The sequence below is a fragment of the Pseudomonas fluorescens genome (assembly GCF_003732425.1).
Taxonomy (GTDB): domain Bacteria; phylum Pseudomonadota; class Gammaproteobacteria; order Pseudomonadales; family Pseudomonadaceae; genus Aquipseudomonas; species Aquipseudomonas fluorescens_BE.
The window spans coordinates 130,780-188,450 of sequence record NZ_MOBX01000015.1 but is presented as its reverse complement, the minus strand read 5'-3'; the positions used below and the strand labels follow the sequence as shown (position 1 = coordinate 188,450).

Here is a 57,671-nt window from a genome sequence, read left to right as displayed (position 1 = left end):
CCTCAGCGAAGGCGACTACGATCAATGTCATGCCTGCCGCACACCGGTCAGCGTTGAAGATCGCGCTTCCGAGCATTACGTGGCCGGCATCAGCTGCCCGCATTGCTGGGACACACTGAGCGAAAAAACCCGCCGCAGCGCCATCGATCGGCAGAAGCAGATCGAACTGGCCAAGGCGCGCAACCAGCCGCACCCGATCGGCTACAACTACAAGCAAGCATCCACCGAGGCTTAACCATGTCTGCGCGCCTGCTCTATGTGATGGATCCGATGTGTTCGTGGTGCTGGGGTTTTGCTCCGGTGGCCAAGGCATTGGTCGAGCAGGCGCAAGCAGCCGGGGTGGAGTTGCATCTGGTGGTCGGTGGTTTGCGCACCGGCAGCGGCTCGGCGCTGGAGCCGACTACGCGTCGCTACATTCTTGAACACTGGCAAGCGGTCACCGAGGCCACCGGCCAACCGTTCAAGTTTGAAGGTGCGTTGCCTGACGGTTTTGTCTACGACACTGAGCCGGCCTGCCGTGCGATCGTTACCGCGCGCAGTCTGGCACCGGATTGCGCATGGAAACTGGTCGGGCTGATCCAGCAAGCGTTTTACGTTGAAGGTCGCGATGTCACCCAGGCCAGTGTTTTGGTCGAACTGGCGGAACAGGCCGGCGTGCCGCGTATCGAATTCGCTGCGTTGTTCGATCATGCCGACCAGCACAAAGCGACTCAGGCCGATTTCAGTTGGGTGCAGGATCTGGGCATCGCCGGTTTTCCGACCCTGCTCGCCGAACGCAACGGTCAACTGGCGCTGCTGACCAACGGTTATCAACCGCTCAGCGAGCTGTCGCCCTTGCTCGGCCGCTGGCTGGAGCGTGCGGCCTGTGTCTGACCGGGCCGATGACACGCCAGCCGTAAAGCGTGTCGACCGGCTGAGCTGGGCAGAAGTCCGGCGCCTGGCACTGACTCACAAAAAATCCCTGTGGATCGCCAATGGCGTGGCCGTGCTGGCGACGTTGTGCAGTGTGCCGATTCCATTGCTGTTGCCGCTGCTGGTGGACGAAGTCCTGCTCGGCCACGGCGATGCGGCACTGAAAGTCATGAACCATGTGCTGCCGACGATGTGGCAGCAAGCAGCCGGCTATATCGGCCTGATGCTGCTGGTGACCCTTACCCTGCGTTGCAGCTCGCTGTGCTTTGGTGTGTTGCAGTCGCGACTGTTTGCGCGGCTGGCCAAAGACATCGTCTACCGCATCCGCGTGCGCCTGATCGAGCGGCTCAAGCGGATTTCCCTCGGTGAATACGAAAGCCTCGGTAGCGGCACAGTGACCACGCACCTGGTCACCGATCTGGATACCCTCGACAAATTCGTCGGCGAAACCCTCAGCCGCTTTCTGGTGGCGATGCTGACGCTGGTCGGCACCGCGAGCATCCTGATGTGGATGCACTGGAAACTGGCGCTGCTGATTCTGCTGTTCAACCCGCTGGTGATCTACGCCACGGTGCAGTTGGGCAAGCGCGTCAAACACCTGAAGAAACTCGAGAACGACAGCACCTCGCGCTTCACCCAGGCGTTGAGCGAAACCCTCGATGCGATTCAGGAAATCCGTGCCGGCAACCGTCAGGGCTTCTTCCTCGGGCGGCTCGGTTTACGTGCGCAGGAAGTGCGCAATTACGCGGTCAATTCGCAGTGGAAAACCGACGCCTCCAACCGTGCCAGCGGTTTGCTGTTTCAGTTCGGCATCGATATCTTCCGTGCGGCGGCGATGCTCACGGTGTTGTTCTCCGACCTGTCGATCGGCCAGATGCTCGCGGTGTTCAGTTACCTGTGGTTCATGATCGGCCCGGTCGAACAACTGCTCAATCTGCAATACGCCTATTACGCGGCGGGCGGCGCGCTGGCGCGGATCAATGAACTGCTGGCGCGTGCCGATGAGCCGCAATATCCCGGCGGTGTCGATCCGTTCAAGGGTCGTGACACCGTTGGTATTCAGGTGCAGGGCCTGAGCTTCGGCTACGGCGATGAACTGGTGCTGGATCAGCTGAATCTGTCGATTGCTCCCGGTGAAAAAGTCGCGATTGTCGGCGCCAGTGGCGGCGGCAAAAGTACCCTCGTGCAATTGCTGCTCGGGCTGTATACGCCACTGTCCGGCACCATCCGTTTCGGCGGTTCGACCCAGCAGGACATCGGCCTGGAAACGGTTCGCGAAAACGTCGCGGTGGTGTTGCAGCACCCGGCGCTGTTCAACGACACCGTGCGCGCCAACCTGACCATGGGCCGCACCCGCAGCGATGAAGCCTGCTGGCAGGCTTTGGGAATCGCTCAGCTCGAAGCGACCATCCGTGCTTTGCCCAATGGTCTGGACAGTATCGTTGGCCGCTCCGGCGTGCGCTTGTCGGGCGGGCAACGCCAACGTCTGGCCATCGCGCGGATGATTCTCGCCGAGCCGAAAGTCGTCATCCTCGACGAAGCCACCTCGGCCCTCGACGCCGCCACCGAGTACAACCTGCATCAAGCCATGGCGCGTTTCCTCAATGGCCGCACCACGCTGATCATTGCTCACCGACTGTCGGCGGTGAAACAGGCCGATCGCGTGTTGGTGTTCGATGGTGGCCAAGTCGCCGAAGATGGCGATCATCAGCAATTGATTGCCGACGGCGGTCTGTATGCCAAGCTTTATGGTCACCTGCAGCAGATACAGCGCCCTTGAGTTTCGTGCCGGTTTCTGTGCTTAGTGCTTGAATTGCATTGAGTAAAATCACTCGGAACGCCCGCACAGTCCCGCCCTTTGCACAATCGATCTGGAGGACGGCCAAGCTGTCCCTTTGACTTGGCGAAAATTAGCCTAGGCTGAGCTGTCAGGAGCGGGATTTTCCGGTGTTCATCTGGCAGTGCTTGCGCAAGGGATCTCATGAAGCAAAAGCGGACTCTCGGAACGCCACGGTTGTTGGGCATCGTCTGGCCATTTATTGCCGTCGTGTTGTTTCAAGCGTTATTGGGCGGCGTGAGTCTTTACGTGCTCTCGGCGGTTCGCGGTTACGTCGCCGGCGAAAGCCTCTGGTCCAAGGGCCAGAAAGACGCGATCTACTATCTCAATCTCTACGCCGACAGCCGCGACGAGGCGATCTTCCTCAAGTACCGCACCGCGATTGCCGTGCCGCAAGGCGGGCACCAGTTGCGTCTGGCGCTGGATCATCAGCCGCCGGATCTGGCTGCGGCGCGCGAAGGCATTCTCAAGGGTGGCAACCACCCGGACGACGTTTCCAGCGTGATCTGGCTGTACCTCAACTTCCGCCATTTCAGTTATCTGGAGACCGCGATTGACCGCTGGACGGTCGGTGACGCCTATCTGGTTGAGCTGGATAACGTGGCGCAAGAGATGCACCGCAGCATTTCGCAGAACACCGCCAGTAACGCCGATATCCAGCGCTGGAAGGCGCGGATTTTCGCCATCAACGATGGCGTGACCCCGGCAGCGAAAGCCTTCAGCGATGCCCTGGGCGAAGGCTCGCGGATGATCCTGCGGCTGCTGCTATTGACCAATCTCGCCACGGCGCTGGGGCTGATCGTGCTGGCCCTGTGGCGCACGCACAAGTTGCTCAAACAGCGCCATGCCTTTGCCGAGGCACTGCAACTGGAGAAGGATCGGGCGCACGTTACCTTGCATTCGATCGGTGATGGCGTCATCACCACCGACGTCAGCGGTGCCATCGATTACATGAACCCGGCCGCTGAAGCCATGACCCACTGGAAGGCCGAACAGGCGGCGGGTTTGCCGCTGGCGGCATTGTTCAATCTGCTCGACGACAACGCCCAGTCTGAAGGGCTGACCCTGATCGAGCACATTCTCAGCGGCAAGCTCACTGGCGGCAGCGAGCATTCGAAACTGATCCAGCGCCTCGATGGCACAACGTTGTCAGTGACCCTGGTCGGCGCGCCGATCCGCAATGCCGGCAAGGTCAGCGGCACGGTGTTGGTGTTGCACGACATGACACAGGAGCGGCAATACATCGCCAATCTATCGTGGCAGGCCACCCATGACGCACTGACCGGGCTGGCCAACCGTCGTGAGTTCGAATATCGCCTGGAACAGGCGCTGCACAAGCTCTCGCGCCATTCCGGGCGGCATGCTCTGATGTTCCTCGATCTCGATCAGTTCAAACTGGTCAACGACACCTGTGGTCACGCTGCCGGCGATGAGCTGTTGCGACACATTTGTACGCTGCTGCAATCGGGGCTGCGCGAGGGCGATACGCTGGCGCGACTCGGCGGTGATGAGTTCGGCATTTTGCTGGAGAACTGCGCACCGGATGCGGCGGAAAAGATTGCCGAGGCGCTGCGCCAGACTGTGCAGAATCTGCACTTTGTCTGGAAGGGCCGGCCGTTCCTGACCACGGTGAGCATTGGCCTGGTGCATATCGCGCAGATCCCGACGACCCTTGAAGCCTCATTGCGCGCCGCCGATATGGCCTGCTACATGGCCAAGGAAAAGGGCCGCAACCGCGTGCAGGTCTATCACGCTGACGATTCCGAGCTGTCGCTGCGCTTTGGTGAGATGGCCTGGGTGCAACGCCTGCACATGGCGCTGGAAGAAAACCGCTTTTGCCTGTACGCCCAGGAAATCGCACCGCTCAAGCCGGGTGACGACAAGGGTGGGCACATCGAGATTCTCCTGCGTTTGCACGATGAAGCCGGGCGGATGATCTTGCCGGACAGTTTCATTCCGGCGGCCGAGCGCTATGGCTTGATGAGTCAACTGGACCGTTGGGTAGTTCAGAACGTATTTAAGGTTATTGCTCAATGTATTGCACAAGAACATGAAGCGCCTTTAGCAATGTGTGCGATTAATCTGTCAGGCATTACTATAGGAGATGACGCGTTTTTGAACTTTCTGCGAGAACAGTTTGTTAACTACGCAATACCGCCTGAAATGATTTGTTTTGAAATTACAGAAACCAGTGCAATTTCAAATCTCGGCAGTGCAATCCGATTTATTAATGAACTCAAAGGCTTAGGTTGCTATTTTTCGTTAGATGACTTTTGCGCCGGAATGTCTTCATTCGCTTATCTGAAACATTTGCCTGTAGACTTCCTGAAGATCGACGGGAGTTTCGTAAAGGATATGCTGGACGACCCGATTAACCGCGCAATGGTCGAAGTGATCAATCACATCGGGCATGTCATGGGTAAGCAGACAATTGCCGAGTTTGTTGAAACAACCCAGATCGAGCAGGCATTGCTTGAAATTGGTGTGGATTACGCTCAGGGTTATGTTATAGAACGCCCACAGTTGTTTACCTGTGACAGTTTGCAAAGTCGGCCCGCCAGACCGCAACCGCTGTTGTTCAAGGCGCCTGGCACGTTCCGTTGAAGTCTCTCGCCGATCCTTACAATCACAAATCAAAAGGAGCCGAACAGTGATCGACACATTCAACCGAACCGGACCACTCATGGAAGCTGCAAGTTATCCTGGCTGGGCACAACAGCTGATTCAGGATTGCAGCGAGAGCAAGCGCCGGGTTGTCGAACATGAACTTTACCTGCGCATGCGTGATAACAAGCTCAGCGCCAGAACCATGCGTCAGTACCTGATCGGGGGCTGGCCGGTGGTTGAGCAGTTCGCGTTGTACATGGCGCAGAACCTCACCAAAACCAGGTTTGCCCGTCACCCGGGTGAAGACATGGCGCGGCGCTGGCTGATGCGCAATATCCGTGTTGAACTCAATCACGCGGATTACTGGGTGCACTGGAGTCGTGCCCATGGCGTCAGCCTGGAAGACCTCCAGGCCCAGCATGTGCCGCCCGAGTTGCATGCCTTGAGTCATTGGTGCTGGCACACCAGCTCAGCGGATTCGCTGATCGTGGCCATCGCGGCCACCAATTATGCGATCGAAGGCGCGACCGGGGAGTGGTCGGCGCTGGTCTGCTCCACGGGCGTGTATGCCGCAGCGTTTCCCGAAGAGGATCGCAAGCGCGCGATGAAGTGGCTGAAGATGCACGCTCAGTACGACGACGCCCATCCTTGGGAAGCGCTGGAAATTATCTGCACCCTGGCCGGGATGAACCCGAGCAAAGCGTTGCAGGCCGAGTTGCGTCAGGCCGTCTGCAAGAGCTACGACTACATGTATCTGTTTCTGGAGCGTTGCATGCAACTGGAAACGTCGGAACGCTTGCTGGTCAACCGAGAGCGCAGAACTGTAGTCGAAAGCTGATTTCGGCTTCACGCAAAACCAATGTGGGAGCGAGCCTGCTCGCGAAAGCGGTGTGTCAGTCAACTCATGTTGAATGGCATATCGCATTCGCGAGCAGGCTCGCTCCCACACTGTTCTTTGGTGTCTGGAAAGACTTAGCCCGCCATCGCCAAGCGGTTGCGACCCTCGCGCTTGGCGACATACAGCGCACTGTCGGCGCGACGCAGCAAGCTGTCGGCCGATTCGCCCGGCAACAACGTCGAACATCCCAGGCTCACCGTCAATTCAATCAACTGTCCATCCGCATAGTATTCGGCTGCCTGCGTCGCATAACGCAGGCGTTCGCCGACCATTGCCGCCGCATCCCGGCTGGTGTTGGACAGCAGCACCAGAAACTCTTCGCCACCGTAACGGAACACCATGTCGACGTTGCGCAGTTGCGCCTTGATTGTCGCTGCGATGGCTTTAAGCACGTCATCGCCGGCGCTGTGGCCATGGCTGTCGTTGACTCGTTTGAAGTGGTCGATATCGAGCATCAGCAGCGACAACGGTTGTTGATGTCGGCGAGACATATCGATCTCCCGCTGCAGGGTTTGCTCCATGGCGATGCGGTTGCCGGCGCCGGTCAGCGGATCGCGCAGGGCACTCTGAGTCGCCTCGCGATAAAGCAGCGCGTTGCGCATCGGGTACAGCAGGGAGGACAGCAGCGATTCCAGCTGACCTTGTTCCTCGTCGTTGAAGCGTTGATTGCGGCGGAACACCAGTTCGCCCATGTGCTCGCCTTCGTGGCTCAAGGTGTAGCTGATCGAGTGATGGCCGCGAGCGCCGAACTCCAGGCGCAGGTCACTGCCCTTGTGCGCGTAGCTCAAGGCGTCCAGCGGCACGAGGCGCTGAACTTCGCGGAAAAACAGACCGAGGATGCGTTGCGGTTCGAGGCTGGTTTGCAGTTGCAGGCTCATTTGCTGGCGCAGTTGCGCCAGGCTGGCCGGTCGCTCCAGGAGGGGAGGCAGTTGACCAAAGCCCAGGCGTTGCAATTTGGCACTGTCAAAGTCAATTGCATTGGTCTGGGAGGGTGATTTCATATGGCGTGAGCCCCTAAAGCAGTAAGTCTGTCTTACAGGCTGGGTGAGAGCGGCTATGGGCTGCGCGTCATACTGATCCATCAGTCCCGTAGGACATTTGGCGTAAGTTTAGTCTGCCTGAAGACGAATAGTCAGCTATCGAAATCGGCCTTGCCCCAGTGCCTTCACACGGCATGCTTTGAAGGAAATTAGAGCGAAAGTCGTGCCATTCGGTTCGGTTTTATTTAAACCGTTTGTAATCAATGGCTTGGCTGGCTAGAAGGAAGGAAGGTGCTGGAAAATTGACTGGTGTATGACAGCCGTGAGCGGCAAATACCAGCCGCGACAGGAATCTGCCGCGGCAACAAAAGCGACGTATGGTTACTGCGCGTTGAACGCCTGGCCGTTGATGCCGGTGCTGTCCGGCCCCATCAGGTACAGGTAGACCGGCATGATTTCCTCAGGCGTCGGATTGTTCAACGGGTTTTCCCCCGGATACGCCTGGGCGCGCATGCTGGTGCGCGTGCCACCCGGGTTGATGCTGTTGGAGCGTACTGGCGCGACGCCGTCGACTTCGTCGGCCAGGGTTTGCATCAGGCCTTCGGTGGCGAACTTCGACACGCCGTAGGCGCCCCAGTAAGCACGGCCCTTGCGTCCGACGCTGCTGGAGGTGAACACCACGGAGGCATCCTGCGACAGCTTGAGCAGCGGCAACAAGGTGCTGGTCAGCATAAACATGGCGTTGACGTTAACCTGCATGACACGCATGAAGTTTTCGCCGGACAACTGCTCGATCGGCGTGCGCGGGCCGATGATCGAAGCGTTGTGCAGCAGGCCGTCGAGGTGGCCGAACTCGGTCTCGATCATTGCCGCCAGCTCATCGTATTGATGGGGCAGGGCGGTTTCCAGGTTGAACGGAATCACGGCCGGTTGCGGATGGCCGGCGGCCTCGATCTCGTCGTAGACCTGGGTCAGATTTGCTTCGGTCTTGCCCAGTAGCAACACGGTCGCGCCGTGGGCCGCATAGGTTTTCGCGGCAGCCGCGCCAATGCCACGACCGGCACCGGTGACCAGAATGACCCGATCCTTGAGCAATTCGGGACGAGCGGAATAATCAAACATAAAAACCTCACAATCCGTTAATAGCTAAAAGATCGCAGCCTGCGGCAGCTCCTACAGGACAGTGATGATCTGTAGGAGCTGTCGCAGGCTGCGATCTTTTGACCTTGATCAGCAACTGCAAAGCGCGCTATCGAGCACCTTGCGCAACTCCGACGGATGATCCACCACCACATCCGCGCCCCAATGCCGCGGGTTGTCGTCCGGGTGGATGTAGCCGAATGTCACCGCCGCCGTTTTCGTGCCGGCATCGCGTCCCGATTCGATATCACGCAGATCATCGCCGACAAACAGCACCGTCGACGGATCCAGATCAAGCATTTTGCACGCAAGGATCAACGGCTCCGGATCCGGCTTGCTGTTCTTCACGTGATCCGGGCAGATCAGCAAGGCCGAACGCTCAGCCAATCCCAGTTGCTGCATGATCGGCTCGGCAAAACGCAGCGGCTTGTTGGTGACCACGCCCCAGATCAGGTTGGCCTTTTCGATATCGGCGAGCAATTCGCCCATGCCGTCGAACAGTTTGCTGTGCACGGCGCAGCCGACCAGATAGCGCTCGAGGAACTCCAGGCGAAGTTCTTCGAAGCCCGGCGATTCCGGGTCCATCGAGAACGTCACCGCGACCATGGCTTTGGCGCCACCGGAGATCTCGTCGCGGATGTGCTTGTCGTTCATTGGCGGCAAGCCACGATCGGCGCGCATGGCCTGGCAGATGGCGATGAAGTCCGGCGCCGTGTCGAGCAGGGTGCCGTCCATGTCGAAAAGAACTGCTCTGATCGCCATCGGCTTACTCCTCGCGCAGGGTCTGGATCATGTAGTTGACGTCAACGTCGTTGGCGAGCTTGTAGTGCTTGGTCAGCGGGTTGTAGGTCAGGCCGATGATGTCCTTGACGGTCAGGCCGGCCATGCGGCTCCAGGCACCCAGCTCGGACGGGCGGATGAATTTCTTGAAGTCGTGGGTGCCACGCGGCAGCAGCTTCATGATGTATTCGGCGCCGACGATGGCGAACAGGTACGCCTTCGGGTTGCGGTTGATGGTCGAGAAGAACACCTGGCCACCCGGCTTGACCATGCGGAAACAGGCGCGGATCACCGACGACGGATCCGGCACGTGCTCGAGCATTTCCAGGCAAGTGACCACGTCGAACTGCTCGGGCATTTCTTCGGCCAGGGCTTCGGCGGTGATCTGGCGGTATTCGACGCTGACGCCGGATTCCAGCTGATGCAGTTGCGCGACCGCCAGCGGCGCTTCGCCCATGTCGATACCCATTACGGTGGCGCCACGCTGGGCCATGGCTTCGCTGAGGATGCCGCCGCCGCAACCGACGTCGAGGACTTTCTTGCCGGCCAGATTGACCCGCTCGTCAATCCAGTTGACCCGCAGCGGGTTGATGTCGTGCAGTGGTTTGAACTCGCTTTCGCGGTCCCACCAGCGATGGGCCAGGGCTTCGAATTTGGCGATTTCGGCGTGGTCGACGTTGCTCATGTTCAATCCTCTAAAACTTTAAAAGTGCTGTAGCCCCGGCATTTGCGCCGGGGTGTTTACGATTCGGTATGGCCGCTGATGCGCTGGCCCCAGGTCCGGGCGGTGGCGCCCAGTTGCTCTTCGTCCATGCGCGTCAGGCGCCGGTCGTCGAGCAGTTGTTTGCCGGCGACCCACAGATGTTTCACGCAATCGCGACCGGTGGCATATATAAGCTGCGAAACCGGGTCATACACCGGTTGCTGCGCCAGACCGGACAGGTCGAAAGCGACCATGTCCGCGGCTTTGCCGATCTCCAGCGAGCCGACTTGCGCTTCGATCCCCAGCGCCCGCGCGCCATTCAGGGTGGCCATGCGCAGTGCGCGATGGGCGTCCAGCGCCGTGGCCGAACCGGCGACGGCTTTGGCCAGCAGGGCGGCGGTGCGGGTTTCGCCGAGCAGGTCGAGATCATTGTTGCTCGCCGCGCCATCGGTGCCGACCGCGACATTGACGCCAGCCTGCCACAAACGCTCGACCGGGCAGAAACCGCTGGCCAGTTTGAGGTTCGATTCCGGGCAGTGGATCACGCTGGTGTTGCTTTCTACCAGCAACGCCAGGTCGTCATCGCTGATCTGGGTCATGTGCACGGCCTGGAAGCGCGGGCCAAGCAGGCCCAGACGACCGAGGCGCGCGAGCGGACGTTCGCCGCGCTGCTCCAGCGCCTGCTGGACTTCGAAAGTGGTTTCGTGGACATGCATATGGATCGAAGCGTCGAGCTCCTCGGCAATCACGCGGATTTTCTCGAGGTTCTCGTCGCCGACGGTGTACGGTGCATGGGGGCCGAAGGTGATCTTGATGCGTTCGTGATGCTTCAGATCGCCGAACAATTCAACGCCCTGACGAATGGCTTCATCGGCGCTGCTGGCGCCCGGAATCGGGAAATCGAGGATCGGAATGGCGATCTGCGCGCGAATGCCGCTGTTGTGCACGCGCTCGCTGGCGACTTTCGGGAAGAAATACATGTCCGAGAAACAGGTGATGCCACCTTTGATCTGCTCGGCGATGGCCAGGTCGGTGCCATCACGGACGAAATCTTCATCGACCCATTTGGCTTCGGCCGGCCAGATGTGGTTTTCCAGCCAGGTCATCAGCGGCAGATCGTCGGCCAGGCCACGGAACAGCGTCATTGCCGCATGGCCGTGTGCATTGATCAGGCCTGGAGCGAGCAGCACGTCCGGCAATTCGCGGACTTCTGTAGCGTTACACTTCAATGCTTCGGCGCGGGGGCCGATAAACACGATGCGACCGTCGCGGATGCCCAGGCCGTGCTCCTTGAGCACGACGCCTGCCGGTTCGACGGGTACCAGCCAGGTCGGCAGCAATAATAAGTCGAGCGCAATGGCAGGTTTCGGCATCGAGGGTCGGTTCCAGTGCTTTTGTAAAGGATGGCGAAGTATACCCGAGCGTCTTCGCGGGGGGATCGCTATAATCGGCGGCTTTTGTTCATGAGTGCGGGGTGAGGGATGCGCGATCGACTGTTGGCTGCGGAGAAAGTAAAGGCCATCGATTGGCGAGATGGCGCGCTCCACCTGCTGGATCAGCGTATTTTGCCGTTCGAAGAAACCTGGATCGCCTACACCAGCGCCGCCGGCGTGGCTGAGGCGATTCGCTCGATGGTGGTGCGCGGTGCGCCGGCCATCGGCATCAGCGCGGCCTATGGCATTGTGCTGGCGGCCCGTGCCCGCGTGGCCGAAGGTGGCGACTGGGCTGCGGCGCTGGAGGCTGATTTCGCGCTGCTGGCCGATTCTCGGCCGACCGCGGTCAATCTGTTCTGGGCGCTCGGGCGCATGCACGATCGCCTTGATCGTCTGAAAGACAACGCCGACCCGCTGGCGGCGCTGGAAGCCGAAGCCATTGCCATTCATGAAAGCGATCGCGAAGCCAACCTGACCATGGCCCAGCTCGGCGTTGATCTGATCCGCAAGCATCAGGGCAATGCGCAGGCGATTCTGACCCACTGCAACACTGGCGCGCTGGCTACCGGCGGGTTCGGTACGGCGCTGGGGGTGATTCGCGCGGCTTATCTGGAAGGCATGGTCGAGCGTGTTTACGCCGATGAAACCCGTCCATGGCTGCAGGGCTCGCGCCTGACCGCTTGGGAACTGGCCAACGAAGGCATTCCGGTGACCCTGAATGCCGACTCCGCTGCCGCGCACATCATGAAAACCAAAGGCGTGACCTGGGTGATTGTCGGCGCTGACCGCATCACCGCCAATGGCGACGTGGCGAACAAGATCGGCACCTATCAACTGGCGGTCAACGCCATGCACCACGGCGTGCGTTTCATGGTGGTGGCGCCAAGTTCGACCATCGACATGAATCTGGCCAGCGGTGACGACATCCCGATCGAGGAACGTGACGGCGCCGAGTTGCTGGAAGTGGGTGGCAAGCGCGTCGGCGCGGACGTTGAAGCTTTCAACCCGGTGTTTGACGTGACGCCGGCCGACCTGATCGACGCGATCGTTACCGAGAAAGGCATCGTCGAGCGTCCGGATACCGCGAAAATGGCCCAGTTGATGTGCCGCAAGCGCCTGCATTGATGCGGTGATACTCAATGTAGGAGCTGCCGAAGGCTGCGATCTTTTGATCTTGCTTTTTAGAGGCTGGGATCAAAAGATCGCAGCCTTTGGCAGCTCCTACAGGTGCGCGTCCCCCTAAAAGTCAATAAACATCCCCAAACCAAGCCTCAATTCTGCATTCAACGAAGCTCTGAGCTTCTCTCGTCCTCGTTAAGCCTGTCACCGGTCAACTAACTATGCTCCATGCGCATCAGGGGGATAGGTGCGTGGCGGCTCTTGTGATAACATCCGGCGTTTTCCGAGGCAGCTCCACGGAGCTGTCTTTACTGCGCAAATCCGCGATCCAATGTTGATTTGTCGTAAGTCGGCGCATGGCACTCGGCCTGCCCCGACGAGCTTCGTTGGTCCCATATGGATATGACGAAGTTTCACCAGAAAAAGGAATCAGGCTTCTCATGGGCGAACTGGCCAAAGAAATCCTCCCGGTCAATATCGAAGACGAGCTGAAACAGTCCTACCTCGACTACGCGATGAGCGTGATCGTCGGCCGTGCACTGCCGGATGCGCGCGATGGCCTCAAGCCCGTGCACCGTCGCGTACTGTTCGCGATGAGCGAGCTGGGCAACGACTTCAACAAGCCGTACAAGAAATCTGCCCGTGTTGTCGGCGACGTGATCGGTAAGTATCACCCGCACGGTGATACCGCGGTCTACGACACTATCGTTCGTATGGCTCAGCCTTTCTCCCTGCGTTACCTGCTGGTCGACGGTCAGGGCAACTTCGGTTCGGTCGACGGCGATAACGCTGCGGCCATGCGATACACCGAAGTGCGCATGACCAAGCTGGCGCACGAGCTGCTGGCTGACCTGCACAAGGAAACCGTGGACTGGGTGCCGAACTACGACGGCACCGAAATGATCCCGGCGGTCATGCCGACCCGTATCCCCAACCTGCTGGTCAACGGCTCCAGCGGTATCGCCGTGGGCATGGCGACCAACATTCCGCCGCACAACCTCGGTGAAGTCATCGACGGTTGCCTGGCGCTCATCGACAACCCCGAGTTGACCGTCGATGAACTGATGCAATACATCCCTGGTCCGGACTTCCCGACGGCGGCGATCATCAACGGTCGCGCCGGCATCATCGAAGCCTACCGTACCGGTCGTGGCCGCATTTACATGCGCGCCCGCTCGATCATCGAAGACATCGACAAAGTCGGTGGTCGTCAGCAGATCGTCATCACCGAACTCCCTTACCAGTTGAACAAGGCGCGTCTGATCGAGAAGATCGCCGAGCTGGTCAAAGAGAAGAAGCTCGAAGGCATCACCGAACTGCGCGACGAGTCCGACAAGGACGGTATGCGCGTCGTGATCGAACTGCGTCGCGGCGAAGTGCCTGAGGTGATCCTCAACAACCTCTACGCCCAGACCCAGTTGCAATCGGTATTCGGCATCAACATCGTGGCACTGATCGACGGCCGCCCACGCATCCTGAATCTCAAGGATCTGCTGGAAGCCTTCGTCCGTCACCGTCGCGAAGTCGTTACCCGCCGTACCGTGTTCGAACTGCGCAAGGCACGCGAGCGTGGTCACATCCTCGAAGGTCAGGCCGTTGCTCTGTCGAACATCGACCCGGTGATTGCTCTGATCAAGGCTTCGCCGACGCCGTCGGAAGCTAAAGAAGCGCTGGTCAGCACGCCGTGGGAATCCTCGGCAGTGGTGGCGATGGTTGAGCGTGCCGGTGCCGATTCGTGCCGTCCGGAAAACCTTGATCCGCAATACGGTCTGCGCGAAGGCAAATACTTCCTGTCGCCAGAACAGGCGCAAGCCATTCTGGAACTGCGTCTGCACCGTCTGACCGGTCTGGAACACGAAAAACTGCTGGCCGAGTATCAAGAGATCCTCAACCAGATCGGCGAGCTGATCCGCATCCTCAACAGCGCCGTGCGCCTGATGGAAGTGATCCGCGAAGAGCTGGAAGTGATCCGCGCTGAATATGGCGACCAGCGTCGTACCGAGATTCTCGATGCCCGTCTCGACCTGACCCTGGGCGACATGATCCCGGAAGAAGAGCGCGTCGTGACCATCTCCCACGGTGGCTACGCCAAGACCCAGCCATTGGCTGCGTACCAGGCTCAGCGTCGTGGCGGTAAAGGCAAGTCGGCGACCGGCGTCAAGGATGAGGACTACATCGCTCACCTGCTGGTCGCCAACAGCCACACCACGCTGCTGCTGTTCTCCAGCAAGGGCAAGGTGTACTGGCTCAAGACCTACGAGATTCCGGAAGCGTCCCGCGCGGCCCGTGGTCGTCCGCTGGTCAACCTCTTGCCGTTGAGCGAGGGTGAATACATCACCACCATGCTGCCGGTCGATCTCGAAGCCATGAAGCGTCAGGCTGATGAAGAAGAAGCCGAAGGCGCCGAGGCTGATGTAGAAGAGATCGAAAACAGCAACGAAACCGACGAAGAGCGTCGCGCCCGCATCAAGGCTGCCGACCGCAAGAAAGCCCCGTTCATCTTCATGTCGACCGCCAACGGTACCGTGAAGAAGACCCCGCTGGTGGCCTTCAGCCGTCAGCGCAGCGTCGGCTTGATCGCGCTGGAACTGGACGAAGGCGACATCCTGATCTCCGCCGCCATCACCGATGGCGAGCAGGAAATCATGCTGTTCTCCGACGGCGGCAAAGTGACTCGCTTCAAGGAATCCGAAGTTCGCGCCATGGGCCGTACCGCCCGCGGTGTGCGTGGCATGCGTCTGCCAGAAGGGCAGAAGCTGATCTCCATGCTGATTCCGGAAGAAGGCAGCGAAATCCTCACGGCGTCCGAGCGCGGCTACGGCAAGCGCACGGCGATCACCGAGTTCCCTGAATACAAGCGTGGCGGTCAGGGCGTTATTGCCATGGTCAGCAACGAGCGTAACGGCCGTCTGGTCGGCGCGGTTCAGGTGCAGGACGGTGAAGAGATCATGCTGATCTCCGATCAGGGCACCCTGGTGCGTACCCGTGTCGACGAAGTGTCGAGCCTGGGTCGTAACACTCAAGGTGTGACGCTGATCAAGCTGGCCAAGGACGAAACCCTGGTCGGTCTGGAGCGGGTTCAGGAGCCTTCGGAAGTTGAAGGTGAAGAGCTTGAGGGTGAAGAGGGCGAGGAATTCGAAGGCACTGTCGTGAACGACGATGCTGGCGAAGACCAGCAACTCGACGCCGCAGCAGACGAAGAACCGCAAGAATAAGCGGACAAACGAGGGGGCGGATGAGAATTCGCCCCCTTGTTATTTGTCCGGTATGAAATTTCGACATCATGGAGATCCCCTGTGGGAGCGAGCCTGCTCGCGAATGCAGGCGCTGCGGTACCTCTGACGCACCGCGGTGATGCATTCGCGAGCAGGCTCGCTCCCACAGGGCCGTGTTGATCGGTAGTGTGATTTATTGCGTGATACCACCAAATCAGAGCGAGATTGGATGTGAGCAAGCGAGCCTATAACTTCTGCGCCGGTCCTGCGGCGCTTCCTGAAGCTGTCCTGCAGCGCGCCCAAGGGGAACTCCTTGATTGGCACGGCAAGGGTCTGTCGGTCATGGAAATGAGCCATCGCAGCGATGAGTTCGTGTCCATTGCCACCCAGGCCGAGCAGGATCTGCGTGACCTGCTGAATATCCCGTCGAACTATAAAGTGCTGTTTCTGCAGGGTGGCGCCAGCCAGCAATTTGCGCAGATTCCACTGAACCTGCTGCCGGAAGGCGGTTCTGCCGACTATATCGACACCGGTATCTGGTCGCAGAAAGCCATTGAAGAAGCTTCGCGCTACGGCCACGTCAACGTTGCCGCCACCGCCAAGCCTTACGACTATTTCGCCATTCCTGGCCAGAACGAGTGGAATCTGTCGAAAGACGCCGCTTACGTTCACTACGCACCGAACGAAACCATCGGCGGTCTGGAATTCCAGTGGATCCCTGAAACCGGTGACGTGCCGCTGGTGGCGGACATGTCTTCGGACATCCTCTCGCGTCCGGTCGATATTTCGCGTTTCGGCATGATCTACGCCGGCGCACAGAAAAACATCGGCCCGAGCGGTATCGTCGTCAACATCATCCGCGAAGACTTGCTGGGCAAGGCGCGCTCGCTGTGCCCGACCATGCTCGACTACAAGGTCGCGGCCGATAACGGCTCGATGTACAACACCCCGCCGACGTTGGCCTGGTACTTGTCCGGTCTGGTGTTCCAGTGGCTGAAAGAGCAGGGTGGCGTTGAAGCCATCGCCAAGCTCAACGACGTCAAGCAGCGCACGCTGTACGACTTCATCGACGCCAGCGGTCTTTACAGCAACCCGATCAACAAGTCGGATCGCTCGTGGATGAACGTGCCGTTCCGTCTGGCTGACGATCGTCTGGACAAGCCATTCCTCGCCGGCGCCGATGCGCGTGGTCTGCTCAACCTCAAGGGCCACCGCTCCGTGGGCGGTATGCGCGCCTCCATCTACAACGCCGTCGACATCACCGCCGTCAATGCGCTGGTGGCCTACATGGCTGAATTCGAGAAGGAACACGGCTGATGTCCGAGCAAGAACTCAAGGCACTGCGCGTTCGCATTGACGCTCTGGACACCAAAGTCCTTGAGCTGATCAGTGAGCGTGCGCGTTGCGCCCAGGAAGTCGCGCGAGTAAAGATGGCCTCGCTGGCCGAAGGCGAAGTGCCGGTGTTCTATCGTCCTGAGCGCGAAGCTCAGGTGCTCAAACGGGTGATGGAGCGCAACCAGGGGCCGCTGGGCAACGAAGAGATGGCGCGGTTGTTCCGCGAAATCATGTCGTCGTGCCTCGCGCTGGAGCAGCCGCTGAAAGTGGCTTACCTCGGCCCTGAAGGCACCTTCACCCAGGCTGCCGCGATGAAGCACTTCGGTCACGCGGTGATCAGCAAGCCGATGGCGGCGATTGATGAAGTGTTCCGTGAAGTGGCGGCTGGTGCGGTGAATTTTGGCGTGGTGCCGGTGGAAAACTCCACCGAAGGCGCGGTCAACCACACCCTCGACAGCTTCCTCGAGCACGACATGGTCATCTGTGGCGAAGTCGAGCTGCGTATTCACCATCACCTGTTGGTCGGTGAAAACACCAAGACTGACAGCATCAGCCGCATCTATTCCCATGCGCAGTCGCTGGCCCAGTGCCGCAAGTGGCTGGACGCGCACTACCCGAATGTCGAACGCGTCGCGGTGTCGAGCAACGCCGAAGCGGCCAAGCGGGTCAAGGGCGAGTGGAACTCGGCGGCGATTGCCGGCGACATGGCGGCCGGTCTGTATGGCCTGACCCGTCTGGCCGAGAAGATCGAAGACCGTCCGGACAATTCGACGCGCTTCCTGATGATCGGTAATCAGGAAGTGCCGCCGACCGGCGACGACAAGACCTCGATCATCGTTTCGATGAGCAACAAGCCGGGCGCGCTCCACGAGCTGCTGGTGCCGTTCCATGACAACGGGATCGACCTGACCCGGATCGAGACCCGTCCGTCGCGCAGCGGCAAATGGACCTACGTGTTCTTCATCGACTTCGTCGGCCACCACCGTGATCCGTTGATCAAAGGTGTGCTGGAAAAGATCAGTCAGGAAGCAGTAGCACTCAAAGTGCTGGGTTCCTACCCGAAAGCAGTTCTCTAAGGGCGGTAGCAAATGAGTGGCAACTTCCTCGCTCTGGCACAGCCGGGCGTGCAACAACTTTCGCCGTACGTTCCGGGCAAGCCTGTGGACGAACTGGCGCGCGAGCTGGACCTGGATCCGGCAAAAATCGTCAAACTGGCGAGCAACGAAAACCCGCTGGGCGCCAGTCCAAAAGCCTTGGCGGCCATCCGCGAAGAACTGGCCGAGCTGACCCGTTATCCGGACGGCAACGGTTTTGCGCTGAAATCCCTGCTGGCCGAGCAATGCCGCGTCGAGCTGAGCCAGGTCACCCTGGGCAACGGCTCCAACGACATTCTTGAGCTGGTTGCGCGTGCCTATCTGGCACCGGGCCTGAATGCGGTGTTCAGCGAACACGCATTCGCGGTGTATCCGATCGCCACTCAGGCGGTCGGCGCGCAGGCCAAAGTGGTGCCGGCCAAGGATTGGGGGCATGACCTGCCTGCAATGTTCGCGGCCATTGATGCCAATACCCGCGTCGTATTTATCGCCAACCCGAACAACCCGACCGGTACCTGGTTCGGCGCCGAGGCGCTGGACGAGTTTCTTCAGGATGTTCCGGAGCACGTTCTGGTGGTGCTGGACGAGGCGTACATCGAGTACGCCGAAGGCAGCGATCTGCCGGATGGCCTGGATTTCCTCGCCGCTTACCCGAACCTGCTGGTTTCGCGCACCTTCTCCAAGGCTTATGGTCTGGCGTCATTGCGTGTTGGCTACGGCCTGTCCACCCCGGTGGTGGCGGATGTGCTGAACCGTGTGCGTCAGCCGTTCAACGTCAACAGCCTCGCTTTGGCGGCGGCCTGTGCGGCGCTGAAGGACGAGGAATATCTGGCGCAAAGCCGTCAGCTCAACGAGTCAGGCATGCAGCAGTTGCAGACTGGTTTTCGTGAGTTGGGCCTTGGCTGGATCGAGTCCAAAGGTAACTTCATCTGCGTCGACCTCGGTCAAGTAGCCGCTCCGATATTTCAGGGCTTGCTGCGCGAAGGCGTGATCGTGCGTCCGGTGGCCAACTACGGCATGCCGAACCACCTGCGGGTGACCATCGGTCTGCCGGCGGAAAACAGCCGCTTCCTCGAAGCGCTGCGCAAGGTTCTGGCTCGTGGGTGATGTCACTGCACTGCAATCTGCTGCACCTATGATCGGTCGCCTTGTGGTGGTCGGTCTGGGGTTGATCGGTGGTTCGTTTGCTAAAGGCTTGCGTGAAAGCGGCGTATGCCGCGAAGTGGTCGGGGTCGATCTCGACCCGCAATCGCGCAAGCTGGCGGTTGAGTTGGGTGTGGTCGATCGTTGTGAAGACGACTTGGCAGCTGCATGCCAGGGCGCTGACGTGATTCAGCTGGCGGTGCCGATTCTGGCCATGGAAAAAGTGCTCGCGCGTCTGGCGGGCATGGATCTTGGGCAGGCGATTCTGACCGATGTTGGCAGCGCCAAAGGCAATGTGGTGCGCGCGGCGACCGAGGCGTTTGGCGGCATGCCGGCGCGTTTCGTGCCGGGCCATCCGATTGCCGGTTCCGAGCAGAGCGGGGTGGAAGCCTCCAATGCCGAACTGTTCCGTCGTCACAAGGTGATTCTCACGCCGCTCGAGCAAACCGACCCGGCGGCATTGGCTGTGGTTGATCGTCTGTGGCGCGAATTGGGCGCCGACGTCGAGCACATGCAGGTCGAGCGTCACGATGAGGTGCTGGCCGCGACCAGTCATCTACCGCACCTGCTGGCCTTCGGTCTGGTCGATTCGTTGGCCAAGCGCAATGAAAATCTTGAGATCTTCCGTTACGCTGCGGGCGGTTTCCGCGATTTCACAAGAATCGCCGGAAGCGACCCGGTGATGTGGCACGACATCTTCCTCGCCAACCGCGAGGCTGTCCTGCGCACACTCGATACATTTCGCAGCGACCTCGACGCCTTGCGCGACGCGGTCGATGCAGGGGATGGGCACCAATTGTTGGGCGTCTTCACGCGCGCCCGGGTTGCCCGCGAGCATTTCAGTAAAATCCTGGCCCGCAGGGCCTATGTGGACGCTATGAATTCCAACGATCTGATCTTCCTGGCTCAACCTGGTGGCCGCCTGTCCGGTCGGATTCGCGTACCGGGTGATAAATCGATTTCCCACCGTTCGATCATGCTCGGCTCGCTGGCCGAAGGCGTCACCGAAGTCGAAGGCTTCCTTGAGGGCGAAGACGCCCTGGCGACCTTGCAGGCGTTCCGCGACATGGGCGTGGTCATCGAAGGCCCGCACCACGGCCGCGTGACCATCCACGGTGTCGGCCTGCACGGCCTGAAACCTGCGCCGGGCCCGATCTATCTGGGCAACTCCGGCACGTCGATGCGTCTGCTGTCCGGCCTGTTGGCTGCGCAGAACTTCGACAGCACGCTGACTGGCGATGCGTCGCTGTCCAAGCGCCCGATGAATCGCGTGGCCAATCCACTGCGTGAAATGGGCGCCGTGATTGAAACCGCTGCTGAGGGTCGTCCGCCGATGACCATTCGCGGTGGTCACAAGCTTAAAGGCCTGACCTACACCATGCCGATGGCCAGTGCTCAGGTGAAATCCTGCCTGCTGCTCGCCGGTCTGTACGCTGAAGGCAAAACCACCGTGACCGAGCCTGCGCCGACTCGCGATCACACCGAGCGCATGCTGCGCGGCTTCGGTTATCCGGTGAGCGTTGATGGCGCCACGGCGTCGGTCGAGTCCGGTGGCAAGTTGACCGGGACCCATATTGAAGTGCCGGGCGACATTTCGTCGTCGGCGTTCTTCCTGGTCGCTGCGTCGATCGCCGAAGGTTCGGAGCTGGTGCTTGAACACGTCGGCATCAATCCGACCCGTACCGGCGTGATCGACATCCTGCGTCTTATGGGTGCAGACATCACTCTGGAAAACCAGCGTGAAGTCGGCGGCGAGCCTGTGGCTGACCTGCGCGTGCGGGCAGCTAAACTCAAGGGTATCGAGATTCCCGAAGCGCTGGTTCCGCTGGCCATCGACGAATTCCCGGTGCTGTTCGTGGCGGCTGCCTGTGCCGAAGGGCGCACCGTACTGACGGGCGCTGAAGAGCTGCGGGTCAAGGAATCGGATCGTATCCAGGTGATGGCGGACGGTCTGTTGGCGCTGGGCGTGAAATGCCAGCCAACCCCGGACGGCATCATCATCGACGGCGGCCAGATCGGCGGCGGCGAAGTGCATGGTCACGGCGATCACCGTATCGCGATGGCGTTCAGCGTTGCCTCGTTGCGCGCTACTGCGCCGATCCGCATCCATGATTGCGCTAACGTCGCGACGTCGTTCCCGAACTTCCTCGCACTGTGTGGGCAGGTGGGTATCCGTGTGGCACAAGAGGCTCAGTCGTGAAAAACATTGCACCGGTCATCACCATTGATGGGCCAAGCGGTTCGGGCAAAGGCACCGTAGCCGGAATTCTGGCCAAGCGTCTGGGCTGGAACCTGCTGGATTCCGGTGCGTTGTACCGCTTGCTGGCATTTGCTGCGCACAACCATGGTGTCGACCTGACCAATGAAGAGCTGCTGAAGAAACTCGCCGCTCATCTGGATGTGCAGTTCATTGCGGCGACCGACGGTCAGTTGCAACGGATCATTCTGGAAGGCGACGAAGTCAGCGATGTCATCCGTACCGAAAGCGTCGGCTCCGGCGCTTCGCAAGTGGCAGCATTGCCGGCCGTACGCGAGGCGCTGCTGCAGCGCCAGCGGGCATTCCAGGAAGCGCCGGGCCTGGTGGCCGACGGTCGCGACATGGGCACGGTGGTTTTTCCGGATGCGCCGCTGAAGATTTTCCTGACCGCCAGTGCCGAGGAGAGAGCGCGCCGTCGATATTTGCAGTTGAAGGGCAAAGTCGAGGGTGTTAGTCTGTCGAGTCTGCTAGATGAGATCCGTGCACGCGACGAGCGTGACACCCAGCGAGCGGTAGCCCCGCTTAAGCCGGCGGCTGACGCCATACAGCTGGATTCCACGGAGTTGTCCATCGATCAGGTGCTTGAACGCATCATGAGCGAGATTGCCATTCGCGATATCGCCGGGTGACCAAGAAGGTTGCAGGGGACCAGTCATAGTCCTGCGGCGCTTCTTCTATATGAAACTAACCCACACCGTCTGGGGTGTGGAGATGGGCGTATCCTTCGCCCTCATTTACAGGAATTAAAATGAGCGAAAGCTTTGCGGAACTCTTTGAAGAAAGCCTAAAAACCCTGAACCTTCAGGCAGGCTCCATCATCACCGGTGTTATCGTTGATATCGATTACCAGGCTCGCTGGGTAACCGTTCACGCTGGCCTGAAGTCTGAAGCACTCATCCCGCTTGAGCAGTTCTACAACGACGCTGGCGATCTGACTATCAATGTCGGTGACGAAGTTCACGTTGCGCTGGACTCGGTTGAAGACGGTTTCGGTGAAACCAAGCTGTCCCGTGAAAAAGCCAAGCGCGCTGAATGCTGGATCGTTCTGGAAGCAGCCTTCGCAGCTGAGGAAGTGGTCAAGGGCGTTATCAACGGTAAGGTTAAAGGCGGCTTCACTGTCGACGTTAACGGCATCCGTGCGTTCCTGCCAGGTTCCCTGGTTGACGTCCGTCCAGTGCGCGACACCACGCACCTGGAAGGCAAAGAGCTGGAATTCAAGGTCATCAAGCTGGACCAGAAGCGCAACAACGTTGTCGTTTCCCGTCGCAGCGTCCTGGAAGCCGAGAACTCCGCCGAGCGTGAAGCTCTGCTGGAATCCCTGCAGGAAGGCCAGCAAGTCAAAGGTATCGTCAAAAACCTCACCGATTACGGCGCATTCGTCGATCTGGGTGGCGTGGACGGCCTGCTGCACATCACCGACATGGCCTGGAAGCGCATCAAGCATCCTTCCGAGATCGTCAACGTTGGTGACGAAATCGACGTTAAGGTTCTGAAATACGATCGCGAACGCAACCGTGTTTCCCTGGGCCTGAAGCAACTGGGCGAAGATCCATGGGTTGCTATCAAAGCCCGTTACCCAGAAAGCACTCGCGTTACCGCTCGTGTAACCAACCTGACCGACTACGGCTGCTTCGCTGAGCTGGAAGAAGGCGTTGAAGGTCTGGTACACGTTTCGGAAATGGACTGGACCAACAAAAACATCCACCCTTCGAAAGTCGTACAAGTCGGCGACGAAGTGGAAGTTATGGTTCTGGACATCGACGAAGAGCGTCGTCGTATCTCCCTGGGCATCAAGCAGTGCAAATCTAACCCATGGGAAGATTTCTCTGGCCAGTTCAACAAGGGCGATAAAATCTCCGGCACCATCAAGTCGATCACCGATTTCGGTATCTTCATTGGTCTGGACGGCGGCATCGACGGTCTGGTTCACCTGTCCGACATCTCCTGGAACGAAGTGGGCGAAGAAGCCGTACGTCGTTTCAAGAAGGGCGACGAGCTGGACACCGTTATCCTGTCGGTTGACCCAGAGCGCGAGCGTATCTCCCTGGGTATCAAGCAACTGGAAAGCGATCCGTTCTCCGAGTACGTCTCGGTTAACGACAAAGGCGCAATCGTTACTGGCACCGTGAAAGAAGTTGACGCCAAAGGCGCCATCATCGTTCTGGCCGACGATATCGAAGCGACTCTGAAAGCCTCCGAAATCAGCCGTGACCGCGTTGAAGACGCGCGCAACGTTCTGAAAGAAGGCCAGGAAGTAGAAGCCAAGATCATCAGCGTTGATCGTAAGAGCCGTGTAATTCAGCTGTCGATCAAATCGAAAGACGATGCTGAAGAGAAAGAAGCTATCCAGAGCCTGAAAGAGACTCCGGAAGCTGCTGCCGATACCACTATGGCTGCACTGCTGCGTCAAGCAATGGCCAAACAGAACTAAGTTCTGCTTGATCATGAAAAAGGGCGACTTCGGTCGCCCTTTTTTGTGTCTGCGATTTAGTGCTTCATGGCCTGCGAGCGCTTTTGGTGAAACCAATCTGGCTTCTGGGTGGTCTGTTTCTTTAATCGGATCAATCGCCTATTCACGACTAAGCTTGGTCTTAAGCGTGTAGTCGTCGGGCAGTTGCCTGGCATAAGGAAGTGGATGAAAAAGTTTATTGTCCTAATGGTTGTACTGGTTCTGGCTGGCTGTACGACCAGTGCCAAGACCCATGCTGTGCGTGGCGTTAGCGGCATAGAGGTTGATTGCTCTGGGTTGGGCTCCAGCTGGGAGAAGTGCCAGAAGCGCGCAGCCAAGGAGTGCAAAGGGGCAGGTTACAAGGTGATTACGCGATCGGATGATGCCAAGGATGAAGATGAGTTTCCTTTTGGCTTCAACCCGGCAGGCTATGTGACGCGAACCATGCTGGTGATATGTCGTTAAGTATGTCGTGCCCTGTTTATTGCTGTGATGCCCTGAAAACGGGCGTTTCGACGCGACGGAAGATATGTCAATCCCTGGGCTGTTCAAAATCTTCCGGGCGTGCTAAAACCTTTCAAGCGCTGATCTAGCTGCTTGAAAAAGAAGGGAAAAATATGACGAAGTCGGAGTTGATCGAACGAATTGTCACCCATCAAGGGCTACTCTCATCCAAGGATGTGGAGCTGGCCATCAAGACCATGCTTGAACAAATGTCCCAGTGTCTGGCCACCGGTGATCGTATCGAGATCCGTGGGTTTGGCAGCTTCTCTCTGCATTATCGTGCGCCGCGTGTGGGGCGCAATCCGAAGACCGGTCAGTCGGTCAGTTTGGACGGCAAGTTTGTTCCGCATTTTAAGCCGGGCAAGGAATTGCGTGATCGGGTGAACGAGGAAGAGGAGGAGGGGGTTTGACAGTCGCTATTTTTCAAGGAGTCACTCATGCGTAATCTCAAACGCATACTTCTTGGTGTTTTTATTCTTTTGCTGATACTGGTGATTCTGGCGTTTGTTCTCGAGAATCAACAATCCGTGTCGTTATTGTTTCTAGGTTTGTCCGGGCCTCAATTGCCGGTCTCACTGTTAGTGGTATTGGCATTGCTCATCGGCATGTTGATTGGGCCGGTGATTGGCTGGTTTCTGGGGCGCTCGTCCAGAGCGGGGCGCAAACGTCTTGTCTGAAAACGACAGGTGCAGGGCATCTGTCGAAATTGCCTCCTCGCCTGTCTTTATCCATTAGTAAAACGTTCGTTAAGCTGTAAAATACAGCCCTTGTTCGACAGTGCCTTGATTGCACGTTCGATTCAGACTGACTCTGACAGAAGCCTCGGATTTGATGGCTTCTGCATTCATGGATTAGACGGTGCTCGTTGATGGTGCCGTCCGCAGCTCAAGGGTATGGTTTCGCGTGAAAATTTTAGTTACCGGCGGCGCCGGGTTCATCGGCTCGGCAGTCATCCGTCACATCATATCCAATACCACCGACTCCGTCGTTAACGTCGATAAGCTGACCTACGCCGGTAATCTCGAGTCCTTGGCGGAAGTCAGCCATAATTCGCGCTATGCGTTTGAGCGCGTCGACATTTGCGATCGTGACCAGATCGACCGTGTCCTGCGTGAGCACCAGCCAGATGCAATCATGCACCTGGCCGCAGAATCCCACGTTGATCGCTCGATCTCCGGCCCGTCTGAATTCATCCAGACCAACATCATCGGTACCTACACGCTGCTTGAGGCCGCCCGCCACTACTGGGCTGCGCTGGATGACACGCGTAAAGCCAACTTCCGCTTCCACCACATTTCGACTGATGAAGTTTACGGAGACCTCGAAGGTCCGGAAGATCTCTTCACCGAAACCACGCCGTATCAGCCGAGTTCGCCGTACTCGGCCAGTAAAGCCAGTTCCGATCACCTGGTTCGCGCTTGGGCTCGTACATACGGCTTGCCTACTCTGGTGACCAACTGCTCGAACAACTACGGCCCGTGTCACTTCCCTGAGAAATTGATCCCGTTGATCATTCTCAATGCGTTGGAAGGCAAGCCGCTGCCGGTATATGGCAAAGGCAATCAGGTTCGTGATTGGTTGTACGTCGAAGATCACGCGCGAGCGCTCTACAAAGTCGTCACCGAAGGTGTCATCGGTGAGACTTACAATATCGGCGGTCATAACGAGAAACAAAACATCGAAGTCGTGCACACGCTGTGCGCGCTGCTTGATGAGCTGCGGCCTGACTCTGCTCACCGTCCGCATGCCAGCTTGATCACTTACGTTCAAGACCGCCCAGGTCACGATCAGCGTTATGCTATCGACGCGAGCAAGATCCAGCGTGATTTGGGCTGGACTCCGGAAGAAACCTTCGAAACGGGTATTCGCAAAACTGTCGAATGGTACCTCACCAACACTGAATGGGTTGAGCACGTGAAGAGCGGCAGCTACCAGCAGTGGATCGACCAGAACTACGCGGATCGTTCGAACAAGGCATGAAAATTCTCCTGCTAGGTAAAAACGGTCAGGTAGGTTGGGAGCTTCAGCGCTCTCTTGCGCCGCTCGGCGAGCTGATTGCGCTTGATCGTCATACGGTTGATGGTTTGTGCGGCGATTTGTCGGATCTGGATGCACTGCGCGCAACCATCCGGCAAATCAAGCCAGATGTCATCGTCAACGCAGCAGCCTACACAGCGGTCGACAAGGCGGAATCCGAAACGGAGCTGGCTAATCGTGTAAACGGTTACGCCAGCGGGATTATTGCCGAGGAGGCCGCGACTCTCGGTGCCTGGCTGATTCACTACTCGACAGATTATGTCTTCAGTGGCCAAGGCTCCGCGCCCTGGCAGGAGACTGACGAGGTCTCCCCGGTGAATCACTACGGTGCAAGCAAACTGGCGGGAGAGCAAGCCATCAGTGCGTCAGGCTGCAAATACCTCATCTTTCGTACGAGCTGGGTATACAGCGCTCGCGGCAACAACTTTGCGAAGACCATGCTGCGCCTGGCCACCGACCGCGACACACTCAACGTCATCGCCGACCAGATCGGTGCGCCGACGGGCGCGGACCTGATTGCCGACGTGACTGCGCTTGTCATCCGCCAGGCAATGCAGCGTCCGGAGCTGTCGGGCTTGTATCACTTGGCAGCCAGCGGCGAAGTGTCTTGGCATGGCTATGCAAGCCATGTGATTTCATTCGCGCAAGACAACGGCGAGCAGCTCGCCGTCAAGACCGTCAGCCCGATCGATACCACCGCTTACCCGACACCTGCGCGGCGGCCTTTGAATTCACGCCTGAATACTCAGAAGCTGCGCGACAATTTTTCTTTACACTTGCCGGATTGGCAAAGTGGTGTAACCCGAATGCTTAGGGAAGTTCTGAATAAATGACCACGACAAATCGTAAAGGGATAATTCTCGCCGGTGGCTCGGGTACTCGCCTGCACCCGCTGACGCTCGGTGTGTCTAAACAAATGTTGCCTATCTACGATAAGCCGATGATCTTTTATCCGCTGTCGGTACTGATGCTTGCCGGCATGCGTGAGATTCTGATTATCTCCACACCGGAAGACTTGCCATGTTTCCGCAAGTTGTTGGGCGATGGCAGTCTGTACGGCATCAAACTCACCTATGCCGAACAACCTAGTCCGGACGGTCTGGCGCAGGCGTTCATCATTGGTGAGGAGTTCATCGGCAAGGATCCCTGCTGTCTGATTCTTGGCGACAATATCTTCTACGGTCAGCACTTCTCGGACAATCTTCGTTCCGCCAGCTCGCAGCAGCAGGGCGCTACCGTATTTGGTTACCACGTTTCTGACCCCGAGCGCTTCGGTGTTGTCGAGTTCGACAAGAGTGGCCGAGCGCTGAGTATCGAAGAGAAACCTCTGAAGCCGAAATCCAACTATGCGGTAACAGGTTTGTATTTCTACGATAACGAAGTTGTTGAGATCGCCAAGAACATCAGGCCGTCGGAGCGCGGTGAGTTGGAAATTACCGACGTTAACCGTGCATACCTCGAACGTAAGACGCTGAGCGTCGAAATGCTCGGGCGCGGTTTCGCTTGGCTGGATACCGGTACCCATGACTCGTTGCTGGAGGCGAGTCACTTCGTCCATACCATCGAGCAGCGTCAGGGTTTGAAGGTTGCCTGTCTGGAAGAGATTGCCTTCAACAATGGCTGGATTGATAGCGCGCAGTTAGCGCAGCAAGCCGACCGCCTGAAAAAAACTGGCTATGGTCAGTATTTGCAGAAGCTTCTGGATTCCAGCGCTCGCTGAAATCAGTTGTTTCGTTATATCCGTCAGAGCCGTGCAAGCAGGAATGGAATGCCAGTAACAACTCCCCGGGTTGCAGTTTTGCTGGCTGCCTACAACGGAATGCAATGGATCGAAGAGCAATTGGCTTCGATCCTTGGTCAATCTGCGGTGGATGTTACCGTCTACATCAGCGTTGATGCATCTACTGATGGCACGGAAGTCTGGTGCGCGGATTTTGCGGAGCAACATGCAAACGTCTTTCTGCTGCCGACTGGCGCGCGCTTCGGCGGGGCTTCGCGTAATTTCTTCCGACTGATCCGTGATGTCGATATCGCGACCTATGACTACATTTCCTTCGCCGATCAGGACGACATCTGGCACAGCGATAAGCTCCAGCGGGCAATCTGCATTTTGCGTGAGCGTAACGTGGATGCCTGCTCCAGTAACGTGACGGCGTTCTGGGAGGATGGTCGGACTCACTTGCTTAACAAGGCACAGCCGCAGACTCGTTGGGATTTTCTGTTTGAAGCCGCGGGGCCAGGTTGCACATATGTGCTGACCACGTCGCTCGTCCGGGCGATGAAGCAATCGATGTTGGCGCAGTGGGATCGCTTGCAAAGTGTGAGTCTGCACGATTGGTACTGTTATGCATTTGCCCGTAGCCATGGTTATCGATGGTATATCGATCCGCGTCCTTCAATGGATTACCGACAGCACCAAAACAATCAGGTGGGAGCCAACACGGGCTTAAGTCCTATGATTGCTCGATATAAGACCATTCACGATGGCTGGTGGTTTACTCAAGTGGCTTTGATCGCGCGACTGGTAGGCCGGGGCGACGATCCCTTCGTTGCTGCCTGGCTGGCTTTGCGCCGATGGCAATTGATCCGGCTGTCGTTCTCGGCGTGGCGTTGCCGGCGCCGGGTGAGGGATCGTGTCCTGTTTTTTCTGATTTGCTGGGCCACTGCCCTCATCGGGAAAACTGCCCAATGAGCGCGCCAAAGGTGTGGGTGACCGGCGCGAGTGGGTTTGTAGGCGAGGCTCTGATCTTTCGATTGCTGGTCAGGCAAAAATACACGCCTGTGGCCGCGGTGCGTGGGGCTACACGTCTTCAGGGTTTATGTCCGGTTGCCCGGTTCGAATTGGGAGCCAGTTCGGCAGAGCAATTGTCTGGCATCCAGGTGGTCGTGCATGCAGCGGCGCGAGTGCATGTCATGCACGAAACGGCGAGTGATGCGCTGGCAGAGTTTCGTCGAGTGAACGTGGACGGTACGCTGCAACTGGCTCGTTCGGCGGCGCAGGCCGGGGTCAAGCGCTTCGTCTACATCAGCTCAATCAAGGTTAATGGTGAAAGCACCTCCTCTGGAAGGCCGTTCACGGCTAACGATATACCTGCACCACAGGATCCCTACGGTATATCCAAGCACGAAGCGGAACAGGCCTTGCGCTTGCTGGGTTGTGAGACAGGCATGGAAATCGTGATCATTCGCCCGCCGCTGGTCTATGGACCGGGCGTAAAAGCCAATTTTCTCAGTTTGCTCAGATGGCTCGATAAAGGCATGGTGCTGCCGTTGGGAGCGATTCGCAACCAGCGCAGTATGGTCGCGATCGACAACCTGCTGGATTTGATCGAAATATGCCTGGATCATTCCGCTGCGGCAGGACAAACCTTTCTGGTCAGTGACGGTGATGATCTGTCCACGCCTCGCTTGCTGCAGCGCTTGGCGTCAGCACTGGGAAAAAATGCAAGACTTTTGCCAGTGCCTTCGACGCTGTTGACCCTTTGCGCTACCGTCCTCGGCAAGCGCGCAATGGCGCAGCGAGTTTGTGAGTCGTTGCAGGTCGATATCAGCAAAAACCGCGAGTTGCTGGGCTGGGTGCCACTGATTGACGTAGACACCGCCATGCGTCGTACCGCAGACCATTTTCTGGACACTCAAAAGACATGATTGCCGGTGTATTATTTTTTGCGATTTTTATACTGTCTTGGGCTTTGACGTGGGGGGTGCGGCACTACGCGCGCTCCAAAAGCCTTATGGATATTCCTAATGAGCGCAGCTCGCATTCGGTACCCACGCCTCGTGGTGGCGGGGTAGCGATAGTATTTTGTTTTCTGGTGGCATTGCCCGTGCTCGGCTGGCTGGGGCTGATGAATTCTGCAACGCTATTTGCATTGTCAGGCAGCGGAATGCTGGTAGCTGTTATCGGGTTCGCCGATGATCATGGGCACATCGCTGCAAGGTGGCGTTTGCTTGGTCATTTCGCCGCGGCGATCTGGGCGTTGACCTGGTTGCAAGGGTTGCCGCCCGTTGCCTTTTTCGATAGAACCCTCGACTTGGGCTGGACGGGGCACGTGCTTGCTGCGGTGTATCTGGTGTGGATGCTTAATCTGTATAACTTCATGGACGGAATTGACGGGTTGGCGAGCGCCGAAGCGTTGTGTGCCTGCCTGGGAAGTGCGCTGATCTATTTTCTGATCGGGCCAGTAGCACCGATCTGGGGCGTTCTGACGCTGAGTGCGGCGATTGCCGGTTTTCTTTGCTGGAACTATCCACCGGCACGAATCTTCATGGGCGATGCCGGCAGCGGTTTTCTGGGTATTGTGCTGGGCATTCTCTCGCTTGAGGCAGCGAGCCGCTCACCGGAGCTTTTGTGGAGCTGGATGATTCTATTGGGCGCTTTCGTGGTTGATGCAACCTGGACTCTGTGTCGCCGCCTGCTCAATGGCGACAAGGTGTATCAGGCTCATCGTAGCCATGCCTATCAATACGCATCGCGACAGTTCCAGAGTCACAAGGTGGTCACTCTCGCAGTAGTCGGGATGAATCTGTGCTGGCTGCTACCGTGGGCGCTTTTAGTAGCGCTAGGCATGGTGCCTGGATTCGTCGGGTTGATCGTTGCTTACGCGCCGTTGCTCTGGCTGGCCGTGCGATTCAAAGCCGGTACGCGAGAACTGCCGACGCCCTGAGGTCTGCGTGTTTTGTGTCGATCGAGGCGTCGCGTGAGCGTGGGAGCCTGTATCGGATAATGCTATGATTCGCGACCTCGTACGCCGGACACGTAGCAGGGCTGCAAGGTTGCCTCTCCCGTCGGTGTCAACGTATTCACTCGCGTCCAGTGTCTTTAATGACACTACCGTCCATTTGTTTTGATCAGTTCAATCAGTGTTGGAGCAGTACTAAATGCAGCATAAGGATAATAATTTAAACCTGCTTCGGCTGATTGCTGCGTTGATGGTTCTTTACGCACACTCTTTTGCGTTCTATGGCAATCCCCCTGCCGGTTTTCTGGGGCTTATCTCCTATGGTGGCCTCGGTATCGATATTTTCTTCGTCATCAGCGGTTATTTGATCGTAAAGAGCTGGGATTTCACCCCCTCAGCCACCAACTTTCTTATCAAGCGTTCCTTGCGGATTTTTCCAGCGCTGATTGTAGTTGTTCTGATCAGTATGTTCATTCTCGGGCCACTATTCACCACGTTGACAGTCGGCGAATATTTCACCCACCCGCAATTCTGGTCGTACCTGAAAAATGTCATCTTGAGCCCGGTGTTCTATTTGCCCGGTGTACTTGAGCATGCAAGAGTGCCTAACGCCGTCAACGGCTCGCTGTGGAGTTTGCCGATCGAATTCTTCATGTATCTGGTGGTCATGGCGCTGGGACTTGTTCTGCGCAGCTCACGCTGGGCCTATGTTGCAGTAACGGCACTGTTCGCACTGACAGTAATTTTCTGGTGTTGGCGCGATGCCCCGTTGGTGGTGATTTACGACAGCGATGTGCGGAATATTTTCCTCACCGGTATCTATTTCATGATCGGCGCCTGCTTCGCAAAGTGGCGGCTCGAACGTTGGTTCAGCCTCTCAGGTGTTTGTATGCTGATCATGGCGACCATTTTGTTGGCGCCGTACGCCCCGGTGTCCAAGGTTCTTTTGTGGTTGACCTTGCCATACGTTGTTTTGGCTTATGGTCTGTCCAGCAGTCGACTGGGCAGCTGGGTCAATCGTGTGGGTGACTGCTCGTACGGCGTATACATTTACGCATTCCCGGTTCAGCAGTTTGTACTGCTCAAGTTTCCAGACATTTCCTATCCGCTTTACTTGTTCGTCACCATTGCCATGACCCTGGTGCTCGGATACGCCTCCTGGCATCTGGTAGAAAAACGTGTGCTGAAGTTCAAACCCAAGGAAAAGTCCAGGGCTATGGCCGATATTGATAACGTCAAGCCGGTATTCGCTCCAGAAACCGGTGAAAATCTCAAGTCGATGAGCCCGGATCGTTAAATGGAATTCATGATGTTGTCTGGTGGTTTTAGAACGGTGGTGAATGTGCTCGTGTTACTTGGAGATGTAGGATGAGTTGGCTCAGGGAAATGCTCGCAAATCGCAGAATTCTGCTGAGTCTGGTTTCAAATGATCTCCGGGCCCGCTACCTGACCAACTACCTTGGCTTTTTATGGGTGTTCATCCAGCCATGCGCGACCACGCTGATTTTGTGGTTTGTTTTTCAGTTTGGCTTCAAGGCGGCACCTCACGGTGATTTTCCCTTTGTCTTGTGGCTGGTGTGCGGGCTGGTGCCCTGGTTCTTCACGGTTGAAGCACTGAACTCCGGTTGCACGGCAGTCAAGGAAAACAGTTTTCTGGTGAAGAAGATTGTCTTCAAAGTTTCCTTGTTGCCACTGGTCAAACTGACTTCGGCTGTCCTCGTGCACATCTTCTTTGTGATTATTCTGCTGCTACTGTTCGTCATTTATGGCTATGAACCGAACCTTTATTGGTTGCAGGTCGTGTATTACATCGTCTGTCTGTTCATGCTGCTGTTGGCGATTGCGTGGATTACCAGTTCAGTGGTGATCTTCTTTCCGGACCTGAGCCAATTGGTAGCTATGGCCACACAGTTCGGTTTCTGGCTGACTCCGGTATTCTGGGATATTGATGCCATTCAAGGACGCGCAGCGTCCTATCTGCGCCTGAACCCTTTTGCGTACATTGTTGAAGGATTCAGAGATTCTCTGATTCGCGGGGTGTGGTTCTGGGAGCGGCCCACTCAAACCCTGTTTTTTTGGGGAGTGTTGATTGTCCTGGCATTGGTGGGCTGGCGTACATTTAAAAAACTAAGACCCCACTTTGCGGATGTTTTGTAATGAATGAAGTGAATGAGAGCGCAATCAGCGTCCGTAATGTCAGCAAGGTGTATCGGCTTTATAACAAGCCGGTTGACAGGCTGGTCGAAGCTCTTTCGCTCTTCGGCAAGCACCGGCATCATGATTTTCACGCACTGACTGATGTTTCCTTCTCCGTTGAGAAAGGCCAGACAGTCGGGATCCTAGGTAAAAACGGGGCCGGCAAAAGCACCCTGTTAAAAATTCTTACAGGGGTTCTCACTCCCACCAGTGGCGAGGTTTCGGTGGTTGGCCGGGTCGCTTCGTTGCTGGAACTGGGTGCTGGCTTCAATCCGGATTACACCGGTGTAGAAAATATCTATTTCCAGGGATCCCTAATGGGCTATTCCCATGCCGAGATGCAGACCCGTCTCGCAGCCATCCTGGAATTCGCCGATATTGGCGATTTCGTCAATCAGCCCGTTCGTATGTACAGCAGCGGGATGTTTGCACGATTAGCCTTTTCCGTGGCTATCAACGTGGAGCCCGACGTGCTGATCGTGGACGAAGCGCTTAGCGTCGGTGATGCGGGCTTCCAACTCAAGTGCATGCTCAAGATGAAGCATATGCAGGAGCGCGGCACCACCATTCTGTTCGTTTCTCACGATACTCAGTCCGTCATTCGCTTTTGCCAAGCGGTCATAGTGATGCAAAACGGGCAGATCATCGACTACAGCACCGATGTACTGACGGCAACCAAGAACTACGAAAAGAAAGTTCGCAACAGCAGTGCGGTTGCGGCCCCGGTGCTGGAAGAGAAGCATGCCGACGTGTCCTATGGCACGGAATTGGGCGATATATCGGAAGTTCGATTCGGGTCCGGGGCGGCGAAGATCAACGCAGTTGATTTTTACAGCGCTGACGGCACGCAGACCAACCACTTCGAGCCGACCGAAGATGTTGCCATGCATTGCTACGTCCAGGCCTATACAGATATCAAAGAAGTGGTCATGGGTTACTCCTTGCGTGACGCCAAAGGTGTCGACGTGGCAGGTGACAACACGCTGTTGGCCGGATGCAAGTTCGACCTGGACGCGGGTGCGCACAAAATCAGTTTTTCCTTCCCGCTCAATGTAGCGCCTGGGGAGTACTTCCTGTTTATCGGGATGGCCAGTCTGGACGGCGAGCGCGTCGAACTGGATCAGCGCTGGCCGATGCGCAAAGTCAGCGTATCTGGTGGGCGTCAAATTGTGGGAGTCGCCTATTGCCCGTCGACAGTCAACGTTGTGAAGGTTGTTTGAATCATGCTTAAGATCGGTAATGCGGCTGTTGCAGACACAGTCAGGTTTCATGTCGACGAAACGGCCGAGTGCATCATCGGCGACGGTGTTGAGTTGCGCGACAACGTCGTCATTGAGTGTGGTGCAGGAGGCTACTTGAACATCGCTTCCGGTGCGGTCATCAATTACGGCACATGGATCAACGGCAGCGGCAAGGTCACAATTGGCAAGGATGTGTTAATTGCTCCCAACGTCTCCATCACCTCATCGACACACCGATATGACTTGCGCGCGCCCATCAAGGATCAGGGGCTCCGACTGGCAAGTGTCTGCATTGGTGACGACGTCTGGATCGGCGCCAATTCTTCGGTGCTGGCGGGCGTGGAAATCGGCCGGGGCGCAATTATTGCAGCGAATTCGGTCGTGAAATTCAACGTACCTGCGGACAGCATCGCGGCAGGTGACCCGGCTGTAAAAGTGGCATCGCGCAAATACAAGCGTGTGGTGTTTTATACGCTGCCGCTTATATTGCGAGATCGTCCGACTCTGTTCAGCAGCATTGTTGATGTCTATCTGCCTTTGGCCAACAAGTTTGCCGACGAGGGCTGGGAATGTATTTTTGTCGGTTCTGACGAGCTGAAAGCCGAGTATCCAGACTTCAGGCATGCCTGGATCAGTCCAGGCATTTACAATTGTGATTATTCGCAATCAGCCCATCCGGATTGGCTGAATGACTGGAAGTGCCTGCTCAATAAAGAACCCCTCGCGTTTCACGACCAGTTCGTCGGGTTGTTGGTCGACAACGTCGAACCCGATCTGGTGTTCTGCTGGAACTATGACGGCTCCCTTGAGACAGCGTGCGCGGCTAAAGACGTTCCTTTGATCTTTAATGAATTGGGTATGTTACGCGCGCCCAATCCCATGGCCTATTACTCGGATGTCCGTGGCGTAAATGTGCGCAGTGGCTTCAGTGCCGAGTTTGCAGAGTATCAGCAACAGTCAGGCAGTCTGCCGACAGATGCCGCGCGGGAAAGGCTCGCGGAGATGGAAGAAAGTTATCGCTTTCAAGGCTCCACCCGAATTCCGACTGCACTGATTCTGCTTCAGGTACAGGATGACTCCAACATTATCATGGGGTCGCCGTTTGCCAGCATGGCCGAATACGTTAAGCATGTGCTCGCGACTGTGGCAGACTCGCCCTACAAGGTGATCGTCAAACCACATCCACTGGATGATGTGCCGGATTTACCTGAGCATGTCCAGATCGCAAACAAGGAAGAAAGTATCGCTGAGCTGATTGCCTGCGCCGATGTGGTGTTCACGATCAATTCCTCGGCAGGCTTCGAAGCTGCGCTGGCCGGTAAGACTGTCTATGTGTTGGGCTCGGCACCCTACAGTGGTACGGGGCTGGTTATCGATGTCGAGCACCCGCAGGATCTTCCAGAGCTGTGGCAAACAAACGGCGCTACGGCGCCATGCTCTACGGAATTGCGTGCGCAAGTACTGGATTTTGCCCAGTCGCACTACTTTTTGACTGCTGCGCAGTTTAACGAACCATCAGCACACCTCGCCCGATTGGCGCGGACAGTTGCTGTGGATCCAGTCAGAAATACCTTCGATCCGGACCTCGAAAGCTACCGGCAGCAGTCCTATATCACTTGGCTTGAAGCGAAGGTTCAAGAAGCACAGGGTGAGTTGGCAACACTTAATGGAATCTATCTGGCCACGCAAGGTGAGCTGTCGAACGTTAGGGATGAACTGCTTTTGACGAACAATCAAATCTCGGACTTGAATGACAAGCTCACTACAGTGCTCGACGACCGCTATCTGGACGATAACGATGAGCTTGTAGAAATTCAAAGGCAACTGCTCTTGGAGCAGGAGCAACTGAATCTCCAGATCGCATCATGCAAATCAGAAATAGACGTGCTGAAACACGATCTCTACCAGATTTATATCTCGAAGTCCTGGCGCATGACCCGCCCATTCAGGGGCGTTCGGAAGGTCCTGCTGCGTGGCTACTGGAAATTACGGAGCATACAGACGAACCCGCGTGTCGTTCTGCGGCCGATTTATCAGAAACTGCCCTTTTTGATTGGCGTGCGCATGCGTTTGCGGAATTTGGCCAATGCGGCACGGGCCAAGATGATGCGTGCCATCAACTCGCGAAATAATCTCAAAGCTTTACAGACTATTGCTGATCGGCGTTTTGGTTACACGCATAGTTCTCGTGTTTCCGACGTGCAGCCATTGATCGATGTTTCGATTGTCACCTACAACAGCAGTAAATGGGTTGAGGGATTTTTTGCATCGTTGAAAGCGCAAGATTACCCGCTGCAAAAGTTGAATCTGTGCTTCGTCGATAACGGTTCAAAGGACTGCACCGTTAAAGATCTACAGCGCTGGAAGGCTCAGCTGGGCGCCGAGCTGGCGGGTTTTGAGGTTATCCAGGGCGACAATGTGGGTTTCGGTTTGGGGCATGACCGGGCGATCAAGACTGGAGATTCGGAATATGTTCTGATCAGTAATATCGATATCGTGTTCGCTCACGACTCGATCGCCAAGGTGGTGGCCGCGGCTAATGCGGATACTGCTGGTGCCGTTGGCACATGGGAGTTGCGCCAGGCACCGTATGAACATCCGAAATATTATGATCCGGTGACCCACGAAACAAACTGGTCTTCCCACGCCTGTATTCTGATACGGCGTTCCGCCTATGCCAAAGTAGGAGGATACGAGCATGAAATCTTCATGTATGGCGAAGATGTCGAGTTGTCCTACCGACTGCGTTCCTACGGTTACCTGTTGAAGTACTGCCCGTCTGCGGTGGTTTATCACTACACCTATGAGCACGAAAACCACGTCAAGCCGATACAGTTCGCTGGCAGTACATTGGCCAATGCTTACCTTCGCCTGCGTTATGGTGATTTTTGTGACAAGTTTGGCGGGCTGGCACTGCAAATTGCGCTGTTGTTCCGGCCTGAGGCCTACGCAGGCGCACGCCGTGATCTGATCGGCAACATCGGCAAGATAGTGCGCAAGGCGCCGCACTTTCTGTCGGGCAAAGGTTCCAGTAAGGAGGCAGGTTTTCCTTTTCGCGGGTTTGACTACGAGATGACTCGCGACGGTGCGTTCTGGGCCATAGGTGAACCGCTGGAACATGCGCCACTGGTGACGATCGTGACCCGGACTTACCGTAACCGAAACGAGTTCCTTCGCCAGGCGATCATCTCTGTCCTGAATCAGACCTATCCCAACGTGGAGCTGGTTGTGGTGGAGGACGGTGGTGAAACCATGAAGGGGGTGGTGGGAGAGTTCCAGTCCCCTGACGGTCGTGAAATCCGCTTTTATGGCATGGACAAGGTGGGGCGCTCGGTGACAGGCAATTATGGCCTGGAGATGGCTAAGGGCGAATATTGCATGTTCCTGGATGACGATGACCTATTGTTCTCGGATCACGTTGAGGTACTGGTTGCCGCCTTATCGAAAAACTCGCAGTCAGTGGCGGCATACTCGCTGGCCATGGAAGTAGGAACGATTGTCGGAGCAGATGGTCGTTACACCGAACTCAGCCATGAAACACCGTCCTACTACAAACATGAGTATGACTACAACATTCTGCTCGATCACAACTTCATCCCGATTCAGTCGTTGCTGTTTCAACGCGCTTTGTACTTGCAGCGAGGTGGGTTCGAGACGGACATGAGCAATCTGGAAGACTGGAACCTGTGGTTGAGATATGGTTACGGCAATATATTCTCATATGTAGCCAAGACTACGTCGTTGTTCCGCACACCTGCTGACCCGAATGTGCGTCTGGAACGGCACAAGCTGTTGCACGAGGCTTACCATACGGCCAAGGACCGCGCAGCGAAGTCGTGCGAAGGTTACAGAACGGTAAATTGATCCGTGCTTCAGGCTGATCAGTGACAGAAAAAAGCCATTTAGATATGGCTTTTTTCATGATCTGCGATGTGGGTACTTTGCCCGGTAAACGGAAATGCTGCGTTCTGCGCAGCCCGCGGCAAATTTCACGTTCCGGTTCGTCTGGAGGCAAGTTCAATCACTATCCAGATCCTAGAGTCTAGATTGACGCATCGCAGGGCTGTACACTACCGAACGCTCAGCGTCGCGACGAGGCCGTCTTCCAGTAGTAAGGCGTGACCATCTGTAATTGAGTTCTTTGGTGTGAGGTTCCGGACTCTACCGGTGGCAGGCTCTCTGCCTAGCGCTTCACTTTTTCGATGAATTTAGTGGGTATTGAAGTGATCGATTTATTATTGATGTGGATGGTTTTTTTTGGCTGGGTGGTTTTGTTCTCTTCCGCATTAGTTGGTGTCTCTCGCGCAGAGTATATTTGTGCCTGCTCGGGAATTATGATTACACTTTATTTGTTTGCCTGTCTGCAGCTTCTTTCATTAGGCATTATTTTTGTAGTTATCTTGGGAGTCGTTGGGATAGGGCTTGCGTTATGGAAGTTGCTATATACTGAAAGTCAGAAATGGACTGTTATTCGTGTCGGTGTCGAATTGTCAGCGATTTTCACGATCGCGTTTTTCGCATCGTGGGGTGCCAATTATTGGGCTTGGGACGAGTTTTCGCACTGGGGCGCTCAGATTGAGTTCTTGATTACTCAGAAAAACCTTCCCGTCGCACCGGGCGTACTTATTTTTCCGGATTACATTCCAGGAATATCGCTATTTCGGTACTTTGGCGAGGTGTTGCTTAAAGGTACCGGTATCAGTGCGTCTTATTTCTTGACTTGGGTTATGGCGTTGTCTGGGCTATACGCTATTTCATATTCTGAGTCTAAATACAAATTTGCAGGAACTGCCGTTGCTGTTTTTTTTGCATATTTGATTTTTTTTCAAGCGCTTGTTTCAGCCTTGTATGTTGATCCGTTACAGGCTGTTATTTTTTTGTGTGCTTTGAAGTTTGCGCATGAGAAAGGTGCCGAGGCTTTTAAGGTCGTCGCTGTTTTGTGTGTGTCGTTAGTTTTAATGAAGCATGTTGGTTTAATATTTTCTTTTTTTGTTCTGGTGTACTTTTTTGCTGTAAGGGTTTTTCTATACAAGGAAAAACTAATTGCTGTTTTTCCGCGCGCCTTGTTTTTGCTTGGTTTGGTGTGTGTCGGATATTTCACTTGGGTTATTTATGTTGGGTTTTATGGTTTGTCACGCGACGTCGTTGATGTTTCTAAATTAAGCGGAGGTGCTGGAGTTTTTGCAAATTTATGGAAAGGTTTATTGGTCGTCTTAAATAATAAGTTTGTACATGCAGGGTTTATTGATCCGCTTTACGTGACAAGCATTAATTTTAAGTCTGCTCCAGTATGGTTTTTTGTTGCTGCTATTTTTGCTTTAAGTATATCCTTGGTTTTTTGTAGTTCTATTCCCTCGCGAAATAAGCTGATAGCTGTCGGTCTTCTAATTGCGACGAATGTAAGTTATACATTGTTTTTGGCTTATATTGCGGCCGTGACCCCTTGGGGGCAGGATCCCTATTCGTTTTCAAGATATCTAATGGTGGTATTGTTTGCGACATTTTTGATGCAGTTTCTGGTCGTGCGGAATCATATTTCCACTCTGGTATTTGCTATTTTTGTGGCTGCAATGGTTTCGTTTAGTACGGTTGTGAGCCCATCCTTGCTATCGGTTTTTGTGACGTCTAAAAGACCACCTGTCATGGTAAATGAAGAGTATCGCTTAAAGGCTGAAAAGCTTAAGAAATATGCCAATGAAAACGACCTGGTTTGGTATGTTAATGATCAAAATATAACTCTTGGCTATTTCATTTTCAAAATGAAAGCCATGCCGTTAAAGTTTATTGCTTATTCTGCAGGGTATGACATATATCATAATAATAACCTGGAGCGCGGAATTAATTTGGACTACAGGCAGCGTCTCTTTGCGCGAAAGTTATGCAGCGTGAAATATATTTATATTGATAATATGTCACCCCTTTTTTGGAATCAGTTTTCCAGGTTCTTTGATGTTGCGAAGGGTGCTGTATATGAGGTCGTTCCTAGCGGCGATAAAACCTGTACTGCCAGATTAGTTTCAATGTGAGGTTTTTTTTGTGAAAGACATAGTTTTTCTTTTGGTTTATGTGTTTGGAATGGTGTTTGGTCAGGTCCTGTTTAAGAGGGTTGCGATTTCCATTTCCACTCATGGTAGTATTTACGCCATCGCTGGTGCGCTGTTGACGAGTTTTGAGTTTTTCATGGCTATAGGTATTTATGGCCTTCTGACGATCTACTGGATTTGGCTTTTACGTTCCATATCTATATCCTACGCTTACCCATTTGTTTCTCTTTCTATTGCTATAATGGTTTTTTTGGGGTGGTGGCTTTGGGGTGAAAAAATCAACTGGTTTCATATTTCCGGTGTTTTCTTCATTTTGGTTGGCGTTGTTCTTGTCGGCGTTTCGGGTGATTGATTTATGAATAAGGTTTGGATCGTAATCGCAGCATATAATGAGGCAAGCGTTATTTCGCGGGTCGTTGAAGATGTTCGTTTGGTTTTTGAAAATGTTGTTGTTGTTGATGACGGCTCATCAGATGAAACTTATTCTGAACTCAAAAAAACAGGTGCTTGGTGCATTGCTCACCCGATTAATCTTGGGCAAGGAGCTGCTTTGCAAACAGGGATAGAGTTTGCTATAAAAAATGACGCCGAATATATTGTTACATTTGATGCCGATGGGCAGCACTCCATTCAAGATGTTGTTGGTATGCTCAATTTAATTAAAACTGGCGATATTGATGTCGTTCTGGGCTCGCGCTTTCTTGGTAATGCAGTTGGGATTACAAAATTCCGTCGTGTTTTCCTGAAGTGTGCTGCTTTTTTTACAGGTGTTGTGAGTGGCGTCTGGTTAACCGATGCCCATAATGGGTTAAGAGTTTTTACGGTAAATGCAGCCAGGCAGATTAAAATCAGACAGAACAGAATGTCGCATGCATCTGAAATTATTGATATTATTGGGGCGTGTCGCTTAGTTGTTAAAGAGTATCCGGTTACGATTACATATACGGAGTACTCAATCGCCAAGGGGCAGAAGTTATCTAATTCGTTCTCGATTTTACTTGAGCAGTTGTCCTCGAAGTTTATACGGTGATTTTATGAAAATTATCCTTGTGTTGTTTTTTGTTTTTTTAATAGTGTGTGCAATTATTCAGCGGCAGCGTGTGCGCTTTATCCCTTGGGTAGTAGTGTTCTTTTCTTGCTGCTCGATATATTTTGTATTGCTTCCTGAACATTCAACGGTGGTAGCTGAGTTTTTTGGGGTTGGTCGTGGAGCTGACTTACTTCTTTACTTGTGGTTTGCCATTGGCTCTTTGTTTATATTTTTCCTTACTGTTCAAATTAAATCTCTAAATGAAAATATAACAAGTCTTTCGCGTTTTATTGCGATTGACCGCGCGGTTCGGGGCGAAAACTCGGAAAGGCCTGTTACCGGTTCTAAAGAGGAATAGGCGGAAGGGGCGCCTTTCAGAGTTCTGGCGCGGCGCCCAGAGGCATCATTCTCAAAGAACAGTTTTTGCAGAATGCTCGTGCTGATTGAAACTGACACATCCTGTCGATTGAAAATTGCTCAGGGAGGATTGCTGTTTTTTTCGCAGCAGCTGTGGATAAGCTTAGCAGCGGTGTCCTGGTTGAAAACGCATCTGGCTCCACCGTATGCGGGCATGCGGTGGGGACCTAATGGTGCAGATCAAAACGATTCATCGTCCTCGATACCTTCTCCGTACTTATGCTTTCGTTCACGCGTGATGACACGCCGGTGTGCTCGTATAGCCGTAACCGCTCCACCAACCCCACATTCAAAGCGCTTAGATGATCCCGATTCTCTCGGGAGCCAGTCCGCGATGATGCGATCCGATGCCAAAGTCGAAAAGTCTATCTGACCCAAGCCCGTCGACTTCCGAAAGGCCATCGATAGACTTGCTGTTCTTGTCGAGTTTGACTAGACGCGCGATTCGCCCTTCCTGATCGATAGAAAGAACTGGTTATTCAGCGATACAACCAAAGGCGCGATGGCCAGTTCTCAACTTTAGAGCCCGATCGAGACAGCCAAAGCTGATGGCCAAGAACCCTGTGCGTGGCTGCAACGCGCATTTGAACGCCTACCCACGGCTGCTTCGGTTGTGGCTTATGCAGGCTTGCTGCCGTGGAACTGTTCATCTAAATCACCTGGCCCAGAGCTCCACCCACTTTGAAATGGGTGGGATTTATTGCGCTTACAACAGAGCCGGATGCGGCGCCTAATGCGTACGCTACGCCTGCTGGGGCTTTGCTCAACCGGCACTTCAGCCCTTTTGCGACGATTTGTTCGCATCTCGAGAACTCAAGAATTCTGCCGCATGTTCACTTGGCAGGAGCTTGAGTCGATTTGCTGGTAAGGTTTCGCTAGCGTTTGTTTTGTAATGCGGATCTTTTACTCCGTACAATGTGTCAGCCGGTTCAACCAACGGAGCAGGTCAGATTGGGGCGAGGGAATATGGGAAAGCTACGCGGATTTTTGTTGGCGCTACCGCGCAGACAAAAGCGACTGATTCAGGTGCTGACGGATATCGTCCTCGTCTGGGCGGCGCTCTGGATGGCGTTTATCGTGCGTCTTGGGGTCGACGAGATGGTCAATCCTATAAAAGTCCATCTCTGGCTGTTCATCTGCGCCCCTCTTGTCGCTATTCCTCTCTTTATCCGATTCGGTATGTATCGTGCGGTCATGCGATATTTTGGCAATGATGCGTTGGTCGCTATCATCAAGGCCGTAAGTCTCTCTTCGTTGATACTCGCTCTGGTGGTTTATTGGTACAGCAACCACGAGGCCGTTGTCCCCCGTTCGATCATTTTCAACTATTGGTGGCTCAGTCTCGTCATCATCGGTGGCTTGCGCCTATGCATGCGTCAATATTTCATGGGCGACTGGTTCACGGCTGCCCAACATGTCCCGTTCACTAATCGCGACGATGGCCTGACGAAAGTAGCGATTTATGGTGCGGGTGTGGCGGGTAACCAGTTGGTCGCTGCGTTGCGCATGGGGCGAGTAATGCGTCCGGTAGCATTCATCGATGACGACTCGAGTATTGCAGACCGTTCAATCTCGGGCCTACAGGTCTATAAGCCAAAACATATCCAGCAAATGATCGATGTGACGGGTGCGCAGGAAGTCTTGTTGGCACTCCCATCTTCGACGCGAGCCAGACGTCGGGAGATCCTTAATTTCCTTGAAGGCTTTCCGCTGCATGTGCGTAGCGTTCCCAATTTCACCGACCTGGCCAGCGGCCGTGTAAAGGTAGAAGACATTCAAGAAGTCGACATCGCTGACTTGCTGGGACGTGATGCGGTGCCCGCACAACATGACTTGCTCGAGCACTGCATTAAAGGCAAGACAGTTTTGGTGACGGGTGCAGGCGGGTCGATTGGATCAGAACTTTGTCGCCAGATTTTTTTACTGAGACCTACCACGCTCCTTTTGTTTGAACACAGCGAGTTCAACCTTTACAGCATCCTTTCGGAGTTGGAGCAACGTGGTGTTCGGGAGTCTGTTTCTGTCAAATTGCTCCCGATCCTCGGCTCTATCCGCCATCAGGGTAAACTTCTTGATGTCATGAAAACTTGGCGCGTGGACACCGTCTATCACGCCGCCGCTTACAAGCACGTGCCAATCGTTGAGCACAATATTGCTGAAGGCGTACTCAATAACGTCATTGGTACACTGAATACCGCTCAGGCCGCGCTTCAGTCAGGTGTTGCCAACTTCGTCCTGATCTCCACTGACAAGGCGGTGAGACCGACCAATGTCATGGGCAGCACCAAACGACTCGCCGAGTTAACCCTCCAGGCCCTCAGTCGCGAGATTGCTCCCGTTTTGTTCGACGACAAAGCTAATGTTTCACGGGTAAACAAAACCCGTTTCACGATGGTTCGTTTTGGCAATGTATTAGGCTCATCGGGCTCCGTAATTCCACTATTCCACAGCCAGATCAAATCCGGTGGCCCTCTGACGGTAACTCACCCCAAAATCACCCGCTACTTCATGACTATCCCGGAAGCCGCGCAATTGGTCATACAGGCCGGTTCCATGGGACAGGGCGGTGATGTGTTTGTACTTGACATGGGCGAGCCGGTTAGAATCGTCGAACTGGCTGAGAAAATGATTCACTTGTCGGGTTTGAGTATTCGTTCTGAGAAAAATCTGCACGGTGATATTTCCATTGAGTTCACCGGCCTGCGCCCAGGTGAAAAGCTTTATGAAGAGTTGCTGATCGGCGATAACGTTTCGGCCACTCAACACCCGATGATCATGAGTGCCAACGAAGATTACCTCCCTTGGGACGTTCTCAAAGGGCGCTTGGCAGACTTGCTAATCGCCGTTGAGCAGGACGACTACTCCCGCGTCCGCCAACTCCTGCGCGAAACCGTCTCCGGCTACACCCCCGATGGCGAAATCGTCGACTGGATCTACCAGCAGCGCCGTCTCGAGCCCTGATTGTTTCACATCCTGTAACGCACGCATTTTTGACATCGCTCCACCATGACCTACGTTTGGAGAGCAGCTTCGGAAAAGCTGCTTTCTCAAACGATGATGGAGCGTCACTAATGCGTACCGGTTACTTCTACTCTCTGATTTTCGCTTTCCTCACCAGCGCCTCGATCGCCGCTATTGCCGCACCTGTTGCGCCAGCGGAGACACCCAATGCGCCTTTGGTGATGGATGCCGCGGCACCTTCCCAAAGTGCAAAAGTCGATCTCAACGCTGCCGACGCGGCAGCGCTACAAAAGGAACTGGCGGGAGTCGGTGAGGCCAAGGCCAAAGCAATTGTTACGTATCGTGAAACAAACGGGCCATTCTCCTCGGTGGATGAGTTGCTGGAAGTGAAGGGTATCGGCAAGGCGATTCTGGATCGCAATCGCGACAAGCTGGAAGTCAACTAAGCTGAGTGTTCAACGCCAAGGGGGCCGGTCATTGACCGGCCTTTTTTACTTGCGCAGCGCATGGCCGCGGGCAGTGATGGAGAGGGCACCCGTCGGACAATTTGAAATTACGGCTATCATATTGCGTTTAGATTATGCCTATAATAATTTGCCGATGCGTCGAGCCAATACGCCTCATCGGCAACTTCCTTCACCAAACGTTCCAGGAGCATTCTCATGAATTCCGCACAATCTCAAGGTACTGCTCTGGTGACCGGCGCATCGTCCGGAATCGGCGCAATTTACGCTGACCGCCTGGCGGCGCGTGGTTTTGATTTGCTGCTGGTTGCCCGTGACAAGGATCGTCTGGAAAGTGCTGCGAGCCAGTTGCGTGATGCCCATGGCGTTCAGGTCGAAGTACTGAAAGCAGACCTGACGCAAAAGGATGACGTACTCAAACTCGAACAACGTCTGCGCAGCGATTCCAGCATCAGCTTGCTGGTCAATAACGCTGGTGTGGCGGCGGACGGATTGCTGGCCAACGCTGATATGGACCAATTGGAGCGACTGATCCAGTTGAACATCACCGCCGTCACGCGCCTGGCCTCGGCAGCCGCCGCCAGTTTCGCCAAGGCCGGACGCGGCACGATCATCAATATCGCCTCGGTGGTGGCGTTGTTTCCGGAGCGCTTCAACGCTACCTACAGCGCCAGCAAAGCTTATGTACTGAGCCTGACCCAGTCACTGAACACTGAGCTTGAAGGCACCGGCGTGCAGATTCAGGCCGTGCTGCCGGGTGTGACCCGCACCGAAATCTGGGAGCGCTCCGGTATCGATGCCAGTGGCATTCCGGCAGAAATGATCATGGACGCGGACGAGATGGTCGATGCGGCGCTGGCCGGTCTGGATCAGGGCGAGTTGATCACCATTCCTTCGCTGCCTGATGCAGGCGAATGGCACGCCTATGTTGCGGCTCGCCATGTCATGGCACCGAACCTTTCCCGCAGTTCCGCAGCCCAGCGCTACAAGTCCGACAATTGAATTGATCAGAGGTCACCACGGTATGGATTCGCGTCGAATAGTCGTCACGGGCATGGGCCTGGTTTCACCCTTGGGCAGCGATCTTGAAGTCGTATGGCAGCGTTTGCTGGCCGGGCGTTCTGGTTTGCGTAACTTGCCTGAGGCAACGGTCGCTGATTTGCCCACGCGAGTCGGCGGCGCGGTGCCGACGCTGGAAGAGGACGCTGAAGCAGGTTTCGATCCGGATCGCGCCACGCCACCCAAGGAACAGAAGAAGATGGACCGCTTTATTCTGTTCGCCATGGAGGCTGCCCGGCAGGCGCTGGAGCAGGCTGACTGGCATCCGTCGGAGAGCGAAAGCCAGGAGCGTACCGCAACGATCATCGGTTCCGGTGTCGGTGGTTTCGGTGCGATTGCCGACGCCGTGCGCACCACCGACAGTCGCGGTCCTCGGCGTTTGTCACCGTTTACCATTCCGTCGTTTCTGGTCAATCTCGCGGCCGGGCACGTGTCCATTCAGCATGGCCTCAAAGGTCCTTTGGGCGCACCGGTGACGGCGTGCGCTGCAGGTGTTCAAGCGATTGGCGATGCGGCGCGATTGATCCGCGCCGGTGAAGCGGATATTGCCGTGTGCGGCGGCGCGGAAGCCTGCATCGACCGCGTCAGTCTGGCCGGTTTTGCGGCGGCGCGGGCACTGTCGAGCGGTTACAACGATACCCCGGAGCGCGCGTCACGGCCGTTCGACAGCGGTCGCGACGGTTTCGTGATGGGCGAGGGCGCGGGGCTGTTGGTGATCGAATCTCTGGAACATGCCTTGGCGCGTGGCGCGAAGCCGTTGGCGGAACTGGTCGGTTATGGCACCAGCGCCGACGCCTATCACCTGACGGCCGGACCTGAAGATGGCAGTGGTGCGCGGCGGGCGATGACGCTGGCACTGGCCCAGGCGGGTATCGAGCCGGGTCAGGTGCAGCACCTCAACGCTCACGCGACTTCGACCCCAGTGGGCGATCTGGGTGAGTTGGCCGCGATCAAGGCGTTGTTCGGTACCGAGAATAAAATCGCCGTGACCTCGACCAAGTCAGCCACCGGTCACTTGCTCGGCGCTGCCGGCGGGCTTGAAGCCATTTTCACATTGTTGGCGATTCGTGATCAGGTGGTGCCGCCGACGCTGAATTTCGACAACCCCGATCCGGCGAGCGCAGGCGTGGATATTGTTCATGGCCAAGCGCGGCCGATGTCGATTGAGTACGCACTGTCCAACGGTTTCGGGTTTGGCGGGGTCAATGCCAGCGTGTTGTTCAAACGCTGGCAGGCTTAGTCCCGGTTCTTGAGGTGGTCGCGGGTGACATCGAGAATGCGTTGCGCAAACTCGGCATCCGCGACACTGCGTGACAGCAGCAGCGCGCCAACCAGTGTCGACATGATGACAATGGCGCGGTCAGCGTTATTTTCGCCTTCGAGGCTGTTTTCGATCTGCTCCAGCCGTGCATTCAGGACCACGTCGCTGGTCGGGCTCGGTTGTCCGCGCAGGCCAAGTTCGGAAGAGATGGTCGGCAATGGGCAGCCTTCATGCGGCGATGTTTGATGCCATTCGGACAGGTACGTCTCTATGAACGCATGGAGCGGGTTGTCCTGGGCAAAAATCTCGGCGCATAACCCGTCGACCTGCTGGCCGGCCTCCTGCAAGGCTTTCTCGACCAACTCGTCCTTGGATCTGAAATGTGAGTAGAAACCGCCGTGGGTCAGACCCAGCGCTTTCATCAGGGGTTGCAGGCCTGTAGCGCCGATTCCGTCTTTGCGAAAGCGTGCCGAAGCCTCCTTGATGATGCGCTTATGAGTCTGGGCTTTATGATCCTGCGAATAACGCATCTGAAACTCTCCGCAACAATGTCCCCATCTTAACCAAGGAAAATTAGATGGTGACTGTACTTCTACTTCTTAAAAGCGTGCGGATAGGTTCAATGGCTATTAAAAGCACAAACCCCACCGATTAAGGCGGGGTAGTGTTCAACGGTCTTGTGCATCTTTGGCGTCCGCTTCGGCATTGCGTTGAGCAACGCGCCGGCGTTCTTCATCGGTCAGATCGACCTTGTTGGCGGTGTCACGCAACATCATCAATCCGCCGACGATCGAGCCGATTGCAATCACCAGAATCAACCAGGCATACCAAGGCATAACGGCTCTCCTTAAGGGCAGTTCGACGGACGAGGGTTTCGCCGTGCGACGCTGCATACCACGTTTGAGCGAAGTGACTTCGCAGTGGTTCCATTCTAGGCCGCTTGTACCCGGTACACCCGAAATCCCTCAATTACCCGTCAGCATTGCATCGGCCGGTGCATTGGCACGCAGTTGCCCGGTCAGCAGGAAATAGCCGAAACCGACCGCCATGAAGCCGAGGAAGATCAACCCGATCAACGCGTTGAACCAGGCCATCGCCACCAGACAAACCACCGCCAGCACCAAGGCAATCAGCGGAATCAACGGATAGCACGGCGCGCGAAAGGTGCGTTCCAGATTCGGTTCCGATTTGCGCAGTTTGAACAGGCTGAGCATGCTCATGATGTACATCACGATGGCGCCGAACACGGCCATGGTGATCATCGCGGCGGTCAGGGTCATGCCACCCAGGTTGATCAGACCATCGCTGTAAATTGCCGCAATGCCGATGATGCCGCCGACAATGATGGCGCGATGCGGCGTCTGGAAGCGCGAGAGTTTCGCCAGCGAGGCGGGCAGGTAACCGGCACGGGCGAGGGCGAAGAACTGCCGCGAGTAGCCGAGGATGATGCCGTGGAAACTGGCGACCAGACCGAACAGGCCGATCCACACCAGCATGTGCAGCCAGCCGGAGTTGTCACCCACCACGGTTTTCATCGCCTGTGGCAGTGGGTCGTTGATGTTGGCCAGGGTGCGCCAGTCGCCAACGCCGCCGGCGAAGAACATCACACCCATGGCCAAAAACACCAGCGTCAGGATGCCGCTGATGTAGGCCTTTGGAATCGTGCGTTTCGGATCCTTGGCTTCTTCGGCAGCCATCGCTGCGCCTTCAATCGCCAGGAAAAACCAGATCGCAAACGGAATCGCGGCGAACATCCCGGCAATCGCTGGCGCACCGAACACATCCGAACCGGCCCAGCCATTCAGTGCGAAGTTGCTGAAGCTGAAGGCCGGCGCGACCACGCCCATGAACACCAGCAACTCGGCCACCGCCAGTACGCAGACCACCAACTCGAAGGTCGCCGCCAGTTTCACCCCGAGAATGTTCAGCCCCATGAACACGATGTAAGCGCCGACCGCCGCATGCTTCGGATCGAGTGCCGGAAACTGCACATTCAGGTAGGCGCCAATGGCCAGGGCAATGGCCGGTGGCGCGAAGACGAATTCGATCAGCGTCGCCAGCCCGGCGATCAATCCGCCTTTTTCACCAAACGCTCGACGACTATAGGCAAACGGCCCGCCGGCATGGGGAATCGCCGTGGTGAGTTCGGTGAAACTGAAAATGAAGCAGGTGTACATGGTCGCGACCATGAACGAGGTCACCAGGAAACCCAGCGTCCCGGCCACGCCCCAGCCATAACTCCAGCCGAAGTACTCCCCGGAAATCACCAGCCCTACGGCGATACCCCACAGATGCAAGGTGCCCAGCGTGGGTTTGAGTTGTGTGTTCATGCGTTTGCTCCCTGAACGGTTTGGAAAGCTCAGGGAAGGGCGTTTGCAGCGGGCGTGCCATTGCTGTGAAACAAGTCGTAATGAGTTGAAAGCTGTCGTATCGGGGATGTTCGCGGTGGGATAGCTGCTTTTTGTGCGCCAGTTGAGTGCGATGTTGCTCGTTATGCCGTCTTCGCGAGCAGGCTCGCTCCCATAGGGGAATGCATTTCAAATTGTGGGAGCGAGCCTGCTCGCGAAGAGGCCCGGCCTGACGGCGTAAAAACCTGCTGTAACGCCAGCATAAACCCACTCTTTACGCTTTCTTTATGCCCAGCCAGACCCCTCGCTCTCGTTCCTTTACAGCCACCTTTCCGACAATGCCTCCACACGCGGCAATACGCCGTAACACGGAGATCTTCCATGAGCGTTCTGGACGGGGTGTCACTGCTGTTGGCAGTGGGGCTGTTCATTTATCTGTTGGTTGCGCTGTTGCGCGCGGATCGGAACTAGGAGCGGCTATGCACAGTTATGACTATTGGCTGATCCTCGCGTTTTTTGCGGTGGTCTTGCTGCCGGCGCCGTTCCTCGGGCGCTTCTACTACAAGGTGATGGAAGGTCAGCGTACCTGGCTGACGCCGGTTCTCGGCCCGGTCGAGCGCGGTTGCTATCGCATCGCCGGGGTCGATCCGCAGGCTGAACAGAGCTGGCAGAAGTACACGCTGGCGCTGCTGGCGTTCAACCTCGCCGGTTTCCTCCTGCTGTTCGCGATTCTGTTGTTCCAGGATCACCTGCCACTGAACCCGCAAAATCTGCCGGGCCAGGAATGGACGCAAGCGTTCAACACCGCGGTCAGTTTCATGACCAACACCAACTGGCAGTCCTACAGCGGTGAGGCGACCCTCAGCTATCTGAGCCAGATGGCCGGCCTCACCGTGCAGAACTTCGTCAGCGCCGCCACCGGCCTCGCCGTACTGGTTGCGCTGTGCCGTGGCATCGGCCGCAAATCGACGAAAACCCTCGGCAACTTCTGGGTCGACATGACCCGCGCCACCCTCTACGGCCTGTTGCCGCTGTGCCTGTTGCTGGCGCTGTATCTGGTCTGGCAGGGCGTGCCACAAACTTTCGCGCAATATGTGAATGCAGTGACCATGCAGGGCGTCGATCAAGTGATCCCGCTCGGCCCGGCCGCCAGTCAGATTGCGATCAAGCAACTGGGCACCAACGGCGGTGGCTTTTTCGGCGTCAACTCGGCGCACCCGTTCGAGAACCCGACCGCGTGGAGCAACCTGTTCGAAGTCGCTTCGATCATTCTGATTCCGGTAGCGCTGGTGTTCACCTTCGGTCACTACGTCAAGGACCTGCGTCAGAGCCGCGCGATCATCGCCTGCATGTTCGCGCTGTTCCTGATCGGTGGCGCGACTTCGCTGTGGGCTGAATACCAACCGAACCCGACCTTGAACAACGCGGCAGTTGAACAGACTGCACCGCTGGAAGGTAAAGAAGCCCGCTTCGGCACCACCGCCACGGTGCTGTGGTCGGTGACGACGACGGCAGCCTCGAACGGCTCGGTCAACGGCATGCACGACAGCCTCAATCCGCTCAGCGGCATGGTCGCGCTGGTCAACATGATGGTCGGCGAAGTGATCTTCGGCGGCGTCGGTGCCGGGCTCTACGGCATGTTGCTCAACGTGCTGATCGCGGTGTTCCTTGCCGGATTGATGATCGGCCGTACACCGGAATACCTCGGCAAGAAACTGCAGGCGCGGGAAGTGCAATTGCTGGTCGTGACACTGTTGGTCATGCCGGTTGGCGTGCTGGTACTCGGCGCGATCGCGGCTGTCCTGCCAGGTCCGGCGGCGACCATCAGCAACCCTGGCCCGCACGGTTTCAGTCAGTTGCTCTACGCCTACACCTCGGCCAGCGCCAACAACGGTTCGGCCTTCGGTGGCCTGAGCGCGAACACACCGTTCCACAACCTGATGTTGGGCCTGGGCATGTTGATCGGTCGCTTCGGCTACATCCTCCCGGTACTGGCACTGGCCGGCAGCCTGGCGATGAAGAAAACCGCACCGATCGGCCAGAACAGCTTCCCGACCCATGGCCCGCTGTTCGTGACCCTGCTGACCGTGACCATTTTGCTGGTGGGCGGCCTGACCTTTCTGCCGACTCTGGCGCTCGGCCCGATTGCCGAACATTTAAGTATGGGCTTCTAAGGAATCCATCATGAATATGCACGTTCCTGCAAAACCTGCAGAGCCGACCAAGTCGGCAGAAGCACCGAAAACCGCGATCTCGGCCCTGTGGCGGCCGGCGCTGGTGCAAGCCTTCGTCAAGCTCGACCCGCGGCAACTGAAACGTTCGCCGGTGATGCTGGTGGTTGAGCTGACGGCGATTTTCACCACCGTGCTGTGCTTCATTCCCGACGCCGACGTGCCGACCTTCGTCGCCGCGCAAATCGCCCTGTGGCTGTGGTTCACCGTGCTGTTCGCCAACTTCGCCGAAGCCTTGGCCGAAGGTCGCGGCAAGGCCCGCGCCGACAGCCTCAAGGCTGGCAGCGAAGGCCTCAGCGCACGACGCAAACAGGCCAACGGCAGTTTTCAGGTGGTCCCGGCTACGAGCCTGCGTAAAGGCGATGTGGTGCGCGTCGAAGCCGGGGAGATGATCCCCGGTGACGGCGAAGTCATCGAGGGCATCGCGGCGGTCAACGAAGCGGCGATCACTGGTGAATCGGCGCCGGTGATCCGTGAGTCCGGCGGCGACCGTTCCGCCGTTACCGGCAACACACGCCTGGTGTCCGACTGGTTGCTGGTCAAGATCACCGCCAACCCCGGTGAATCGACACTCGACCGCATGATCGCGTTGGTTGAAGGCGCCAAGCGCCAGAAAACCCCGAATGAAGTGGCGCTCGATATCCTGCTGATCGGTTTGACCCTGATCTTTCTGCTGGTGGTCGTGACCCTGCAACCGTTCGCTCATTTCGCCAACGGCAGCCTGCCGCTGGTGTTCCTCGTGGCGCTGCTGGTCACGCTGATTCCGACCACCATTGGCGGTCTGCTGTCGGCCATCGGTATCGCCGGGATGGATCGTCTGGTGCGCCTCAACGTGATCGCCAAGTCTGGCCGCGCGGTGGAAGCAGCGGGCGACGTGCACGTGCTGTTGCTGGACAAGACCGGCACCATCACCTTCGGTAACCGTCGTTGCAGCGCGGTGTATGCCGCGCCGGGTGTGAGTGGTCGCGAGCTGGCCGAAGGCGCGCTGTTCGCCTCGTTGGCTGACGAAACCGCTGAAGGTAAATCCATTGTTGAATACCTGCGCGGTCTGCATCCGCAACCGGAGCCGGCGCTGGAAACCTTGACCGCCGTGCCGTTCAGCGCTGAAACCCGTTTGTCCGGCGTCGACTATCAAGGTCGCGTCTACCGCAAAGGTGCGGTGGATTCACTGCTGAGTTTCCTCGGCCAAAAACGCTCGGATCTGGCCCCGGCACTGTCGCGGGAAATCGACAAGATTGCCCAGAGCGGCGGCACGCCATTGCTGGTCTGCGCCGACGGCAAACTGCTTGGCGCGATCCACCTCAAGGACGTGGTCAAACCCGGCATTCGCGAGCGCTTCGCCGAACTGCGCAAACTGGGCATTCGTACCGTGATGGTCACCGGCGACAACCCGCTGACCGCCGCTGCCATCGCCGCTGAAGCAGGCGTCGATGACGTCCTCGCTGAGGCCACGCCGGAGAAAAAACTCGCGCGCATTCGTCACGAGCAAAACGACGGTCGTCTGGTCGCGATGTGCGGCGACGGCGCCAACGATGCCCCGGCGCTGGCCCAGGCTGACGTCGGCATGGCGATGAACGACGGCACCCAGGCTGCCCGCGAAGCGGCGAACATGGTCGACCTCGACAGCGACCCGACCAAGCTGCTCGACGTGGTGCAGATCGGCAAGGAGTTGCTGGTGACTCGCGGTGCGCTGACGACCTTTTCCATCGCCAACGACGTGGCCAAATACTTCGCGATCCTGCCGGCGTTGTTTGCCTCGATTTATCCGCAACTGGGCGTGCTGAACATCATGCAGCTGACCAGTCCGCAGAGCGCGATTCTCTCGGCGATCGTCTTCAACGCCTTGATCATCGTTGTGCTGATTCCGCTAGCGCTGCGCGGTGTGCGCGTCCAGGCGGCGAGTGCGGCGGCGTTGCTGCGGCGCAATCTGTTGATCTATGGATTGGGCGGGATTCTGGTGCCGTTCGTGGGGATCAAGGCGATCGACATGTTGCTCACGGCGCTGCATCTGGTGTGAGGCCGGAAAAAGCCCCTCACCCTAACCCTCTCCCAGAGGGAGAGGGGACTGACCGAGTGGTTTATCAGAGTTTCACCGACTTGAGATACCGAGCCGAACGCAAGTTTTGAAAAGCATATAAATCGGCTCCCTTTCCCCCTCGCCCCCTTGGGGGAGAGGGCTGGGGTGAGGGGGAAAAGATCTCCCTGACACCCCACCAAAGTTTGCCCAACGAATTCGAGGATCTTGAAAATGTCCACAATGATACGTCCGGCCCTGAGCCTGCTGGTGCTGATGACCCTGGTCACCGGCGTCGCCTACCCACTGGTGGTGACCGGTGTCGCGCAAGTCGCATTTCCCGCCCAAGCCAACGGTAGCCTGGTGCACGACGCCGACGGCAAAGTCCGCGGCTCGTCGCTGATCGCGCAGGATTTTGTCGGCGATGCGTGGTTCCATCCACGGCCATCGGCTGGTGCGTTTGCCACGGTTTCCAGCAGTGCGAGCAACCTGGCACCGAGTAATCCGGCACTCGCCACGCGGGTGATCGACGACGCCAACAAATTGCAGGTTCCGGGGCAAGGCCCGGTGCCATTGGCCTTGTTGACCACCTCTGGCAGTGGCCTCGATCCACACTTGCCACCGGCGGCAATTGCCTATCAACTGGCGCGAGTTGCGGCAGCGCGAAACGTGCCGGTGACGACCTTGCAGCAACTGCTCGATGCGCACATCGAACAGCCGCTGGTGGGGCCGCCAGTGGTGAATGTGCTGGAGCTGAACATGGCACTGGAAAAACTGTAAACCGGCGGCGCGACCCTTCGCGAGCAGGCTCGCTCCCACAGGAATACGCGTTCCAAATGTGGGAGCGAGCCTGCTCGCGAAGGGGTCATAACAGACACCGAATCAACATCAGCAAAAGAGAACATCAAGCATGAGCGACTCCGGCCGCGCCGACGCGCTGTTAGCAGACCTGCCCCGTGACGGCCGTGGCCGGTTGAAAGTGTTTCTCGGCGCCGCCCCCGGTGTCGGCAAAACCTACGCCATGCTCCAGGCCGCCCACACGCAATTGCGCCAAGGCGTGAAAGTCATCGCTGGTGTCGTCGAAACCCATGGCCGTGCCGAAACCGAAGCGCTGCTCGGCGGCTTGCCGCAGCAACCGTTGGTGCGCTCGGAATACCGTGGCGTGATGCTCGAAGAAATGGACCTCGACGGCATTCTCGCGGCCAAGCCGAAACTGGTGCTGGTCGATGAACTGGCCCACAGCAACGCCCCCGGCAGTCGCCACACGAAACGCTGGCAAGACATTCAGGAACTGCTCGCCGCCGGCATCGACGTGTTCACCACGGTCAACGTCCAGCACCTGGAAAGTCTCAATGATCAGGTGCGCGGCATCACCGGTGTGCAAGTGCGCGAAACCCTGCCGGACTGGGTCCTGCAAGAAGCCTACGAACTGCTGCTGATCGACCTGCCCCCGCGTGAATTGCTCGAGCGTCTGCGCGAGGGCAAGGTCTATGTGCCGGAGCAGGCGCGCGCGGCGATTGATGCGTTTTTCACCCAGACCAACCTCACCGCATTGCGCGAACTGGCGATGCAAACGGCCGCCGCGCAGGTCGATAACGATCTCGCCCAAGGCTATCGCCAACTCGGTCAGGCGGCGCCGGCGGTGCGTGGACGCCTGCTGGTCGGCGTCGATGGTGATGCGCAGGCCGAACGCCTTGTGCGCCACGCCAGTCGCGTTGCCCAGCGCCGGCATTTACCGTGGAGTCTGGTGCATGTCGACAACGGCACTGTACGCGACGAGCAATCGCGTCTGCGCCTGCAAAGCGCTCAGCAACTGGCCGAGCGCCTGGGCGGTGAAGTGGTGTTGCTGCGCGCCGGTGAGGTGGCGAAAACCCTGATCCAGCATGCTGCCGAACGCCGTGCGAGTCTGGTTCTGGTTGGGCAGTCCCGGCCACGTCTGCGCCGGCGTCTGTTCGGCGGTGGACTCGCGGCGCGTCTGTTGCGTCAGGCTCACGGGCTGGAGATCAACGTCCTCGACAGCGATCAGCAACAGCAGCAACCGCGCCCGCGCAATGCGCTGAACGTGGTGTGGTTCGACTATGCGCTGGCGCTGGTCGCCACGGTGTTGGCCAGTGCATTGGCGTGGGCGGTGTCGAGTGTGTTGCCGTTGCCGAACATCTCGCTGGTGTTCCTCGCGGCCGTGTTGCTGGTGGCGGTGCGCAGCAGTCTCGGCCCGGCGCTGGCCTGTGCCGCACTGTCGTTTCTGACCTATGACTTTCTGTTCATCCCGCCGAAGTTTTCCTTCGCCATCCAGCGCGAAGAAGACGTCCTGACGCTGTTGTTTTTCCTGCTGATGGCGGCGCTCACCGGCAACCTCGCGGCGCGGCAGCGTCGGCAACTACAGGCCTTGCGCGACACCCAGGAAGAAACCACCGAACTGCTCGACCTGTCGCGCAAACTCACCGCCGCGACGGACCGTCAGGCAGTGGTCAGCGCCGCCGCGCAACACCTCAATGGCTGGAGCGATCTGCAATTGTGCCTGCTCAACCGTGACGGGCAGGGCGGCTGGAAGGTCGAGACCGGCGGACCGCTGGAATTTACCGAGTCCGAACGTGCCGCCGCCGACTGGGCCTGGCAGCATGATCAACCGGCAGGCATGGGCACTGGCACGCTGCCGTTCGGACGTTGGTGGTGGTGGCCGCTGTCGGTCGAGGACGGGCCGCTGGCGTTGCTCGGTGTTTGCGCCAAAGAAGGCCAGACCCTGAGCGGTCAACGTCGGCGTTTGCTCACTGCGTTGAGTCAGCCGCTCGCCCAAGCGCTGGCGCGCGCGCAGTTGGCCGATGACCTCGAAGCCGCGCGCCTGCACGGTGAAACCGAACAACTGCGCAGTGCCTTGCTGGCCTCCGTGTCCCACGACCTGCGCACGCCGCTGACCGCCATGCGCGGCAGCATCGACAGCCTGTTGGCCCTCGGCGAAGCGATCCCGCTGGAGGATCGTCGTGAACTGCTCGAAGGCACTCGCGATGAAGCCGAACGCCTCGATCGCTACATCCAGAATCTGCTCGACATGACCCGCCTCGGCCACGGCGCGCTGAAACTGGCGCGGGACTGGGTGTCGCCCGCCGACATCGTCGGCAGTTCGCTCAATCGCCTGCGCGCGGTGCTCGCGCCATTGCAGGTCAGCACCGATGTGCCGGCCGAGTTGCCGCTGTTGTTCGTGCATGCGGCGCTGATCGAACAGGCGCTGGTCAATGTATTGGAAAACGCCGCACGTTTCTCACCCGCGCACGGTCGCTTGCAA

General features: G+C 56.9%; 47 protein-coding genes and 1 pseudogene (2 of these 48 only partly in view). 40 read left to right on the top strand and 8 right to left on the bottom strand.

Translation table 11 applies throughout. The annotated features are described in order from the left end of the window. From trhO to BK670_RS22780, 5 genes are all read left to right on the top strand, one after another. Positions 1 to 235, top strand: the 3' end of a protein-coding gene (gene trhO / locus BK670_RS22800; RefSeq protein WP_123453140.1) for an oxygen-dependent tRNA uridine(34) hydroxylase TrhO. 707 nt of this gene lie to the left of the window's left edge; only the last 235 of its 942 coding nucleotides appear in the window; its start codon lies beyond the left edge, outside the window; its stop codon occupies positions 233 to 235. Positions 236 to 270: 35 nt separating this feature from the next. After that, positions 271 to 873: a DsbA family protein gene (locus tag BK670_RS22795; protein WP_185036827.1), complete on the top strand. Its 603-nt coding sequence runs from the start codon at positions 271 to 273 to the stop codon at positions 871 to 873. Further along, positions 866 to 2,692, top strand: coding sequence for an ABC transporter ATP-binding protein (locus tag BK670_RS22790; RefSeq protein ID WP_123453136.1), 1,827 nt, complete (start codon positions 866 to 868; stop codon positions 2,690 to 2,692). The genes BK670_RS22795 and BK670_RS22790 overlap by 8 nt, the downstream gene beginning before the upstream one ends. Before the next feature lie 201 nt (positions 2,693 to 2,893). After that, on the top strand, positions 2,894 to 5,353 hold the full coding sequence (locus BK670_RS22785) for an EAL domain-containing protein (protein WP_123453134.1): 2,460 nt from the start codon (positions 2,894 to 2,896) through the stop codon (positions 5,351 to 5,353). Positions 5,354 to 5,432: 79 nt separating this feature from the next. Beyond that, a complete protein-coding gene (locus BK670_RS22780) occupies positions 5,433 to 6,194 on the top strand; it encodes an iron-containing redox enzyme family protein (protein WP_404942488.1) in 762 nt (253 codons plus the stop codon). 134 nt (positions 6,195 to 6,328) lie between these two features. On the opposite strand, the gene BK670_RS22775 is transcribed toward BK670_RS22780, so the two are convergent. From BK670_RS22775 to BK670_RS22755, 5 genes are all read right to left on the bottom strand, one after another. Continuing rightward, a complete protein-coding gene (locus BK670_RS22775; RefSeq protein ID WP_123453130.1) occupies positions 6,329 to 7,255 on the bottom strand; it encodes a GGDEF domain-containing protein in 927 nt (308 codons plus the stop codon). 360 nt (positions 7,256 to 7,615) lie between these two features. After that, complete coding sequence (locus BK670_RS22770) at positions 7,616 to 8,356, bottom strand: YciK family oxidoreductase (RefSeq protein WP_025113079.1); 741 nt, start codon at positions 8,354 to 8,356, stop codon at positions 7,616 to 7,618. A gap of 108 nt (positions 8,357 to 8,464) precedes the next feature. Further along, positions 8,465 to 9,136, bottom strand: coding sequence for an N-acetylmuramic acid 6-phosphate phosphatase MupP (gene mupP, locus BK670_RS22765; protein ID WP_123453128.1), 672 nt, complete (start codon positions 9,134 to 9,136; stop codon positions 8,465 to 8,467). 4 nt (positions 9,137 to 9,140) lie between these two features. Beyond that, entirely contained in the window at positions 9,141 to 9,839 is a 699-nt protein-coding gene (gene ubiG / locus BK670_RS22760) for a bifunctional 2-polyprenyl-6-hydroxyphenol methylase/3-demethylubiquinol 3-O-methyltransferase UbiG (RefSeq protein WP_025113081.1), read from the bottom strand. 56 nt (positions 9,840 to 9,895) lie between these two features. Next, positions 9,896 to 11,230 carry a TRZ/ATZ family hydrolase gene (locus BK670_RS22755; protein WP_123453126.1) on the bottom strand — a complete coding sequence of 445 codons (1,335 nt, stop codon included), beginning with the start codon at positions 11,228 to 11,230 and terminating at the stop codon, positions 9,896 to 9,898. A 108-nt stretch (positions 11,231 to 11,338) separates the two neighbouring features. Between BK670_RS22755 and mtnA the strand changes: the two genes are divergently transcribed. The 30 genes and pseudogenes from mtnA to fabF all read left to right on the top strand — a co-directional run bounded on the left by mtnA (position 11,339) and on the right by fabF (position 47,777). Beyond that, the gene (gene mtnA / locus BK670_RS22750) at positions 11,339 to 12,415 is read left to right on the top strand and encodes an S-methyl-5-thioribose-1-phosphate isomerase (RefSeq protein ID WP_123453124.1); all 1,077 of its coding nucleotides are present in this window, start codon (positions 11,339 to 11,341) and stop codon (positions 12,413 to 12,415) included. A 434-nt stretch (positions 12,416 to 12,849) separates the two neighbouring features. Next, positions 12,850 to 15,624 (top strand): DNA gyrase subunit A, encoded by a 2,775-nt coding sequence (gene gyrA / locus BK670_RS22745; protein ID WP_038364370.1) that lies wholly within the window; start codon positions 12,850 to 12,852, stop codon positions 15,622 to 15,624. Positions 15,625 to 15,855: 231 nt separating this feature from the next. Further along, the gene (gene serC, locus BK670_RS22740) at positions 15,856 to 16,941 is read left to right on the top strand and encodes a 3-phosphoserine/phosphohydroxythreonine transaminase (protein WP_123453122.1); all 1,086 of its coding nucleotides are present in this window, start codon (positions 15,856 to 15,858) and stop codon (positions 16,939 to 16,941) included. After that, positions 16,941 to 18,035, top strand: a complete 1,095-nt coding sequence (gene pheA, locus BK670_RS22735) for a prephenate dehydratase (RefSeq protein ID WP_016770924.1) — start codon at positions 16,941 to 16,943, stop codon at positions 18,033 to 18,035. The genes serC and pheA overlap by 1 nt, the downstream gene beginning before the upstream one ends. A 12-nt stretch (positions 18,036 to 18,047) precedes the next feature. Beyond that, a complete protein-coding gene (gene hisC / locus BK670_RS22730) occupies positions 18,048 to 19,160 on the top strand; it encodes a histidinol-phosphate transaminase (RefSeq protein ID WP_123453120.1) in 1,113 nt (370 codons plus the stop codon). A gap of 28 nt (positions 19,161 to 19,188) precedes the next feature. After that, positions 19,189 to 21,396 (top strand): bifunctional prephenate dehydrogenase/3-phosphoshikimate 1-carboxyvinyltransferase, encoded by a 2,208-nt coding sequence (locus tag BK670_RS22725; RefSeq protein WP_259697590.1) that lies wholly within the window; start codon positions 19,189 to 19,191, stop codon positions 21,394 to 21,396. Then, complete coding sequence (cmk, locus tag BK670_RS22720; protein WP_015093983.1) at positions 21,393 to 22,082, top strand: (d)CMP kinase; 690 nt, start codon at positions 21,393 to 21,395, stop codon at positions 22,080 to 22,082. Before BK670_RS22725 ends, cmk begins: the two co-directional genes overlap by 4 nt. A 119-nt stretch (positions 22,083 to 22,201) precedes the next feature. Beyond that, entirely contained in the window at positions 22,202 to 23,884 is a 1,683-nt protein-coding gene (gene rpsA / locus BK670_RS22715) for a 30S ribosomal protein S1 (protein ID WP_123453116.1), read from the top strand. A 204-nt stretch (positions 23,885 to 24,088) separates the two neighbouring features. Next, positions 24,089 to 24,367 carry a hypothetical protein gene (locus tag BK670_RS22710; protein WP_123453114.1) on the top strand — a complete coding sequence of 93 codons (279 nt, stop codon included), beginning with the start codon at positions 24,089 to 24,091 and terminating at the stop codon, positions 24,365 to 24,367. A 152-nt stretch (positions 24,368 to 24,519) separates the two neighbouring features. After that, entirely contained in the window at positions 24,520 to 24,816 is a 297-nt protein-coding gene (ihfB, locus tag BK670_RS22705) for an integration host factor subunit beta (protein ID WP_003189779.1), read from the top strand. Positions 24,817 to 24,843: 27 nt separating this feature from the next. Beyond that, the gene (locus BK670_RS22700; protein ID WP_123453112.1) at positions 24,844 to 25,083 is read left to right on the top strand and encodes a lipopolysaccharide assembly protein LapA domain-containing protein; all 240 of its coding nucleotides are present in this window, start codon (positions 24,844 to 24,846) and stop codon (positions 25,081 to 25,083) included. Between the two features lie 226 nt (positions 25,084 to 25,309). Continuing rightward, the gene (gene rfbB / locus BK670_RS22695) at positions 25,310 to 26,386 is read left to right on the top strand and encodes a dTDP-glucose 4,6-dehydratase (protein ID WP_185036816.1); all 1,077 of its coding nucleotides are present in this window, start codon (positions 25,310 to 25,312) and stop codon (positions 26,384 to 26,386) included. Then, positions 26,383 to 27,276, top strand: a complete 894-nt coding sequence (gene rfbD, locus BK670_RS22690; RefSeq protein WP_123453108.1) for a dTDP-4-dehydrorhamnose reductase — start codon at positions 26,383 to 26,385, stop codon at positions 27,274 to 27,276. The genes rfbB and rfbD overlap by 4 nt, the downstream gene beginning before the upstream one ends. Beyond that, the gene (rfbA, locus tag BK670_RS22685; RefSeq protein WP_123453106.1) at positions 27,273 to 28,163 is read left to right on the top strand and encodes a glucose-1-phosphate thymidylyltransferase RfbA; all 891 of its coding nucleotides are present in this window, start codon (positions 27,273 to 27,275) and stop codon (positions 28,161 to 28,163) included. Before rfbD ends, rfbA begins: the two co-directional genes overlap by 4 nt. A 48-nt stretch (positions 28,164 to 28,211) precedes the next feature. Further along, positions 28,212 to 29,135, top strand: a complete 924-nt coding sequence (locus BK670_RS22680; protein ID WP_123453104.1) for a glycosyltransferase — start codon at positions 28,212 to 28,214, stop codon at positions 29,133 to 29,135. Continuing rightward, positions 29,132 to 30,091, top strand: coding sequence for a UDP-glucose 4-epimerase family protein (locus BK670_RS22675; protein WP_123453102.1), 960 nt, complete (start codon positions 29,132 to 29,134; stop codon positions 30,089 to 30,091). The genes BK670_RS22680 and BK670_RS22675 overlap by 4 nt, the downstream gene beginning before the upstream one ends. Next, a complete protein-coding gene (locus BK670_RS22670; RefSeq protein ID WP_123453100.1) occupies positions 30,088 to 31,110 on the top strand; it encodes an MraY family glycosyltransferase in 1,023 nt (340 codons plus the stop codon). Before BK670_RS22675 ends, BK670_RS22670 begins: the two co-directional genes overlap by 4 nt. 214 nt (positions 31,111 to 31,324) lie before the next feature. Next, positions 31,325 to 32,422: an acyltransferase family protein gene (locus BK670_RS22665; RefSeq protein ID WP_123453098.1), complete on the top strand. Its 1,098-nt coding sequence runs from the start codon at positions 31,325 to 31,327 to the stop codon at positions 32,420 to 32,422. Positions 32,423 to 32,493: 71 nt separating this feature from the next. Continuing rightward, complete coding sequence (locus BK670_RS22660) at positions 32,494 to 33,282, top strand: ABC transporter permease (protein WP_123453096.1); 789 nt, start codon at positions 32,494 to 32,496, stop codon at positions 33,280 to 33,282. After that, positions 33,282 to 34,541, top strand: a complete 1,260-nt coding sequence (locus tag BK670_RS22655; RefSeq protein ID WP_123453094.1) for an ABC transporter ATP-binding protein — start codon at positions 33,282 to 33,284, stop codon at positions 34,539 to 34,541. The genes BK670_RS22660 and BK670_RS22655 overlap by 1 nt, the downstream gene beginning before the upstream one ends. A 3-nt stretch (positions 34,542 to 34,544) precedes the next feature. Further along, the gene (locus BK670_RS22650) at positions 34,545 to 38,426 is read left to right on the top strand and encodes a glycosyltransferase (RefSeq protein ID WP_123453092.1); all 3,882 of its coding nucleotides are present in this window, start codon (positions 34,545 to 34,547) and stop codon (positions 38,424 to 38,426) included. 347 nt (positions 38,427 to 38,773) lie between these two features. Further along, a complete protein-coding gene (locus BK670_RS22645) occupies positions 38,774 to 40,588 on the top strand; it encodes a hypothetical protein (RefSeq protein WP_148047037.1) in 1,815 nt (604 codons plus the stop codon). Between the two features lie 10 nt (positions 40,589 to 40,598). After that, positions 40,599 to 40,958: an EamA family transporter gene (locus BK670_RS22640; RefSeq protein WP_123453088.1), complete on the top strand. Its 360-nt coding sequence runs from the start codon at positions 40,599 to 40,601 to the stop codon at positions 40,956 to 40,958. Between the two features lie 3 nt (positions 40,959 to 40,961). Next, a complete protein-coding gene (locus BK670_RS22635) occupies positions 40,962 to 41,636 on the top strand; it encodes a glycosyltransferase family 2 protein (RefSeq protein ID WP_123453086.1) in 675 nt (224 codons plus the stop codon). 4 nt (positions 41,637 to 41,640) lie between these two features. Then, positions 41,641 to 41,994 (top strand): DUF2304 domain-containing protein, encoded by a 354-nt coding sequence (locus BK670_RS22630; RefSeq protein WP_123453084.1) that lies wholly within the window; start codon positions 41,641 to 41,643, stop codon positions 41,992 to 41,994. Positions 41,995 to 42,501: 507 nt separating this feature from the next. Then, positions 42,502 to 42,738, top strand: a pseudogene (locus BK670_RS22625) (transposase domain-containing protein); the annotation flags it as partial. Positions 42,739 to 43,019: 281 nt separating this feature from the next. Further along, positions 43,020 to 45,014: a polysaccharide biosynthesis protein gene (locus tag BK670_RS22620; RefSeq protein WP_123453082.1), complete on the top strand. Its 1,995-nt coding sequence runs from the start codon at positions 43,020 to 43,022 to the stop codon at positions 45,012 to 45,014. A 110-nt stretch (positions 45,015 to 45,124) separates the two neighbouring features. Further along, entirely contained in the window at positions 45,125 to 45,460 is a 336-nt protein-coding gene (locus BK670_RS22615) for a ComEA family DNA-binding protein (RefSeq protein ID WP_123453080.1), read from the top strand. Between the two features lie 216 nt (positions 45,461 to 45,676). After that, entirely contained in the window at positions 45,677 to 46,480 is an 804-nt protein-coding gene (locus tag BK670_RS22610) for an SDR family NAD(P)-dependent oxidoreductase (RefSeq protein WP_123453077.1), read from the top strand. Positions 46,481 to 46,502: 22 nt separating this feature from the next. Next, entirely contained in the window at positions 46,503 to 47,777 is a 1,275-nt protein-coding gene (gene fabF / locus BK670_RS22605) for a beta-ketoacyl-ACP synthase II (protein WP_123453075.1), read from the top strand. On the opposite strand, the gene BK670_RS22600 is transcribed toward fabF, so the two are convergent. The 3 genes from BK670_RS22600 to eat all read right to left on the bottom strand — a co-directional run bounded on the left by BK670_RS22600 (position 47,774) and on the right by eat (position 50,128). Next, positions 47,774 to 48,328: a TetR/AcrR family transcriptional regulator gene (locus BK670_RS22600; protein ID WP_123453073.1), complete on the bottom strand. Its 555-nt coding sequence runs from the start codon at positions 48,326 to 48,328 to the stop codon at positions 47,774 to 47,776. The two genes, fabF and BK670_RS22600, sit on opposite strands and share 4 nt — an antisense overlap. Positions 48,329 to 48,466: 138 nt before the next feature. After that, positions 48,467 to 48,634 carry a DUF2897 family protein gene (locus BK670_RS22595; protein ID WP_123453071.1) on the bottom strand — a complete coding sequence of 56 codons (168 nt, stop codon included), beginning with the start codon at positions 48,632 to 48,634 and terminating at the stop codon, positions 48,467 to 48,469. 129 nt (positions 48,635 to 48,763) lie between these two features. After that, the gene (gene eat / locus BK670_RS22590; RefSeq protein WP_123453069.1) at positions 48,764 to 50,128 is read right to left on the bottom strand and encodes an ethanolamine permease; all 1,365 of its coding nucleotides are present in this window, start codon (positions 50,126 to 50,128) and stop codon (positions 48,764 to 48,766) included. A gap of 399 nt (positions 50,129 to 50,527) precedes the next feature. On the opposite strand from eat, the gene kdpF reads away from it, so the two are divergent. The 5 genes from kdpF to BK670_RS22565 form a co-directional block, all read left to right on the top strand. Next, a complete protein-coding gene (kdpF, locus tag BK670_RS22585) occupies positions 50,528 to 50,617 on the top strand; it encodes a K(+)-transporting ATPase subunit F (RefSeq protein ID WP_007899818.1) in 90 nt (29 codons plus the stop codon). Between the two features lie 8 nt (positions 50,618 to 50,625). Continuing rightward, on the top strand, positions 50,626 to 52,320 hold the full coding sequence (kdpA, locus tag BK670_RS22580) for a potassium-transporting ATPase subunit KdpA (protein WP_123453067.1): 1,695 nt from the start codon (positions 50,626 to 50,628) through the stop codon (positions 52,318 to 52,320). A gap of 10 nt (positions 52,321 to 52,330) precedes the next feature. Next, positions 52,331 to 54,394 (top strand): potassium-transporting ATPase subunit KdpB, encoded by a 2,064-nt coding sequence (gene kdpB, locus BK670_RS22575; RefSeq protein ID WP_123453065.1) that lies wholly within the window; start codon positions 52,331 to 52,333, stop codon positions 54,392 to 54,394. A gap of 231 nt (positions 54,395 to 54,625) precedes the next feature. Then, on the top strand, positions 54,626 to 55,171 hold the full coding sequence (gene kdpC / locus BK670_RS22570; RefSeq protein WP_123453063.1) for a potassium-transporting ATPase subunit KdpC: 546 nt from the start codon (positions 54,626 to 54,628) through the stop codon (positions 55,169 to 55,171). A gap of 130 nt (positions 55,172 to 55,301) precedes the next feature. Next, positions 55,302 to 57,671, top strand: partial view of a sensor histidine kinase gene (locus BK670_RS22565; RefSeq protein WP_123453061.1) — the 5' portion only. It continues 282 nt past the right edge of the window; 2,370 of the gene's 2,652 nt are visible here — the first part of the coding sequence; it begins with the start codon at positions 55,302 to 55,304; its stop codon lies off the right edge, out of view.

Coding starts and splice junctions, on each gene's coding strand:
- BK670_RS22700 (WP_123453112.1), top strand. CDS start 24,844: ATGCGTAATCTCAAACGCATACTTCTTGGTGTTTTTATTCTTTTGCTG.
- BK670_RS22610 (WP_123453077.1), top strand. CDS start 45,677: ATGAATTCCGCACAATCTCAAGGTACTGCTCTGGTGACCGGCGCATCG.
- BK670_RS22620 (WP_123453082.1), top strand. CDS start 43,020: ATGGGAAAGCTACGCGGATTTTTGTTGGCGCTACCGCGCAGACAAAAG.
- BK670_RS22630 (WP_123453084.1), top strand. CDS start 41,641: ATGAAAATTATCCTTGTGTTGTTTTTTGTTTTTTTAATAGTGTGTGCA.
- mtnA (WP_123453124.1), top strand. CDS start 11,339: ATGCGCGATCGACTGTTGGCTGCGGAGAAAGTAAAGGCCATCGATTGG.
- BK670_RS22795 (WP_185036827.1), top strand. CDS start 271: ATGTGTTCGTGGTGCTGGGGTTTTGCTCCGGTGGCCAAGGCATTGGTC.
- BK670_RS22675 (WP_123453102.1), top strand. CDS start 29,132: ATGAGCGCGCCAAAGGTGTGGGTGACCGGCGCGAGTGGGTTTGTAGGC.
- BK670_RS22755 (WP_123453126.1), bottom strand. CDS start 11,230: ATGCCGAAACCTGCCATTGCGCTCGACTTATTATTGCTGCCGACCTGG.
- ihfB (WP_003189779.1), top strand. CDS start 24,520: ATGACGAAGTCGGAGTTGATCGAACGAATTGTCACCCATCAAGGGCTA.
- eat (WP_123453069.1), bottom strand. CDS start 50,128: ATGAACACACAACTCAAACCCACGCTGGGCACCTTGCATCTGTGGGGT.
- BK670_RS22660 (WP_123453096.1), top strand. CDS start 32,494: ATGAGTTGGCTCAGGGAAATGCTCGCAAATCGCAGAATTCTGCTGAGT.
- BK670_RS22595 (WP_123453071.1), bottom strand. CDS start 48,634: ATGCCTTGGTATGCCTGGTTGATTCTGGTGATTGCAATCGGCTCGATC.
- gyrA (WP_038364370.1), top strand. CDS start 12,850: ATGGGCGAACTGGCCAAAGAAATCCTCCCGGTCAATATCGAAGACGAG.
- BK670_RS22615 (WP_123453080.1), top strand. CDS start 45,125: ATGCGTACCGGTTACTTCTACTCTCTGATTTTCGCTTTCCTCACCAGC.
- BK670_RS22670 (WP_123453100.1), top strand. CDS start 30,088: ATGATTGCCGGTGTATTATTTTTTGCGATTTTTATACTGTCTTGGGCT.
- BK670_RS22770 (WP_025113079.1), bottom strand. CDS start 8,356: ATGTTTGATTATTCCGCTCGTCCCGAATTGCTCAAGGATCGGGTCATT.
- fabF (WP_123453075.1), top strand. CDS start 46,503: ATGGATTCGCGTCGAATAGTCGTCACGGGCATGGGCCTGGTTTCACCC.
- BK670_RS22775 (WP_123453130.1), bottom strand. CDS start 7,255: ATGAAATCACCCTCCCAGACCAATGCAATTGACTTTGACAGTGCCAAA.
- kdpA (WP_123453067.1), top strand. CDS start 50,626: ATGCACAGTTATGACTATTGGCTGATCCTCGCGTTTTTTGCGGTGGTC.
- kdpC (WP_123453063.1), top strand. CDS start 54,626: ATGTCCACAATGATACGTCCGGCCCTGAGCCTGCTGGTGCTGATGACC.
- rpsA (WP_123453116.1), top strand. CDS start 22,202: ATGAGCGAAAGCTTTGCGGAACTCTTTGAAGAAAGCCTAAAAACCCTG.
- kdpB (WP_123453065.1), top strand. CDS start 52,331: ATGAATATGCACGTTCCTGCAAAACCTGCAGAGCCGACCAAGTCGGCA.
- BK670_RS22665 (WP_123453098.1), top strand. CDS start 31,325: ATGCAGCATAAGGATAATAATTTAAACCTGCTTCGGCTGATTGCTGCG.
- BK670_RS22780 (WP_404942488.1), top strand. CDS start 5,433: ATGGAAGCTGCAAGTTATCCTGGCTGGGCACAACAGCTGATTCAGGAT.
- BK670_RS22680 (WP_123453104.1), top strand. CDS start 28,212: ATGCCAGTAACAACTCCCCGGGTTGCAGTTTTGCTGGCTGCCTACAAC.
- BK670_RS22650 (WP_123453092.1), top strand. CDS start 34,545: ATGCTTAAGATCGGTAATGCGGCTGTTGCAGACACAGTCAGGTTTCAT.
- BK670_RS22635 (WP_123453086.1), top strand. CDS start 40,962: ATGAATAAGGTTTGGATCGTAATCGCAGCATATAATGAGGCAAGCGTT.
- mupP (WP_123453128.1), bottom strand. CDS start 9,136: ATGGCGATCAGAGCAGTTCTTTTCGACATGGACGGCACCCTGCTCGAC.
- BK670_RS22710 (WP_123453114.1), top strand. CDS start 24,089: ATGAAAAAGTTTATTGTCCTAATGGTTGTACTGGTTCTGGCTGGCTGT.
- rfbA (WP_123453106.1), top strand. CDS start 27,273: ATGACCACGACAAATCGTAAAGGGATAATTCTCGCCGGTGGCTCGGGT.
- rfbD (WP_123453108.1), top strand. CDS start 26,383: ATGAAAATTCTCCTGCTAGGTAAAAACGGTCAGGTAGGTTGGGAGCTT.
- BK670_RS22600 (WP_123453073.1), bottom strand. CDS start 48,328: ATGCGTTATTCGCAGGATCATAAAGCCCAGACTCATAAGCGCATCATC.
- pheA (WP_016770924.1), top strand. CDS start 16,941: ATGTCCGAGCAAGAACTCAAGGCACTGCGCGTTCGCATTGACGCTCTG.
- BK670_RS22725 (WP_259697590.1), top strand. CDS start 19,189: ATGATCGGTCGCCTTGTGGTGGTCGGTCTGGGGTTGATCGGTGGTTCG.
- hisC (WP_123453120.1), top strand. CDS start 18,048: ATGAGTGGCAACTTCCTCGCTCTGGCACAGCCGGGCGTGCAACAACTT.
- ubiG (WP_025113081.1), bottom strand. CDS start 9,839: ATGAGCAACGTCGACCACGCCGAAATCGCCAAATTCGAAGCCCTGGCC.
- BK670_RS22785 (WP_123453134.1), top strand. CDS start 2,894: ATGAAGCAAAAGCGGACTCTCGGAACGCCACGGTTGTTGGGCATCGTC.
- BK670_RS22655 (WP_123453094.1), top strand. CDS start 33,282: ATGAATGAAGTGAATGAGAGCGCAATCAGCGTCCGTAATGTCAGCAAG.
- kdpF (WP_007899818.1), top strand. CDS start 50,528: ATGAGCGTTCTGGACGGGGTGTCACTGCTGTTGGCAGTGGGGCTGTTC.